This window comes from Streptomyces sp. NPDC111507, from assembly GCF_055638955.1.
On the sequence record NZ_JBVKBU010000014.1, the window covers coordinates 167410 to 225080 of the forward strand.

Below are 57671 nucleotides of genomic sequence, written 5' to 3' on the forward strand. Positions count from 1 at the left end.
CGAGACCGACCACGGTCACGGAGTTGCCGCTGACGTTCACCGGGAGGTGCACCGGGAGCTGCAGGCCGTTGCCCGAGAGCACGCCCGGAGAATCCTTTCCGCTCCCGACCGCATCGGCACCGCCGCGCGTGACGGCACCGCCACGGGCCACACCACCAGCGCCTTCGCCGCTCCTGCCGTGGCTCCGCCCGCCGACGCCGGGGCCCCCGCCCTCGCTCACGTTCGCGCAGCCGTTGCCCGCGGCGGGGTTCAGGAGCCCGGCCACGTTCACGGTGTTCCCGCACACGTTCACGGGGACGTGCACCGGGAGCTGGAGGGTGTTGCCGGAGATCAACCCGGGCGAAGCCGCCGTGCCGCCGTCCGCCGAGGCGTCTGCGTGCGCCGGCATCGTCACGGCCATCGCCGCGCCCGAGGCGGCGGCCGCGGCGATCAAACCATTTCGGGTAACCCGTTTCATAGGTTCCCTGCCTTCCAGACATGGACGCGGGCACTCGCCCGCACCGCGTAAAACGCGGGAGAACCATCCGACGTTATGGCTGATCGTGTTTTCACCCCATCGAGGGTCACGCTTATCGAACGCCCGCCCAGAGGCGCGCCCCCGGCCACCCGCATATCGTGAGCGAGGAGCTATCCCCTGGCGCCCGGTACGACGCCGGGCGTCCCTGGAGGCATCCATGCTGTCCGCGCACCAACGCTGGGCGTACGCCGGAGCCGGCGTCGTGGCACTGGCCCTGCTGGCGGCGGGGCTGCCCTCGGGGGTGGCGACGGCCGCCCAGGGCCCCGACCTGTCCCGCTTCTACCACCAGCAGATCAAGTGGGGCACCTGCAAGGGCGACGGCATGCCCGCGGATCTGCAGTGCGGGCAGGTGACCGTCCCGCTGGACTACGCGCACCCGGGGGCCGGGACGCTCGACCTCGCGCTGGCCCGCTACCGCGCCACCGGCGCGTCGAGGGGATCCGTACTGCTGAACTTCGGCGGCCCCGGCGTCCCGGGAGTCCCGCAACTCGCCGTGAGCGGCAAGGACTACATGCCGCTCACCAACGGCTACGACGTGGTGACCTTCGACCCGCGCGGTGTCGGCCGGTCCTCTCCCGTCAGCTGCGGCGGCGACATGGGCCAGGCCTCCGATGCGGCGGGCCCCGCCACCCACGACAGCAGCCCCGAGGCACTCCTCAAGCAGGTGCGGAAGGACGCCGACGCGTGTGCCAGGCACTCCAGCCCGGTACTGGCCCACATCGGCACGGTCAACGCCTCCCGGGACCTGGACGTGATGCGCCAGGCTCTCGGCGACAAGAAGCTCAACTACCTGGGATTCTCGTACGGAACACGCCTGGGCGCGGTGTACGCGAGCCAGTTCCCCGACAAGACGGGCCGCATGGTGCTGGACGGCGTGGACACGCTCACCGAGCCGCTGTCCGAGTCGGGCCTGGTGAGCGCCGAGGGACAGCAGACCGCCCTGGAGGACTTCCTCACCTGGTGCGCCCAGGACACCTCGTGCCCGTTCGGGCAGGATCCGCGCGATGCCCGTCAGCGGGTCGCCCGGCTCGTCGACTCGCTGGACAAGGACCCGGTGCCGACGACCTTCGGGCAGCAGTTCTCCGGCCAGGACCTGGCGGCGACCATGGGGCTCGAACTCTTCAACCGCAAGGAGTGGCCGAAGCTCGAGCGGTCCCTCGCCTCACTCGTCCAGGACGGTGACCCGAGCCCACTGTTGCAGGCGGCCGGGGGCATCGCCCTGCCTCACGCCACGTACCGCGGGCTGGTCGACCCCGCGAACGTGCCCCCGGACAACCTCGAGACCGCACTCCTGGCGATCAACTGCGCCGACGATCCCGATCGGCCCAGCGCCGCGCAGCTCACCAAGGAGATGGACGAGCTGAAGGCCGCCTACCAGGAGGCGTCGCCGATCTTCGGCCCGCTCCGCCTCAACGAGCTGCTGATGTGCTACGGCCGCCCCAAGGGCAGCGACTACATCCGCGAGAAGGTACGCGATGTCCACACGCCGAAGATGCTCCTCGTCGGCACCCGCGGGGACCCCGCGACCCCGTACCGCTGGGCCGAGGAGACCGCCGAGCGGCTCGGCTCCGCGGCCGTCGTGCTCGACAACAAGGGCGAGGGCCACACCGGGTACGCGTCGTCCAGGTGCGTGCGCCAGAAGGTCACCGACTTCCTGCTGTACGGCTCACTGCCGGACAACGGCAGCTCCTGCGGTCCGGAGGACGCGACGCCGCCCTGAGTGGTCGGACACAACCCGAAGGACACCTGGGCCGTCACACTGAGCAGGTGTCGCTCACCGATCGTGACACCACGCATGACACCGCTCGTGACATCGCTCGTCACACCGCTCGTGACCGAAACAGGGGGAACCCACCGATGCGCATCCGACCCGTTCTCGCCCTCCCGGCCGTCGCCGTGACGCTGCTGCTCACCGTGCCGCAGAGCGGCTCGGCCGCCGCGCGGCCCGCCCAGTGCGCGGAGAAGGCCGTCGCCGTCCATGCCCACCGCTCCGCCGACCCCACCCTGCTGCACCTCGGCGTCACCAACCGCTCCACCCGGGCGTGCACCGTCGATCGCATCCCGACCGTTGTCTTCGGGGACCTCGACGGCGCCGCCCTGCCGGTGCCCGCGGGGCGCAGCGGGCCGTACCTGCTCGAGGCGGGACGGACGGCTTACGCCGCCCTGCGGACCATCGCCGATCCGGCGGACCCGCAGGCCCGCCGGGTGGAGGGGATCAGTGTCTCGGCGGACCCCGTGCGCTTCGGACGTGCGTTCACCGCGCGTGAGCTGGGCGTCGGTCGCGTCGTCCTGGTGTGGGAGCCGGTGACCTCGTGGTGGAAGCCCTCGCAGGCGGCCGCCGACCGGGCGCTCAGGTAAGGAGCACGTCCGGGGCGTACAGGTCCAGCCACAGCGCCAGGTCCAGGGTGCGCTCCAGGCCCCGCCGCGACGCCTGCGTGACCTGCGGGCTGTCGCGGTGGGCGGCCCGGTGGACCCGCTCCCGGTCGACGAGGTCGAAGACCGGGTGCGCGGGCCGGGCCAGGAGGTCCTTGGCATGTTCCTGGAGGGCGATCGCGTACTTGGGATCCTGCGTCGACGGATAGGGGCTCTTGACCCTGTCGTACACGGACTTGGGGATCAGGTCGGCGGTCGCCTCCCGCAGCAGGCTCTTCTCCCGTCCGTCGAAGGACTTCAGGGACCAGGGCGCGTTGTAGACGTACTCGACGAGCCGGTGGTCGCAGAACGGCACCCGCACCTCCAGGCCGACGGCCATGCTCGCGCGGTCCTTGCGGTCGAGCAGGACGCGGACGAAGCGGGTCAGGTGGAGGTGGCAGATCCGCCGCATCCGGTACTCGAAGTCGCTCTCGCCGTCGAGCCGCCGGATGCCCGCGACGGCCGTGCGGTATCCGTCGGCGACGTACGACTCCAGGTCCAGCGCCTTGGTGAGGTCCGGGCGCAGTACGTCGGCGTCGTCGCCGAAGTCCCGGCTGAACCGGACGAGCCAGGGGAAGGTCTCGGCGCTGCGGGCCTCCTCGTCGAAGAACTGCAGGTAGCCGCCGAAGACCTCGTCCGCCGACTCCCCGGAGAGCGCGACCGTGGAGTGCTCTCGGATGGCCTGGAAGAGCAGGTACAGGGAGGCGTCCATGTCGCCGAAGCCCATGGGGAGGTCGCGGGCCCTGATCACCTTCGCGCGGACGTCGAGGTCGGCCAGGGCGTGCGCGTCGAGGACGATGTCCTGGTGGTCGGTGGCCGAGGCGCGGGCCACGTCGTGCACGAAGGGGGTGTCGGGCGTGCCCCGCAGCTCGTCGGCGACGAAGTGGTCGGTCTGGCCGACGAAGTCGACGGCGAAGCTGCGGACCTTCTCGCCGTGCTCGCCGAGCTGCCGGGCGGCCAGCGCGGTCATGGCGGAGGAGTCGAGGCCGCCGGAGAGCAGGGTGCAGCGCGGCACGTCGGCGACGAGCTGGCGGCGCACGATGTCCTCGAGGAGCGAGCGGACGGTGGCGATGGTGGCGTCGCGGTCGTCGGTGTGCGGCCGGGTCTCCAGCTGCCAGTAGACGCGGCGGCGCAGACCGGAGCGGTCGACGGTGACGACGGTGCCGGGCTCCACCTCGCGCATGCCGTCCCAGATCGCGTGTCCGGGCGTCTTGACGAAGGTGAACAGCTCGCGCAGTCCGTCCAGGCGGACCCGGGCCGGGGCCAGTGGATTGGCGAGGATCGCCTTGGGTTCGGAGCCGAAGAGGACGCCGTCGGGGGTCGGGTAGTAGTAGAAGGGCTTGATGCCCATGCGGTCGCGGATCATCACGAGCTTGTCGTGCCGGCCGTCCCAGACCGCGAAGGCGTACATCCCGTTGAGCCGCTCGGGGAGCGCCTCGCCCCATTCGAGGTAGCCGCGCAGCACCACCTCGGTGTCGGAGTCGGTCGAGAAACGGTGCCCGCGATCGGTCAGCTCGCGGCGCAGCTCGGTGAAGTTGTAGGCCTCCCCCGAATAGACGAGCGCGACCGTGCCGTCCGGGGTCTCGGCGGTCATGGGCTGGCGTCCGCCGGGCAGGTCGATGATCGCGAGCCGGCGGTGCCCTAGGGCCGCGGGCCCCTCGGTCCAGGTGCCACGGTCGTCGGGGCCCCGGCAGGACATCGTCTCCGTCATTGCATCCAATGTCTCCGCCTCGGCGTGCAGGTCGCGGTCGAAGGAGACCCAGCCGGTGATGCCGCACATGTGTTACCTCCCGCGTCCGGTTCTGCCGGGAACACCGCGCCTGCCTGCGGTTTCATAGGCGGGCCGACGCCTCCGCAAAACCAGTTGTATTGAGCAGCTATATGACGAGGTTGTGTCATGTGCGCAAGTGACGTCAACACGTGCGTAACCTGACCGGACCAGTCACCCCGACGGTTTCGGCCGCGCTTTGCATCCCGCGGACGGGCGGATCGGCCCACTGCCGGGCGTCTGCGAACGGGAATCGGCCACAGGCAAAGTCTTCCTCAACATCCGCCGGGGCGCCCGTGGGGGGATCCTCGGAGACCCGAGCGACATGCCCGCTTTCGCCCCTTTGCGCCCCATGGGTTTGACTCATGGTGTGCGCCGGATGCTCTTGCCGCTGTTCGTCGCCCTGGGTACGGCCGGGGCGCTGGTCCTGGCATGGGCCGTCTCGCCCTGGTGGTGGTGGGCGGCCGCCGTACTGTTCGCCCTGACCGCGCTCGCCGTCCGGGACCTGGCCCAGCGCCGCCACGCGGTCCTGCGCAACCGTCCCCTGCTCGGCCACCTCCGCTTCCTCCTGCGGCCCGGCGACCGTGATGTGCGCGCCATCGTGGACGAGCGCGCCGGGGGCGTCGAGGCCGAGGAGCCCTTCGGCACCGGGCTGGACCTGTACGGGGACGGGTACGAGTACCTGGAACCGTCGATGTGTCCGGTCGAGATGCCGGACGAGCCGCCCGTGGTGCGTGTCGGCGGCCCGGACTGCACCCAGCCGTACGACATGGCCCTGCTGAACGTCTCCGCGATGAGTTTCGGGGCGCTGTCCTCGCACGCGATCCTGGCGCTCAGCAGGGGCGCGGCACTCGGCGGTTTCGCGCACGACACCGGCGAGGGCGGCCTTTCGGACCACCATCTGCGGGGCGGCGGCGACCTGATCTGGGAGATCGGCACCGGGTACTTCGGCTGCCGCACCCCTGACGGGGGCTTCGAGGCACGGGAGTTCGCGGACAAGGCCGCGCTGCCGGAGGTCAAGTGCGTGTCGCTGAAGCTCTCCCAGGGGGCGCAGCCGGGCATCGGCGGGGTGCTGCCCGGCGCCAAGGTGAGCGCCGAGATCGCCCGGTCCCGCGGCGTCCCGGAGGGCGAGGCGGTGGTGTCACCGCCGTACCACCGGGTCTTCTCGACCCCGCGCGAGCTGGTGTGCTTCCTCGCCCGGATGCGGGAGCTGGCGGGCGGCAAACCGACCGGATTCAAGCTCTGCGTCGGCTCGCGCCGCCAGTTCCTCGCCGTCTGCAAGGCGATGCTCGCCGAGGGGGTCTCGCCCGACTTCATCGTGGTCGACGGCGCCGAGGGCGGTACGGGGGCCGCGCCGCCGGAGTTCGCCGCCTCCCTCGGTACGCCCCTGACCGAAGGGCTGATCACGGTGCACAACGCGCTGGTCGGCAGCGGGCTGCGCGGCCGTGTGCGGATCGGCGCGAGCGGCCGGGTCGCCACCGGCTCGGACATCGTCAAACGGCTGGCACAGGGCGCCGATTACACGAACGCGGCCCGCGCGATGATGTTGGCGCTCGGCTGCCTCCAGGCCCGGCGCTGCCACACCAACACCTGCCCGGTCGGGGTCGCGACCCAGGACCCGCGCCGGGTGCGCGCGCTGGACGTGGCCGACAAGTCGGTGCGGGTGCACCGCTACCAGCGGGCCACGGTCCGCAGCGCGAGCCGGATCATGGCCGCCATGGGGGTACGCGATCCGGCCGAGCTCGGACCGCATCAGCTGCTGCGGCGTACGGACCCGGCGACCGTACGGTCGTACGCGCAGCTCTATGAGTGGCTGGAGCCCGGGGTACTGCTCGCGGAGCCGCCCGCGTCCTGGGAGGCGGACTGGAAGGCGGCGGATCCGGACGCGTTCTGAGCGTTCAGAACTCCACCGGGTCCCTGATGAGGGGGCAGGTCATGCAGTGGCCGCCGCCCCGGCCACGTCCCAGCTCGGCGCCGACGATGGTGATGACCTCGATCCCGGCCTTGCGCAGCAGGGTGTTGGTCTGGGTGTTGCGGTCGTAGGTGACCACCACGCCCGGCTCCAGCGCGACCGCGTTGTTGCCGCTGTCCCACTGCTGCCGCTCGGAGGCGTACACGTCCCCGCCCGTCTCCACGATCCGCAGTTCGGACAGCCCGAGGGCCTTGGCGACGACCTCGGTGAAGGGGCGTGCGCCCTCGTCGGTGATGTCGATGCCGGGGGCCTTGTCGCTCGGGCGCAGGGAGAAGGTGCGGACGGCGTCCATGATGGTCGGATAGAGGGTCACCAGGTCACGGTCGGCGAAGGTGAAGACCGTGTCGAGGTGCATCGCGGAGCGCAGCTTCGGCAGGCCCGCGACGATCACGTGCTCGGCGGCGCGGTTCTCGAACAGGGCCGCCGCGACCTGGGTGATGGCCTGGCGTGAGGTGCGCTCGCTCATGCCCATGAGCACGACGCCGTTGCCGACCGGCATGATGTCCCCGCCCTCGAACGTGGCCTCCCGCCAGTCCCGTTCGGGATCGCCCCACCACACGGTCGAGCCCGCGAAGTCGGGGTGGAAGGTGTAGATCGCCTTCATCAGGAGCGTCTCGTCGTGCCGGGCCGGCCAGTACAGCGGGTTGAGCGTGAGGCCCTCGTACAGCCAGCAGGTCGTGTCGCGGGTGTAGAGGGTGTTGGGCAGCGGTGGCATCAGATACTCGCGTACGCCCGTGGACTCGCGGGCCAGTGCGAGGTAGGCGGAGCGGTGGTCCTCGGGCAGGTCGGCGGTGGCGAGACCGCCGATCAGGAACGTGGCGAGCCGGGCCGGTTCCAGTGTCTCCAGGAAGGCGCGGGTGCCGTCGACGAGTCCGACACCGACCTCGTTCGGGGTGATCTTCCGGTCCAGGAGCCAGTCCCTGGCGACCGGGAGCGCCATGGTCCCGGCGAGCAGATCGTGCAGTTCGACGACCTCGACGCCCCGTTCGCGCATCTTGTTGACGAAGTCGGCGTGATCGCGCTGGGCGTTCTCGACCCACATGACGTCGTCGAAGAGCAGGTCGTCGGAGTTGGTGGGAGTGAGCCGGCGGTGCGCGAGACCGGGCGCGCAGACGAGTACCTTGCGCAGTCTGCCGACCTCGGAGTGGACGCCGTACGCCGGGCGGCCGGTGGTGTCTTGACTGGTCACGGTGTGCCTTTCTCCGGGGCGGGTACGGGCGGGTCAGAGGCTGATCCAGCCCAGCGCCAGGGCGGCGATCCCCAGGACCGCGCCGGCGATCGAGACGAGAAGGATGACGAGCTCCCGGGGTGAGAACAGCCGTCTGCCCTGCTCGCGCCGGGCCATCACGAACAGCACCGTGGCGGGCGCGTAGACGATGAAGGAGACGAGAAGGTACTTCGGTCCGGCCGCGTAGAGCAGGAACGCGGTGTAGAGGGTGGCGAGCGCGGCGACGGCCAGGTCACCGCCGGGACTCCCCCGTGCGGTCTTCAGGGCGAAGGCCGCCGCCAGCAGGAACGGGATCAGGGTGAGCGCGCTGGTCAGGTCGAGCGCGAAGCTGAACGCGTCGTCCGAGAACAGCGTGACGACCAGCACGACCTGGGTGAGCAGCGTCGTCATCAGCAGCGCGGGCACCGGCACGTCGGCGGCGGTGGAGCGGCCGAGGAAGCGGGGCATGTCCTCGTCCTCGGCCGCGACGAAGAGCACCTCGGCCGCCATCAACGTCCAGGCGAGATAGGCGCCGAGCACCGAGACGATCAGGCCGACACTCACGAAGACCTTGCCCCAGGTGCCGACCGCGCTCTCCAGGACCCCGGCCATGGAGGGCTGCCGCAGCTCGGCGATCTCGCTCATCGGCAGCAGTCCGTACGACACGATGGTGACGGAGGCGAAGATGGCGAAGACGCTCAGGAAGCCGAGGACGGTCGCCCGGCCGACGTCCTCGCGGCGCCGGGCGTGCCGCGAGTAGACACTCGCGCCCTCCACACCGAGGAACACGAAGACGGTGGCCAGCATGGTGCCCTTGACCTGGTTGAACAGCGAACCGGCATAGTCGGCGCCGGCGAAGTTCTCGGCGAAGACATGGGGCTTGAGGGAGAAGAGCGCCAGGACGACGAAGACGAGGATCGGCACGACCTTGGCGACGGTGACGATCCGGTTGATGGCCGCGGCCTCCTTCACGCCTCTGCGGATGAGGAAGAAGAAGCACCACAGGCCCACCGAGGACAGGGCGACGGCGAGCAGGGTGTCACCGTCGCCGAGTGCGGGGGCGACGGCCCCGATCGTCGACATGATGAGCACCCAGTACGTCACGTTGCCGACGCAGGCGCTGGCCCAGTAGCCGAACGCCGAGAAGAAGCCCAGGTACTCGCCGAAACCGGCCTTGGCGTACGCGTACACGCCCGCGTCGAGGTCGGGTCTGCGGACCGCGAGCCGCTGGAAGACGAAGGCGAGCATCAGCATTCCGGTGCCCGCGACGGCCCAGGCGATCAGGGCGCCCGCCACGCCCGTCTCCTGGGCGAAGAGGCGCGGCAGGGAGAAGACCCCGGCCCCGACCATGGAGCCGACGACCATCGTGGTGAGGGTCGGCAGCGTCAGTTTGGCGGCCGGGGGCGCATGGGTTTCGGTGTCGGCCTGCGTCATGGGCGTCCTGCGGAGGCGGGCGTCGTCGTGCGACGACGACGCGGGGAACGTCATCTGGCGACCCGAGCGACACTAACAATCAATTGCCCCAAATGCCCGATAACCGAATCGGCTCTATCGTGCTGTTATGGAGCACGCACTCAGCCCAGGGACCCTCACCATGCTGCGCAGGCCGCGGCCTTATCCCGCGGTGTCGGTGCTGACGCCCACGCACCGCCGCGAACCCGACAACGCCCAGGATCCGGTCCGGCTGCGCAATGTCGTGGCCGAGGCCAAGAAACAGATCGAGTCCGATCCGGCGGTCACCCGCGAACGGCGCACCGACCTCGTCCAGCAGCTCGACCAGGCCCTCGCCGAGGTCGACCTGGCGCACGCGGAGGAGGGCCTCGCGATCTTCGCGGCACCCGGCGAGCACCAGGTGTGGTCGCTGGCCCGCACGGTGCCCGAACGCGTGGTGCTCTCGGACACCTTCCTGACCCGCAACCTCGTCGCCGCGCAGGTCTCGGAGCGGCCGTTCTGGGTGCTCGCGGTGTCGGCGGACCGGGTGACGCTGTGGAACGGCGGCGCCGACCGGGTCACCGAGGAGCGCATCGGCGGTTTCCCGCGGACCCGCAGCCTCGAGGACCCGAACGCCGAGCGCAAGGAGCGCATCGGAGACCTGCCGAGCACCTTCCGCGACGAACGGACCAAGCACTTCGTGCGGGACGCCGACACCGCGATGAGCGCCGTCCTGCGCGAGGATCCGCGTCCGCTGTACGTCACCGGCGAGACCGCCGCGCTCTCCCTCCTCGACGAGGTCGGCACGGTCACCAAGGACGCCACGCACATCCCGCACGGCGGACTCGCGCACGGCACCTCCGACGCCGTGTGGCAGGCGGTCCGTCCGTTGATCAGCGCCGAGGAGCGCAGGGACACCGACGCGGTGGCCCGCGAACTCGAGTCGGCCCGTGGCCGCAAGGAGTTCGCGGCCGGGGTCGACGAGGTGTGGCAGAACGCCTCCCAGGGCCGGGTCCGGCTGCTGGCCGTCGAGGAGAACTACCGCGTGACGGTACGCGACGACGGCGGCGACCATCTGATCCCGGCCGAGAGCGGTGATCTGGACGCCCGCGAGGACATCGTCGACGAGATCGTCGAACAGTGTCTGGAGACCGGAGCGGAGGTCCGCTTCGTCCCCGACGGCAGTCTCGGTGACGCGAAAGGCATCGCCGGGGTGCTGCGCTACTGATCATTCCGGCAGACAATCGCCTCCAGAGCTGTCTGCCGGAGAGGTGAGCGCGTGAGTGAGCTGTTGGGTGTCGCGGTCCTGGGTGCGGGTCATATGGGAGCCGACCATGTACGGCGGATCGATCGGGTGGTGAACGGCGCCCGGGTCGCGGCGGTGGCCGATCCCGACACCAGGCGCGCCAAGGACGCCGTCGCCGGCATCGACGGTGTCTCGGTGCACACCGAGGTGGCGGCGGCCCTCGACGCGCCCGGTGTACAGGCGGTGTTGATCGCCTCCCCCGGGCCCGCGCACGAGGAGGCGCTGCTCGCGGCCTTCGAGCGTGGCCTGCCGGTGCTGTGCGAGAAGCCGATGGTGCCGGAGTCGGCCGGGGCACTGCGGGTGGTGGAGGCGGAGGCGCGGCTCGGCCGGAGGCTGGTGCAGGTCGGGTTCATGCGCCGGTACGACGCCGAGTACCAGCGCCTGAAGTCCCTGCTGGACAGTCGGCGGCTGGGGCGTCCGCTGATGCTGCACTGCACGCACCGCAATGTGTCCTCCCCGCCCGGTTTCACCTCGGCGATGCTGGTCAACAGCTCCGTCTCGCACGAGATCGACGTGGCACGCTGGCTGCTCGGCCAGGAGCTCACCGCCGTGACCGTGCTGCGCCCGCGGCCGTCCGCGGGTGCCCCCGAGGGTCTTCTCGACCCGCAGTTCGTGGTGTTCGAGACGGCCGAAGGCGCTCTCGTCGACGTCGAGGTCTTCGTCAACTCCGGCTTCGGCTACCAGGTGCGCTGCGAGGCGGTCTGCGAGTCCGGGAGCGCGCGGATCGGGGACGAGCACACCATGGTGGTGACGACGGCGGGCGGTGCCCGCGAGGAGGTGGCACAGGACTACCTCGTACGGTTCGCCGACGCCTACGACCGCGAGGTGCAGGCCTGGGTGGACGCCACCCGGCAGGGGAAGGTGACCGGGCCCGGCGCGTGGGACGGGTACGCGGCTTCGGCCGTCGCCGAGGCCGGGGTCCGGGCGCTGGAAAGCGGCGCCCGGGTGACCGTCGAACTCGCCCCGCGCCCGGACCTCTACGCGTGATCAGCCGCTGACGCTCGCCGTGCCCGTCTCGATGTGCCCGGTGAACCGGCGCGACCAGCTCGCGTCGGAGTCGACGGTGATCGTGAAGTCGTACCAGCCGTTCTGGTACGCGACGGCGTTGAAGAAGTCCTCGGTCGAACCGCCCGCGGCGACGGTGTACGTCCACGGCCCGTCGCCGCGGTACTGGGTCGAGGTGATCGTGAACTTCACCGGGGCGGCCGAGGAGTTGGTCATCTTGAAGTAGAGGGCGGTCTTGCCGGTGCCGGGTTCGGTGGCGTAACGGGTGCTGACCTCGGCCGACTTGCCCGCCTGAGTCGCGTCGCCCTTGAAGCGTCGCAGGAAGCGGTTGGGGCCGGCCATGGCGAAGTCGTACTTGCCGTTGCCGAACCCCGAGCCGATGTTGAAGGAATCGGAGGCGGTGGCGCCGGCGTCGACGGTGTACTGCCAGGGCGTGGTGTCGCGGTAGGCGTTCGGGTGGATCGACAGGTGCGCGGCCCGGCCGGCCGGGGTGCCCTGGTTGGCCATCGTGAACCAGGCGAGGATCTTGCCGCTCGTCCCGAACTCCAGGTGGTCCAGGTAACCGTTCGGCTGGTAGGGCAAGGCGCGGGCGGGCCGGGTGCCGGGCTCCTGGGCGGGCAGGGCGTTGGTGGTCGGCACCGGGTTGGGCAGGGGGCCGCAGGTAGCGATCCCGAGCACGCTCGTGGCGGGCAGCGGGACCGTCCCGTAGGACGGGTTGCCGAAGTCGAAGACTCCGGTGAGGTCGCCGGTGACCTTGCGACGCCAGGCGCTGATGTTGGGGCAGGCGGCGGGCTTGCCGAGCGCCGTCGTCCACGTCTCCAGGAATCGCAGGACCGAGGTGTGGTCGAAGACCTCCGAGGAGACCCAGCCACCGCGCGTCCAGGGCGAGATGACGAGCATCGGGACACGGAAGCCGAGACCGTACGGGACGCCGTTGAGGAACTCCCCCGCCGTGTTCGCGGGCGGGGCCGGGGGCGGCACGTGGTCGAAGAAGCCGTCGTTCTCGTCGTAGTTGAGGAACAGGACGGTGGAGTCGAAGACGTCCGGGTCGGCCGCGAGGGCCTTGTACACCAGGTCGACGAAGTGGGCGCCGTCCCCGGGCGGGGCGTAGGGGTGCTCGGAGAAGGCCTGGTTGGCGACCACCCAGGAGACCTGGGGCAGGGTGCCCGCGAGGACGTCGGCCTTGATGGCGGCGGCTATGTCGTCGGGAGTGGAGCCGGAGACCTTCGGCACGGAGGCCATGCCGCGGTCGTACAGCGGGTCGCCCGCCTTGGCGGAGGCGAACTTCTTGAAATAGGCGCAGCCGTTGTCGCCGTAGTTGTCCTGCGCGTTCTGGTAGACCTTCCAGGTCACTCCGGCCGCCTGGAGCGCCTCGGCGTAGTTCTGCCAGGTCAGGCCGGACTCGTCGCCGCCGTCGTAGCTGGAGCCGTCGACCTTGCCGCTCCACAGATAGGTGCGGTTGGGGCCGGTCGCGCTGAGTGCGGAGCAGAAGTAGGCGTCGCAGATCGTGTAGTTGTCGGCGAGCGCGTAGTGGAAGGGAATGTCGGAGCGGTCGAGGTAGCCGAGCGAGCGGACGTTGCCGACGCCGGAGACCCAGTTGTCGAGGCGTCCCTTGTTCCAGGCGGAGTGCTGCGAGGACCAGGAGTGCGGGAGGTCGCCGTTGCACTGTGCGAGGGTCTCGCCGTCCTTGCCGCCCGCGGCGGGCGTGGAGCTGAGCTTCCACGGGTACTGCCGTCCCACGCCGTTCGGCTGGTTGAAGACGGAGTACCCGCCGGACAGGGTGATGCCACTGCGGTCGTCGAAGCCACGGACGCCCTTGAGGCGGCCGAAGTAGTGGTCGAAGCTGCGGTTCTCCTGCATGAGGACGACGACGTGCCGTACGTCCGAGATGGTGCCGGTCGTCGCGCCGGCGGCCGCCGCCGGGCGCGAGCCGACGCCCAGCGCGGCGCCCGCCGCCACGGATGCGCCGAGTCCCACGAAGCCTCTTCGGCTGATCGGTGTCATTCGCCCGCCCCCTCGTCACCGGAGTGCCCCTGCGGCACACCGCGCGCCAGCGTGCACGCGGCAATCGCCAAGGGTCATACCGATGCGGTGAGGGACGAATGAACAGCGGCCGAACGCCGCCGCCTTTCGTCCGTTCACTGTGGACGCGGGCCCCTCGTTCCCCGGCATGGACACGCGGCGTACATATGACCGTCGAACAAAGAAATGAAGGCGGGTCCCGGCCACCCCTGGAACCCCTCAAGTCACGTACGCTTTCTACGACTTGGGCGCGCGATCCGTGTACCGAATCCAGGCCGGTCGACCCGTCCGTCTGGACTGCGGCATATGCCAGAAGCACCACCGGATCGTGTGTTGCCAAATCCCTTACAGGGCGTCGCGGGCTGTGCAACAGTCGTAACGGTCCTTCCCCCCAACCTTGGTCGTACCGTCCCCCATCGGAGTGCGTCATGCCGTCCCATCTCTCTGCGGACCGCCCAGCCGCCCAGCCGCCCCCGCGCGGCTCGGTCGACGCGCTCATTTCGCAGACGCGACGGCTGCGCGGCGAGATGGACGCCGTACGGCGGGACGCTCCCTTCGACGGCACGGACCCCCAAGGACGCTGGCAGCGGGCGCTTTGCGATCTGGCGGTGCACCAACTCGACGACCTCGACGAGCACTTGGCGCAGTTGCGGGACGGACCCCCGCCGGTGCCCGCGGAGCCGGCCGGCGCACCGGCCGTGTCGGCCGCGCCCCGGCGCGGCTCGCTGCTCAGCCGGGTGGGCAGTGCCGAGTGGAACCTGCTCACGGACGAGGCCAGTTGGTCCGGAGAGCTCTACGACATCCTGGGCCGCGACCCCGCCGCTCCCCCGCTCACCCTCGACGAACTGCCGTCGCTGATGCTCGACGAGGACCGGCCGATGCTGACCGCGATGGTCACCGACTGCCTCATCGACGCGAAACCCATCGACGGCGAGTTCCGCATCGTGCGCCCCGACGGCGGGGTACGGACCGTGCACATGATGGGCGAGCCCGTGCTCGACACCGACGGCAGCACCGCCGCGATGTGGGCCGTGCTGCGCGACGTCAGCGAACTGCGCCGCAGCCAGCGGACGGTGAGCGAAAGCCGTGAGTCGCTTCAGCTGCACCGGCACCACGCGCAGAGCGAGCGCCGGCTCGCGGTCCAGCTGCAGGAGGCCGTGCTGCCGCCCTGGCGCGGCTCCCTGCGGTTCCCGCAGCGGGGCCCCGAGGCCCTGGACCTCGCCGCCCGCCATCTGCCCTCCTCGAACAGCGCGCTGATCGGCGGCGACTGGTACGACGCGATGGAACTGCCCGACGGAGCGACGCTGTTGAGTGTCGGTGACCTCACCGGGCAGGGAGTCACCGTCGCCTCGGGCATGGCGATGCTGCTCGGCGCCCTGCGCGGCATGGCCGTCGCGGGCACCCAGCCCGGGCAGCTCATGTCCTGGCTCAACCAGTTGCTCGACGCCTCGGTGCAGCCCTCGCTCGGCAGCGCCGTCTGCTGCCGCTACCGGCCCGAGACCCGCACCCTCACCTGGGCACAGGCAGGACACCCCGCCCCGCTGCTGTTCCGCAACGGGACGGGGCGCATGCTGGCAGCGCCGGACGGCGTGCTGCTCGGGGCGACCTCGGGGGCCGTCTACGGGCAGGCCGAAGAGACCCTCGAAGACGGCGACCTGCTGCTCCTGCACACCGATGGACTGGTCCCCGGGCACTATGGAGCGCAAGCCGTCCAGAGGCTGCTCGACCTGGCCCCGCGCTTCCGCGGAGCCCGCACGGCCCAGGACTGCGTACGGACGGTTGTCGAGGAATTCGGCGAGAGTGAGCGCGAGGACGACGCCTGCGTGCTCATCGCCAGGATCGGCTCATAAACCTCGCCTGGACCGGCTCACAGACCGACCTGGAAACGACCCCTGCCTGGAACCCTTTCTGTGCACACGGGCAAGGAGTACTCATGCCTGTGTGGTGGTGCCCCCGCGCTTCGGCCTGAGCGAGCCCTTGGGGAGGGCGAGTTGGATCTCCTCACGCAGTTCGTGGATCTTCGGGTAGCCGGAGTACTCGGCGGTGAGCCGGTACATCTCGCGCAGTCGGTCCCAGGTGCGGTGGGAGGAGTTCGCCCCCATCGACACCAGGGCCAGCCGGGCATAGCGGTCCGCCTGCTCGGGGTCGTCCGCGATGAAGCACGCCGAGGCCAGCGACAGCCAGTCGAAGATCTGTGACCGCTGCCGCCCGTTCTCCCGCAGATGCAACGCTTCCTTCGCGTGGCGCTGCGCCGTGGTCGCCGCGGCCGGGTCGTGCTCCGCGAGCGTCCGGTAGGCCAGCGCCTGCATGCCGTGCATGTCCGCCTCGTCGAACATCTGCATCCAGCTCGGCGGTGGCACATCACCCTTGTCGGAGACGAAGAGGTCCTCCGCCTCCCCCAGGGTGCGCCGCATGGCCTGGCCCTTGCCCATCGACGCCTGAGCCCAGGCCTCGATCGTGTAGAGCATGGCGCGGGTGCGCGGCAACATCTCGGAACCCGAGCCCGACTTGGCGAGCTTCATCAGGTCCAGGGCGTCGTCGGGCCGACCCAGGTGCACCATCTGACGGGCGGCACGGGAGAGCGCCTCCCCGGCGCGCGGCCGGTCGCCGCCTTCTCGGGCCGCGTGCGCGGCGATGACGAAATACTTCTGGGCCGTGGGCTCCAGGCCGACGTCGTGCGACATCCAGCCCGCGAGGACGGCGAGATTGGCGGCGACGCCCCACAGGCGGCGCTGCAGATGGTCAGGGTGTCGGTAGGAGAGCATGCCTCCCACTTCGTTGAGCTGGCCCACCACGGCCTTGCGTTGCAACCCGCCGCCGCGGGCCGCGTCCCAGGCCCGGAACACCTCGACCGAGCGCTCCAGTTCCTCGATCTCCTGCGACCCGATGGGGGCGGCCTCGTAACGGTCGAACCCAGCGGGGTCGGCGTGCAGGGGATTGTCGACTACAGGGGCGTCGGCCATGAGGGCCGGATCGGTGTGGAGCCAGTCGTGCATGGCACTGCTGAGTGCGGATCCCGCGGCGAGCGCGGCACCCGCGCCCACCAAGCCGCGTCGGTTGAGCATGAGGTCCATTCCCGTGAATTCGGTGAGGACCGCAGCGGTTCGCTCGGGCGCCCACGGCACACCGTCGGGATGTTCCACATTCCCGCCGCCCGGCCGTTTCCCCACACGCCCGTGCCGCACCAGACCGAGGTCCTCGATGGTCACGACACGGCCGAGACGCTCGGTGAAAAGAGCCGCCAGCACTCGCGGAACCGGATCGCGCGGGATCTCTCCCATGTCGATCCAACGCCGCACCCGTGAGGTGTCGGTCGCCAGCTGAGGGTGGCCCATGGCCGCCGCCTGCTTGTTGACCAGCCTCGCGAGTTCGCCCTTGGACCAGCCGGCCAGGCCGAACAGATCCGACAGACGAGTGTTGGGTTGTCCGTTCACGTCAAGCCCCCAGGTTCTCGGCTGAGTTGACAGTAACCCTCTGTCAGTTGCTGAGCGACTATTCGCCAGGGTTCGCCAGGGTGCGCCAGATGGTCTGCCACTGGGCATCCGGTGTCAGGTAGGAAAGCGCCACCCCGACCCGGTTGCCGAGGGACATTCCCCCAGGGTGTACCAGGGCGGCCGGGGCGGGTAGCGCAGCAACTTGCAGGCACACGAAGGGATCTGTTTCGCCCATGTACACAGCATCGTCCTCCGTGTCCGCTCCGCCCCGGTCGCTTCACCCCCGCCCGGCGGCGGGCAGCGGCCCCTACCTCGACCCCGCTCGACCGGCGGCCCCCGTGCTCGGCGCCGGCAGGACGCGGCGCGTTCCGGGGCTCGGCACCCAACCGCTCAGCGGGAGAATCGACTTGTCCGGCCCCCAGGGCGCGCAGCTGCGCACGGCGATCGCGTCGGTGCACCGGATCTGTCCGGAGTTCGCTCCGGTCCAGGTACTGCGCCGCAGCGGGCGCTCCGTGCTCCTCGTCGGCACGACGGGGCGCAGCACGGCGGTCGCCAAGTGCTTACTGGACCACTCCTCGATCTGGACGGAGCGGATCAGGCACGAAATAGCGGCATACCGATCGTTCGTGCGGCATCGGCCGCCGGTCCGGGTGCCCCGGCTGATCGCGGCGGACCCGGACAACTGCACCCTCGTGATCGAGCGGATGCCGGGGCGGGTGGCCGCGCTGCAGCGGCACCCGGCGGAGGCGCCGCCCCGCGCGGACATCCGGGCGGCACTGGGTGCGATCTGCCGCCTGAACGCATGGCGGCCGCCGGCGGGGACTTTCGACGCCCCGCTGGACTACGCGGAGCGGATCTCCCGTTTCCATGAGCTGGGTCTGCTCACGGACCGAGACATGGGCGACCTGCAGAAGCTGGTGCACGGCATCGCGCACTCGGCGGGCCGTCAGGGCATGGGCCAGTTCTGTCACGGGGACGCGTTGCTGTCGAACATCCTGCTCTCACCGGCCGGTCCAGTGCTGGTGGACTGGGAGCACGCGGGCTGGTACCTGCCGGGCTACGACCTGGCGACGCTGTGGGCCGTCCTCGGTGACGCTCCCGTGGCGCGCCGCCAGATCAGCCAGCTCGCGCAGTCCGCCGGTCCCGCTGCGCGCGACGCCTTCCTGGTGAACCTGATGCTCGTACTGACCCGGGAGATCCGTACGTACGAGACGGCCGTGCAGCGTTCGATGCACGACGCGACCCCGGCGGCACCGGGACCGGCCCATCCGGGTGCTGCGCCGTCCGGCGAGGAACAGCGGCTGCTGCTGCGGCGGCTGCACGACGACTGCCAGATGGCCCGTCGGGCCGTTCGAGCGGCGGTCGGCACTCGTTGACGGGGACGAAGGCCCGCGGTGCGCCTGAACGGCGGCGCACCGCGGGCCTTCGCCATGCGGGGGCACTGCCGGGGCGCCGATGTACGGCGAGCGGCGCTTCCCCGCCGGTATCCCTTCCGGGGCGTGTTCACCCGTTCGCGCCACCGGTCCACTCCACTGACGCCTTGCAGGCCGTCCCGCTGCCGCCACGAAAACCCGTTCGTCCCTCGCTGGCATGGGAAACCGCCTGTTCCTGGGCATGATTGACGGATCGTCGGAGAGCCGATACCACTGACCCACGTTCGGCCCGCACGCCCCACCGCGCTCGACCGTCCCAGGAGGCTGCATTGCGAGGATCCTTCATCGACCCCGAGGCCACCGCCAGGCACAGACGCGCGCGCCGTACCGCGGGCGCCGTCGCCTCGGCGGCGATGTTGCTGCCGCTGCTCGGCGCGGCACCGTCGAACAGCACCGCGCAGGCGTCCTCCGCCGGACTCCAGCGGGCCTTCGCCGGCGCCGCCGCCGAGTACCACGTGCCGCTGAGCGTCCTGCTCGGCGTCTCCTACCTCCAGTCCCGCTGGGACACGCACGCAGGCGCGCCGAGCGTCAGCGGCGGCTACGGCCCCATGCACCTCACCGACGCGCGGACGGCGATCGCGGAGGCACCGCACCACAGTGAGGGCACGGAGGACGCCCGCGGCGACGGCTCGCGCGCGACCCTGCTGCCCACCACCAAGGTGCCGCAGAACTCTCAACTCCCGCCTCGGCTCAAGACGTTGACGAAGGCTGCCCGGCTCACCGGCCTGCCCGAGGAGCGGTTGCGCACGGACGCAGCCGCGAACGTTGCGGGCGGGGCCGCGCTCCTGGCCGCCGCGCAGAAGGACTTCGGCGAGCCGCTGAGCGACGACGCGGCCGACTGGTACGGCGCGGTGGCGCGCTTCTCCGGCGCGGACGACACCGCGACCGCGGCGACGTACGCCAATGACGTCTACGGAGTGATCCGCGCGGGCGAGGAGCGCACCACGGACGCCGGTCAGCAGGTCGCGCTCGCCGCCCGGCCCGGACTGCGCCCCGACACCGCGCAGCTGCGGCGGGTCGGGCTGCGTACCGTCTCCGCCAAGGACACTCAGTGCCCCACGACCGTGTCCTGCGAGTGGATTCCGGCCCCGTACGCGCAGTTCGGCGACGGTGACTACGGCAACCACGACCTCGGTGACCGGCCCACGTCGCAGAGCATCAAGTACATCGTCATCCATGACACGGAGGGCAGCTGGGACGGCGTTCTGAAGCTGGTCCAGGACCCGACCTATGTGTCGTGGAACTACACCCTGCGCTCGACCGACGGTCATATCGCCCAGCATGTGAAGGCGAAGGACGTGGCCTGGCACGCGGGCAACTGGTACATCAACGCCAAGTCGATCGGCCTGGAGCACGAGGGATTCCTCGCCTCGCCGGACGCCTGGTACACGGAGGAGATGTACCGGGCCTCGGCGCGGCTGGTGACCTACCTCGCCGAGAAGTACCGCGTGCCGCTGGACCGGCAGCACATCCTGGGCCACGACAATGTGCCGGGCCCGACGACGTCGACCATCCCCGGCATGCACACGGACCCGGGCCCCTACTGGGACTGGCAGCACTACTTCACGCTGCTCGGCCACCCCTTCCAGGGTGCGACGAAGGCGAAGACGAGGACAAGTGGCGGTCTGGTCACCGTCCTGCCGGACTTCGCGGAGAACCAGCCCCCATACACGGGCTGTGTCACCAGCGGCGAGCCCTGCGCGGCGCACGGTTCCAGCGAGGTGCGGCTCTACTCCCGGCCGGACGAGACCTCGCCCCTGATCAAGGACATCGGGCTGCGTCCCAAGGGCGACGACTCGACGATCGACGTGAACGACGTGGGTTCACGGGTCTCCACCGGACAGCGGTACGCGGTCGCGGACCGTGACGGCGACTGGACGGCGATCTGGTACCTGGGCCAGAAGGCCTGGTTCAAGAACCCTCAGAGCCGGCCGACGGCGGTGAACGCCTCGGGTCAGGTCGTGACCCCCAAGGCCGGCGTCACGGACATCCCCGTGTACGGGCGTGCCTACCCGGAAGCGGCTGCGTACCCCGCGGGCGTGCCCGTCCAGGCCGTCTCAGCGCTGCCGTACAAGATCCTGGCAGGCCAGAAGTACGCGGTCGGTGACAAGGTGCCGGGCGAGTACTTCTACGCGCCGACGTTCGACACGGCCCCGCACAGGGTCGTGATCGGCAAGGACATGTACTACGAGATCCAGTTCGGCCACCGGGTGGCGTTCGTGCGGGCGGCGGACGTGAACCTGACGCGCTCGCGCGCATAGGTGCCGAGGGGCGGGGGCCGGGCCGCGGACAGCGCCCCCGGCCCCCGCCCCCGGTGTCGGTGGCGGGCGTGCTGCCCGGAGACGGGCGCCGGGCCCGTCTCCGCTACACCCAGTCCCGGCGAGCGGCCTGCCAGGCCAGTTGCATACGGGTGGCTGCCCCGGCGAACGTCATCAGTTGCTGGATATGACGTTGGACCGTACGCCTGCTCAGGCCCAGTTGCGAAGCGATCGCCTTGTCCGTGACGCCTGCGACGAGCAGGGAGAGCAGCCGTCGGTCCGTGGTGGAGAGGGAGTCGGCGCCGGATGTCCCGTCGGTGCCGCTGACCGTTCCGGTGTCGTCGACGTGCAGGGGTACGGCGTCGTCCCAGTAGCGTTCGAAGAGTGCGATGAGCGCGGCGAGGAGGCTGCTGTCGCGCACCAGGGCCGTGGTGGGTTCCTCGGGGCTGCCGTGCGGACCACCGGGTACGAGGGGGCAGATGGCGATGGCACGGTCGGACACGGCGAGCCGCAGGGGCAGATGGGGTACCGCGCGGGCGACCTCACCCGCCCGTACGCCCTCGATAACGTTGTCCACGGCTCCCTCGTCGTCGAAGAACGCCTTCTCGTAGAGGACCCGATAGCGCACCCCGCGGGCCAGGGCGTCGAACTCCGCCTCGTTGCTGCCCGACGGCATGGCGACGTACTGGGCCTTGCAGAACCACAGCATCTCGTCCTGGGTGTCCGCCTGGATGCGGCGGAGGTGCTGGCGCAGCGCGTCCGCCCCGGTGATCACCTCGATGAGCTCGCCTGCGTCGCGCCGGCGCATGGTGTCCCGGTAGGTCGCCAGCAGGGCGGTGGCCGTGGCGCGGGCCTGGTCGAGGGCGTCGGCGTTGCGTCTGAGCCGGGGCATGAGGGCCACATCGGGTGGCGTGGCCCGGTAGAGCCGTGGTGATCCGTCGGTGTGACTGGCCAGTCCCCTGGCCGTGAGCGCCTCGAGGGTCTGTGCGGCGTCCGCGATGGTGGCACCCGAGCGCATCGCGAATTCGCGCGCCGAGGCGTTGCTCATCGTCACCAGGATCCGGTAGGCGGACTCCTCGGCATCGGTGACCCCGGCGGCTTCCAGCGTCACGGCGCTCTCCTTGGTCCCACCCCGTCCAACCGTTGAACACCGTACTGCATCCGTGTGGACGGGCGGCGGGTGCACGGCAGCGTCACTCCGCCGTGCACCCGCCGTGCGCGCTGGGCGCAGCCGTGTCTACCCCCGTTGCAGGTAGGCGCGTTGCACCGTCTGTCGGACAGTGTCGCCGAGCCGGTCCCTCGCCGTGACCCGCAAGGTCACATACGCGTCGCCATGGCCGGAGGGCCTGGTGATGGTGGCCCGGAAGGCGTTGTGCCCGCGGTTCTGGACCGCCGCACCGCCCCAGTGCCTGCCGTCGTCGTAGGACACCTCCACGCGCAGGGACACTCCACGCGGGGCGGGCTGCCCGTCCTGGGCGCGCACGGCCAGGCCGATGGTGTGCGTCCGCCCGGCTCCCACCGCGTTGTGCGCATCGACCGGTACGTCGTAGTCGAGTTGCAGCAGGGACAGCGGTGTCGCCATGGCCGTGGTCGCGGAGCGGAAGGACCAGGAGGTGTCCGTACGGGCGGCGAACGCCCACTCGTCGTCCACGCGCGAGGTCGTCAGGTCCAGCCGGTAGTCGGCCGCGCCCGGGGAGACCTCGACATCGGTCCAGGCGCTGCCGGCGTCGGCGACCTTCACCCCGTCGCGGTAGAGTGCCGCGGCTGCCGTGTCACCGCCCGGCGCGTCGGCCGCCGTGGCCAGTCCGCCCACCCCGCCGCCGCCACCGGCGAGCAGCCGTGACCAGTGACCCGCCGTGGAGTCGGTGAACTCCGGGATGCGCAGGGCCAGTACGTCTCCGGTCCGTACCGAGGGCGTCGTGGTGCCCCGGGGGATCGAGGGGCGCACCACTGCCCCCTGCCAGCGCTCTGCCGGCCGTTGGCCCGCCCGGTAGGTGCGGGGCTCGTCCTTCATGCCCACGGCCAGCGGCATGTCGACGTCGAACGTGGTGGTGTGATGCACCAGGTGCTGCCAGGTCGTGTCGTTCGCGCTGACGTACTCGGTGCGGACGAAGCCCGTCGGCACGTAGCGGGTGTACTGCAGCCAGGCGGTGTCCTGGTACGGGCGCCAGGCGAACCGCTGCTCACTGGCCCAGGGTGCTCCTCCGTTGTCGGCGTAGGTGGTCCGCAGCACCGCGCTGTTGCGCTCGGAGACCGTGTACACCACCTGCCGGGGTATCTGTTGGGACGACGTCTGCATGACGTCGTAGAGGTACGGGCTCTTCGCCGTTCCGGTGAATCTGATGGTGGTGCCCGGGTGCTTCTTCAGCCGGTCGAGCAGGGCGGCGCCCGCCGCCTTGCCGATGCGGACGGTCGGCACGGCGTTGCGTTCGCCGTCCGGGCTCCAGCGCGTCCAGCCGATGTCGCTGAAGTGGGTCATCAGCAGTCCGCGTACACCCGCGGCGGCCGCCTGCCGGGCCAACTCTCTTTCGTTCGTGCCCTCTTCGTTGCGGACGATCGCGAGTTTGCCGCGGGCCCGGCTGAACTCGGGATTGTCGAACGTGCCCGCGTCCACGGCGGTCAAGGTGGCGCCGCCGGCGTCGAACAGCGGTGAACTCGGCATGTAGTACGGGTTCAGGGCGAGGTCACTGCCTGAGACTTTCGCCTCGATCAGCGGGGCGACCAGCTGCCAGCGCGAGGCGAACTCGAAGGTGCCGTCGGTGACGGCCGTGGTGGGGCTGACGTAGAGCCGCTTGGCGAGGTCGAAGTACATCGTGCCCTGGAGGAGGCTGTGTCCGTCGATCTTCCGGTACGTCTGGTAGTTGAGGATGCCGCGCTGTTCGGCGGGCCGGGGCGTGCGGATGTCGACCTGGGTGGTATTGCGCGCGTCCAGGGTGACCGCCATGTCCTTGGTGACCTTCACCTCCGGCAGGACGACCTGGCGCAGTTCCTGTCCGTCGTCGGCCGTGTCCAGGCTGGAGTAGTCGAGTTGGTAGGTGCCTTCCTCGACTTCGGCGACGGCCGGCTCGGTGCTGACGTAGCCGACGAATCCGTCCGGGCCCCAGATGGTGGGCAGTGCCTGGACGCGCTTGCCCTCGTGGTCATAGGTGGTGACGGTGAGCTTGTGGACGGGCCCGTGCACCACGATGCTGACCGTGGTGTGGACCTTGACCGCGCCGTCGGTCGTGGCGGCGGTGACATAACCGTAGTAGTCGCCCCGGCCGGCCAGGGAGGGGTCCACCGTCAGCGGCACGTCCACCGTGGCGCCGGCGGCGATCCGCACCGTGTCGGAGCCGAGTCGCAGCGCACCGGTCGTGAGGTCCCGGCCGCCGCTGGTCGCCAGGTGGGCGGCGAGGGCCAGGGTGACTTCCTTGTCCGAGGTGTTGGTGTAGCGGACGGCGGCCGTGCGCGGGGCGCCGTTGTCGTCGCCACCGGTCCCGTAGGGCCCCAGGGCCACACTCCCGGTGGCGGTGACCGGTCCGAGAGCCGCCGCGGCCACGTCGACGCGGCCGCCGCCCTCCTCGGTCACCTGCTGTCCCTCGACGGTGTGCGCCGTGCTGATGAGCGCGTCCTTGAGCTGCTGTCCGCTCCAGGTCGGATGCGCCTGGGCGAGCAGCGCGGCGGCGCCCGTGACATGCGGAGTGGCCATCGACGTACCGGATGCCGCCACGTAGTACTGGTCCACCGGGTCACCCATGGTGGTGCCCGCCGCGCGTGCCGCCACGATGCCCACGCCCGGCGCGGTGATGTCGGGCTTGACCACGCGGTCGCCGTGGCGCGGACCGCGGCTGGAGAACGGGGCGAGTGAGTCGTCCCGGTCCACCGCGCCCACGGTCAGTGCGCTGTCCGCGGCGCCGGGTGAGCCGACGGTTTCCTGGCCCTGCTCTCCGCTGTTGCCGGCCGCCACCACGAACAGGGCGCCGCTGGAGCTGCTGAGTTCGTCGACGGCGAGGCTCATCGGGTCGGTGCCGTCGCTCACCTCGTCCGAGCCCAGGCTCATGTTGACGACCTTGGCGCCCTCGGCGGCGGCCCACTCCATGCCGTCGATGACCTGCGACTCGGTTCCGGAGCCGTCGTCCCCCAGGACCTTGCCGATCAGCAGGTCGGCGCCCGGGGCCACCCCCTTGCGGAGGCCGCCGGACGCCGCGCCGGTGCCGCCGACCGTGGAGGCGACGTGGGTGCCGTGGCCGAAGGCGTCACCGGTGCCGGAGCTGCCGGAGAAGTCCTTCGCCTCGCTGATGCGTCCGGCCAGGTCCGGGTGGGTCTGGTCGACACCGGTGTCGAGGACCGCCACCTTGACGGACCTGCCGTCGTACCCGGCCTTCCAGACCGCCGGGGCGTTGATCTGCGCGGTGCTGCGGTCGAGGGCGGCGTCCACCCGGCCGTCCAGCCAGATCCTGGGCGTGGCGGCCACGCCCGCGGCGCTCACCCTGTTCGGGGCGGGGGCGAGTTGTTTCCAGAACCGGTCCAGGTCGCCGTCGGGGATCCGAACCGCCTGCGCGTCGATGCTGTCCAGCGTGCGGGCGGGCGCGTCGCCCTCGGTCAGCGTGGTGAGCCTGCGCACCGCGGAGGCCGGGACACCGTCCGGCCTGCCGATGATCAGGGGGAGCGTGTCGGTGTGCGCCGCGTCGTACTTCTGTTTGATGAGTGCGCTGACGTTGAACAGCTGCCGGTCCAGGCGCCCGGCGGAGACCAGGTCCTGGGCGTCGGAGGGCAGCACCGTCAGGTCGCCGTCCTGTTCGACGGTACGGAACAGAATGCCGCGCCTGCCGCTGCCGGGCTCGACGGCGGCGATCCGCTTGCCGTCACCGTCCGTCGTGACGGTCACACGGTCGCCGGTGATCAGCCGCACGGTGGCGCTTCCGCCGGGCGAGCCTCCCACCGAGGCAGCCGTGGCTGCCGTTGGTGTCGTGGTCGTCGTGGTCGTCCCGGCCGTACTGGACACACCAGCCGCGCCGGCCGCCGATGGCATGCCGCCGGCGGTCAGCGCCAGGCCGGCCGATATCACCGCCGCGAGGCGGATGCGTCTCATCTGATCAGCACCCTTCCGTGCACGGTTGTGCGCGTGCGGAGATCTTCATTCGGGTGCTGCACAGAATCCGCTGCCGCCGGACGCGATGTCACCGTTTCCCGGTGGCGCGGATGGGACATGTCGCAACCGCGCCACCCGGCGGACTCCTCGGACGTCGGGGCGGAAGCGCGGCAACCGCCTGCCACCCCGGGCATAGCCGCCGCGGCGCTGACGTTCGACTGTTCAACAGAGATCATCTGTTCAACAGAGATCGTCGCGAACGTTGGAGGAGCCCCGTGCCACTGCCCTCACGCCCCTTGCGGAAGCTGGGCTTCTTGACCATCGGGCTGTTCGACGAGGCCGACCCGCGGCGTGGTCACGAGTCGACGCTGGAAATCATCGAACTCGGTGAGCGGCTCGGATTCGACAGCGCGTGGCTGCGACACCGTCATCTCCAGTACGGGATCTCCTCCCCCGTGGCCGTGCTGGCGGCGGCCTCGCAGCGCACCAGCCGGATCGAGCTGGGGACGGCGGTCATCCCGGTGGGATGGGAGAACCCGCTGCGGCTGGCCGAGGACCTCGCCACGGTCGACATCCTGTCCGGGGGCCGCCTCAACCCGGGCGTCAGCGTCGGCCCGCCGATGCACTACGACCAGGTCAAGCAGGCCCTCTACCCCGACACCGGCGACATCGAGGACTTCAGCTACGCCCGCGTGGAACGACTGCTGGACTTCGTGCGCGGCACATCGGCGACCGACTTCAGTGGCGTCGAAGGCTTCGAGGTGTTCTCCGACCGCGTCCAGCCGCACGCCGCGGGACTGGGCCGGCGCATGTGGTACGGGGGCGGCAGCCTGCGCTCCGCGCAGTGGGCGGGCGAGCACGGGATGAATCTGCTGACCAGCAGTGTCGTCAAGGCAGAGGGGTCCGAGGACTTCGCCGAGATCCAGCGGTCGCACATCCGGACGTTCCGCGCCCACCACCCCGAGGGCGACCGTGCCCGGGTCTCCCAGGGCCTTGTCGTCATCCCCACCGACAGCGCCTCACCCGAGCAGCGCGAGAAGTACGAGGAGTACGCCCTGAAACGCACTCCTCGCACCGCGGCCCCGCAGGGCCCGGCCCGGATGATGTTCGCGCCCGATCTCGTCGGCACCTCCGAGGAGATCGCCGAACGGCTGTACGCCCACGCCGCGTTCCGGGAGGTCGACGAGGTCGCGTTCGCGCTGCCGTTCACCTTCGGGCACGAGGACTACGTGCAGATCCTCACCGACATCGCCACCCGGCTCGGTCCGGCACTCGGGTGGCAGCCGGCCGCCTGAACGCGGCGCCGGGGCCTCAGCCCTGCTGGAAAAGCTCCGGGGGCAGCGGCTTGAGCAGGGCGTACAGGTCGTCGGTGATGGGACGGTCCCAGGCGGCGATGGTCACCAGGACGTTGTCGCTGCGGTCGAACTGCACGCAGGAGATGCGGGTCTCGGAGAGCTTGAGACGGCGCACGATGAGGAGGCCGTCACCCTGCATCACCGGGATGTCCTCGGTCCCGGTGACGGTGACCTCCTCGTCGTTCTCCAGCGCGAGCAGCAGCTGGGCCACCTCGAAGGGGATCTCGTCCTCGGCGACCTCGCGGGCCGGGGAGCCCTCGGGCAGATTGCCGATGATCATCGCGGGGCCACGGCCGCCGAACAGGTCGTAGCGCAGGAAGACACCCTGGCAGCTGCCGTCGGGGGCGGGCAGCAGACCGGCACCGAGATTGCCCGGCCAGTCACCCGGATCCATGGCCAGAACGTCGAATTCGGGCCCGGCGGGCGTGGCGCTGCGGCGGCGGAGGAAGGACATGCCGCAATGGTACGTGCCCGGGCGCGAACCGGGCCTCGGGGGCGTCCCCCGCGCGTGGCCGCCGGACCCGGCTGTGCGTGGCCGCCGGACCCCGCTGTGCACGGTTGCCGAACCCGGCTGCGCACGGTTGCCGAACCCGGTTGTGGAGGATGGCCGGACCCGGTTGTGGACGGTGACCGGACCGGTCGCCGGTGGCGGCCAGACCGGTTGTGGAGGGTGGCCAGACCGGTCGCCGATGGCGGCCAGACCGGTTGTGGAGGGCGGCCAGACCGGTTGCCGATGGCGGCCGGACCGGTTGTGGAGGGTGGGCGGGGCCGTCGCGCATGGCTACCGGACCGTTTGCTGGCCCAGCGCCGCCGCCAGTCCCGTACGGTCCGTGCCCACCTTCCGGTAGACCGCCGAGAGCAGGCGGACGACGGCCGGCTCCTCGGTCCCCAGCTCCTCGGCGACCTCGGTCGTGGTGCGGCCCCGGGCGGTGAGCGCGGCGGCCGCGCGTTCACGGGCGGTGAGGGTGTCCGTCTCGGTGCTGTGCAGGCGGCGCGGGCGCAGTCCGGCGGCGGCCAGTTCGACACGGGCCTCGTCGCCGAGGCCGTCGGCGCCGCACTGCATGGCCGCGTCCAGTCCCCGGTACAGGTGTTCGGCGGCTTCCTTGGGAGCGCCCGAGCGGCGCAGTTCGGTGCCCAGGGCGACCAGCGCACAGGCCAGTTCGTAGGCGGCCGGGGAGCGCTCCAGATGGCTGACGGACTCTTCGAGGAGCTTGACGCGGGTCGAGCCGGAGGAGACGTCGGCGGCGGCCCGCAGCGCCTGTCCGACGGCCGAGGGGGCGCCGAACTGGCGGGCGCGGTGCACCGCTTCGAGTGCCGTGGCGACGGCGCGTTCCGGCGCGTCGTGCCGTTCGGCGCGGGCGAGGTGGAGCTGCCAGGGGCACCAGGAGGGGTTGCGCATGCCGCGCGGATCCAGGCGGCGTCCGGCCGCTTCGAGCTCGGCGGCGGCTTCCTTGGTGAGGCCGCGGGCGAGCAGCAGTTCGCCGTGCACGGTCTGGACGTCGGGGAAGGTGACGGCGGCCGGGAAGGGCGCGCCGAACGCGTGGTCCTCGCCGATCTGGGCGGCCTCGGTGACGCGACCGCGGGCGAGCAGGATCTCGATGATGACGCCGACGGCGTACCAGTGGACGGGGGTTCCGGCGCCGACGCGTTCGGCGAGCCTGAGGCCGGCGCGTGCGAAGTCCTCGGCCTCGGCGAGCCGGCCGCGGCGGTAGCGGACGTATCCGAGGAGGGTGTAGCCGAAGGAGAGGTGGGCGCCGTGCCAGCCCTGGGACTCGAAGTCGGCGATCCCGGCGGCGAACAGTTCCTCGGTGCGGCCCGGGCGGTCGGCGTACATGAAGGTGAGGGCGACCAGGACGGGTACCTCGAAGCCGCGGTCGGCCTCGGCCCAGCGGATCCCTCCGGCGAGGGCGCGTTCGGCGTGGTGGAGCGCGACGTGGGCGGGCTCGCCGCGCAGGGTGGCGTCCCAGGCGCGCAGGCCGATGACATAGCGCTCGGTGAGGTCGCGGCCGGTGAGCCGGTCGGCGAGGCGGGCCAGGCGGCGGGAGCGGGCCGGGGAGTCGGGTTCGTCGGCGCGGAAGGCGTCCCACATGAACTGTTCGGACTGCATGCGCAGCCGCACCCGGGCGTCGCCGGTCACGCGGATCTCACGGGCCAGCGTCTCGGAGGCCTCGGCGAGCCGGTCGCTGTGGGCGAGGACCTGGGACAGCCGGTAGACGATGTTGTGGCGCAGCTCCGGGTCGGTGATGGGTTCTTCCAGGGCGGCCCGGAGGTGGTTGACGGTGGTCGCCGGTTCGGTGAGCAGGGAGGCGCAGCCCAGTTCGTGGAGGACCGCGGCCCGTTCCTTGAGGGGCGGCGGTTCACGCAGGGCGCGGGCGAGGTAGCGGCGGGCGGTGTCGGGGGCTCCGGCGCGCTGGGTCTCGCGGGCGGCGGCGCGCAGCTGCTGGACGACCCAGTTGTCGCCCTCGGGGTGGGTCTCCATGAGGTGGCGGGCCGCGGCGGAGGGACCGAGCCCTTCGTTGATGACGCACCAGGCGGCTTGGCCGTGCAGGGCCACGCGGACGGCGCCGGGGATGGCGCGGTAGACGGCGGTGGCGATGAGGGGGTGGACGAACTCCAGGGTGTCGGCGCCGGCGAGGATACGGGCGCCGCGCAGGGCGTCCGCGGCGTCGGCGGCCTCCTCGGTGCCGAGGCCGGCCACGGCGGCTGCCAGGGTCGGCGGGATCTCGGTGCCGAGGACGGCGCAGGCCCAGGCGAAGCGCACGGTGGAGGCGCCGAGGCGTTCGAGGCGGGCGATCAGGCCGCTGCCCTTGACGGCGGCGGCGAGGTCGCGCAGCAGGTGCGCCCCCTCCTCGGTCGGGACCAGCCCGCGGTCGCGGACCTTCGCGGTCAGCTCCACCGCCTCGAAGGGGTTGCCCGCGGTGACCGCCCAGCACTCACGGCAGAACACGTCGTCGGCCTGGGTGCCGAGGTCCTCGCGGACGAGTCCGGCGACGGCGGCGGCGCTGAGCGGTTCGAGGTCGAGGGGGCGCTGGCCCGCGCGTCCGGGAAGGCCCCTGAACGCCTCGGCGTGGTCGGGGAGTTCGTCGGGCCGGTAGGCGACGGCGAGCAGCAGCGGGAGTTCCTCGACGCGCGGCGCGAAGGCGGCGAGCCAGCTCAGTGACTCGGGGTCGGCCCAGTGCGCGTCGTCGAGGACGAGCACCATCGGGGCGCGCTGCACCGCGAGGTGGGTAAGTACCCAGTCGAGGCCGTCGCGCAGACCCTGCTGGTCGGGCGGGGCTCCCTCGGACGGGGCACACAGGCCGAGCGCGGGGCCGACGATCGCGTACCAACTCCCCAGCTGAGTGCGGAGTTCCGCCTCCGCGAGCCCGGCGAGCTGCGGTTGCAGGAGCTGGCGGGCGACGTGGAAGGCGACGCCCTGTTCCTGGTCGCCGCCGCGCGCGGACAGGACGGTGCAGCCCTGGGCCGCGGCGCGCCGCCGTACCTCGGCGAGGAGCGTGGTCTTGCCGATTCCGGCACGTCCGGCGAAGGCGAGGAGCGCGCCGCGGGGCCGCTCGGATGCTTCGGTTCCGTCCTCGCGCAGACCGGTCAGCTCGTTCAACGCCTCGTCGGCCGCGGCGAGTTCACCCTCCCGTTCAAAGAGAGTCCTTCTGCTGCGTGCAGCGCGCTGTCCCATGATCCACCCCCTGGCCACGGTGGTGCGGTCCACGCGGGGAGCGGATGCGTACCGTGACCTCCAGGGACCTCAGAGTACGCTCGTAGCGCCTCGTGGGGAGCCCTTTGCGCCGCTACCGGTGCGGGCTTCGGCCGACCGACCGGATTCTTCGGTCAATCCCCTACGGCCTGCGGGGATTTCCTGTGCCGTTCGTGATGGCGGGCGACACGTGCACGGTTCCCGCACGAGGGTTTGCACCACTCCTGTCGCGGGTGTTCCTTGATGAAGTAGCGCACGCAGCGCGGCGCGTGGCAGGCGTGCAGCCGCGACCGGTCCGGGCTCGCGAGGAAGGCGAGGGCGGCGCGGGCGAGCAGTGCCGGGAGGGGTGCGGTGCCGCCCACGGCTTGCCGGCGTACGACGGGTTCGGCGCCGTCGTCCCAGATGAGGACGGGGACGGTCGGCGCGAGGGCGGCGGCTGCGTTCAAGCGCAGCACGGCCTGCGGTACGGGCAGCAGCCGGGCGGCGTCGGCCGGGCTGGGGTCGCCGGGGCGCACGGCGCGGGCGAACAGGGCGCGGACCGCGGCGCGCAGGTCGCGTACGGCGGCGAGCGCGGTGGCGTCGGCGAGGAAGGCGTCGGCTCCGGGCAGCAGGTCGGCGTGCCCGCGCACCCAGGTGGTGAGTCCACCGGGTTCCGTCAGGTCGTCGGCCACTCCGCCCTGTCCGTCGTACCGGATGGTGAGGGCGAGGTCCAGGGCGAGCCGGGTGTCCGCGTCGATCGAGTCCGCCATGACGCTAATGATAGGTACCCATGCACCCATTAGCCGTTCGAGGCCGCCGTGTCATTCAGCCGGTCGGGGCCGCCACGCCGTTCGGTCGCTCGGGGCCGCCGTGCCGTTCACGGATCGCCCGCCCCCTCAGGAGGAAGCCTCGTCCTGGGACCGGACCCCGGCTCGGGCACCGGCCCCTGGACGGGACCCACGTCGCGTATCGCCTCCTCGTACGGGGCGTCGGCTCGTCGTCTCGACGTCAGAACGGGTCAGGTCGGCTCAGGTCAGGTCGAACTCTCCCTCGCGGGCGCCCGACACGAACGCGCCCCACTCGGCCGGTGTGAAGATCAAGGAAGGGCTCGCGGGGCGGCCACTGTTGCGCATCGCGATGAAACCCTCGACAAAAGCGATCTGGACGTCTCCCCGCCCTTGGCTGCTGGACTGCCATTCGGCGTTGCTGAGGTCCAGCTCAGGCTTGTCCCACCCCGCCAGCGGGTGCTGCTCGATGGTGCTCTCGGCCACGTCCGTGCTCCTCCCGGTTCGTCGTCCGCCGCCAGCCTAGCGATCGGTTCCGGCGGCGGACAGGCCACGTGAGGGGGACGCTTTCAGGAGGTGGGTGGCTCGGCCCCGACCAGCCACATCGAGAAGAACTGGGATCCCCCTCCATAGGCGTGTCCCAGCACCCTGCGAGCCCCTTCCACCTGGTGTTCTCCCGCCTGACCGCGCACCTGAAGTGCCGCTTCGGCGAAGCGGATCATGCCGGAAGCGCCGATCGGATTGGTGGAGAGGACGCCGCCCGACATGTTGACGGGCAGGTCCCCGTCAAGCTCCGTCACACCGGATTCGGTGAGCTTCCAGCCCTCGCCCTCCTCGGCGAAACCGAGGTTCTCCAGCCACATGGGCTCGTACCAGGAGAAGGGCACGTACATCTCCACGGCGTCGATGTCACGGCGCGGGTCCGCGATGCCCGCCTGCCGGTACACATCGGCCGCGCAGTCCTTGCCCGCCTGCGGCGACACACAGTCCTTGCCCGCGAACAGGGTCGGCTCGCTGCGCATCGCGCCGCCGTGCAGCCAGGCGGGCGGCCTCGACGAGCGGGCCGCCCCCGCCCGGTCGGTGAGGATCATCGCGCAGGCGCCGTCCGAGGACGGGCAGGTCTCCGAGTAGCGGATCGGGTCCCACAGCATGGGCGAGGCCTGCACCTTCTCCAGCGTGATGTCGTGCTCGTGGAGATGGGCGTACGGGTTCTTCAGCGCGTTGCGCCGGTCCTTGTACGCGACCAGCGAGCCGACGGTGTCGGGCGCGCCGGTGCGCCGCATGTACGCCCGTACGTGCGGTGCGAAGAAGCCGCCCGCCCCGGCCAGCAGCGGCTGCTGGAAGGGGATCGGCAGGGACAGGCCCCACATGGCGTTCGACTCGGACTGCTTCTCGTAGGCCAGGGTCAGGACGGTGCCGTGGACGCGGCCCGCGATCAGGTTCGTGGCGACCAGGGCCGTGGAGCCGCCGACGGAACCCGCCGTGTGCACCCGCAGCATCGGCTTGCCGACCGCGCCGAGCGCGTCGGCGAGGTACAGCTCGGGCATCATGACGCCCTCGAAGAAGTCGGGCGCCTTGCCGATGACCACGGCGTCGATGTCGGCCCACGTCAACTCGGCGTCGGCGAGCGCCCGCCCGGCGGCCTCACGGACGAGTCCGGCGAGGGACACGTCCCGTCGGGCCGCCACGTGCTTGGTCTGGCCGATGCCTACGACGGCCACGGGCTCCTTGCTCATCGCGGATCCCCTTCGAGTACGGCGACCAGGTTCTGTTGGAGGCAGGGCCCGGAGGTGGCGTGGGCGAGCGCCCGGTCGGACTCGCCCCGGTGGACACGGGCGGCGGCCTCACCGATACGGATGAGCCCGGCGGCCATGATCGGGTTGGCGGCGAGGGCGCCGCCCGACGGGTTGACGCGCACCTCCTCGCCGAGCCGCAGCGCCTTGCGCAGGACCACCTCCTGGGAGGTGAACGGTGCGTGCAACTCGGCGGTGTCGACGGGCCGTTCGAAGGCTCCGGCCCGCTCGGCGGCGAGGCGGGTCGACGGCGAGTCCGTCAGGTCGCGCACGCCGAGGCCGTGCGCCTCGATGCGGTGGTCGATGCCCCGGATCCAGGCGGGCCGCTCGCACAGCTCGCGGGCCCGCTCCCCCGCCGCGAGGATCACGGCGGCGGCACCGTCGCCGACGGGCGGACAGTCGCCGACGCGCAGGGGCCGTACGAGGTACTCGCCCTGGGCCACCGAACCCCGCAGCTGCGCATGGGAGTTGGTGGCGGCGAAAGCGCGGCTGCGGGACGCCACCCCCGCCAGCGCCGGCTCGTCGGTCTCGCCCGCGTCGATGAGCGCCTGCGCCTGGAGGGCCGCGAGGGCGACGGAGTCGGGCCACAGGGGCGCGACGTAGTACGGGTCGAGCTGCCGGGTCAGAACATCCCGTACGGATCCGGGTGACGACTTCCCGTACCCGTACACGAGCGCGGTGTCGGCGTCCCCGGTGAGCAGTTTCGTCCACGCCTCGTACAGCGCCCAGGCACCGTCCATCTCCACGTGCGACTCGGAGATCGGCGGCCAGGCGCCCACCCCGTCGAGGGCCATGGTGAAGGAGAAGGCGCGGCCCGCCAGGTAGTCGCTCGAACCGGAGCAGGTGAAACCGATGTCGCTGGTCTTCAGCCCGGTCTGGTCGAGGACGGCGTGCAGGACCGGGATGAGCATCTCCACCTCGGAGAGCTCGTCGGTGGTGCGCAGATGGTCGCTCTGCGCGAAGGCGACGACGGCGATGTCCCTGATGGGCGGCATCTACAACAGCTCCTTGTACGTGTCGTAGTCGGCGTCCGGTTCGCCGGTGGGCCGGTAGTGGTCGGGATAGCGGCCGCCCTCCGTCCACACCGGCTCCACCCGCAGCCCCATGCGCACCTGGTCGTAGGGGATGCCGCCGATCCGGCCGTGCAACGCGAGGTCGGCGCCGTCGAGGGCGATGTGCGCGTAGACGTACGGCACTTCGATGTCAAGGTTCCTGGCCTTGATGTTGACGATGCAGTACGTGGTCACGGTGCCGCGCGGGCCCACCTCCACCTGCTCCGACGTGACGACACCGCAGGTGGGGCACGCGCCCCTCGGCGGGACGTACACCTTGCGGCAGGACGGGCAGCGCTCACCCACGGTGCGGCGCGAGGAGAGGCTGTTGATGTAGGCGGACTGGGCGCGGCCGGGCGAGTAGACGTAGTCGAGGCGCGCGGGAGCGACGATGCCGGTGACCATGTCCTCGAACCGCCCGTCGTGGCCCGCGATCCGCGGGCGGTCTCCGTCGTACGGCTCGAAGCAGGCGATGTCGGTGATGGCGCCGGTGCGCTGCGCCGCCCAGCGGACCCGCACGCGCATACCGGCGCGTACGGCCTCGGGGCCGGGCGCGTCCAGGGCGTGCAGGAGGGCGGTGTCCGCGCCGTCGAGCCGGACCAGGACCCAGGCGAAGGGGGTGTCGAGGGGTTGGCCCCGACGGGGTTCGTGGTTCCAGGCCCAGGTGGTGACGGTGCCGGTGGGGGCGACCTCGACGAGTTCGCCCAGGTCCTCCGCGGTGACGGGGTCGTACTCGACGGGCGGGACGAGCGTCCGGCCGTCGGCGGTCTTCACACCCAGGACGACACGCTCACGCAGCCCGGTGAGAAACGCGCTCTGGACGGGGCCGAGCGACCGGGTGAAGGGGAACTCGACGACGAGGGGGGCTTTGAGGACTTCGGGCATCCCGGTTGTCTCCTTAGGGGAGGGGGATCGTGCGCGTCACGACTCCGTCGGGGGGAGGGCGAGGATCACGCCCGCCACGGCCCCGCGCACCGTCACGACCCCGGACGTCACGCGCGCCGATAGACGGGTGGGCGTTTCTCGGTGAAGGCTCGGGAGCCTTCCTTCGCGTCGGCGGTGTCGAAGATCGGCCAGCCGCGGGTCAGCTCGGCCGCGAGGCCCTCCGTCTCCGTCATCTCGGCCGTCTCGTACACGGACGCCTTCACCGCCTCGACGGCCAGCGGACCGCAGGCGTTGATCAGTTCGGCGATCTCGAGGGCCTTCTGCCGCGCTGTCCCGTCGGGCACGACGTGTCCGACCAGGCCGATCCCGGCGGCCTCGCGGGCCGAGTACGGACGCCCCGTGAGGAGCATCTCGAGGGCGTGCGTGCGTGGGATCTGGCGTTGCAGGCGGACCGTGGAGCCGCCGATGGGGAACAGCCCGCGCTTGACCTCGAAGAGCCCGAAGGTCGCCGACTCCCCCGCGACCCGGATGTCGGTGCCCTGGAGGATCTCGGTACCGCCCGCGACACAGTGACCCTCGACGGCGGCGATCACCGGTTTGCGGGGGCGGTGGTGGCGCAGCATCGCCTTCCAGTGCAGATCGGGGTCGGCCTTCAGCCGGTCCCGGTACTGCTGGCCCTCCATGCCCCGCCCCGCCAGCGCCTTGAGGTCCATGCCGGCGCAGAAGGCGTCCCCCGCACCGGTGAGCACGATCGAGCGGATCGCGTCGTCCTCGTCGGCCTCGATCCAGCCGTCGTACAGACCGACGAGCATCGGCAGCGAGAGCGCGTTCTTGGCCTCGGGCCTGTTGAGCGTGAGTACCAGTGTGGCGCCTTCGCGCTGCACGGTGAGGTGTTCCGTACCACCCATTGCCGTCCTCCCGTCAGACAGGCTCTCTGGAACGAGAACAGGTTGCAGTAGGCGCGGGACCAGTACAAGAGTTTTCTGACAGACAGTCAGATTTCTTCTGCGCGGGCCCTTCCCAGTTGTGGCGGGCTTTGCTCTGATGGCCGTCGAGCCGAGGGGCGGGACCGGACGCACGACGTCAGGAGGAGCGGTGGAGTACAACCTTGCCGACCTGTTCGAGTCGGTCGTCGACGTGGTTCCGGGCCGCGAGGCCCTCGTCTACATCGACCATCCGGGCACGGGCGCGGAGCGCCGTCTGACGTACGCGCAACTCGACGCGGCGGCGAACCGCGTCGCCCATCACCTGATCGACAGCGGCATCCGCCCCGGCGAGCACCTCGGACTGCACCTCTACAACGGCGTCGAGTACGTGCAGACCGTGCTGGGCTGCCTGAAGGCACGGATCGTGCCGGTCAACGTCAACTACCGTTACGTGGAAGAGGAGTTGGTCTACCTCTACCGGGACGCGGATCTGGTGGCGCTGGTCTTCGACGCGGAGTTCACCGACCGGGTGGCGGCGGCACTGCCGCGGGCCTCGGCGCTGCGGCATCTCCTGCGGGTGGGGAGCGCGGAGACCGACGGGGCCTCCCTGCCCGCCCTGGACTTCGCCGAGGCCGAGGCCGGCGGATCCCCCGAGCGGGGTTTCCCGCCGCGCTCGGCGGACGACCAGTTCATCATCTACACCGGAGGCACCACCGGCATGCCCAAGGGTGTGATGTGGCGCCAGGAGGACCTTTTCTTCTCCGGGCTGGGCGGCGGAGCCCCGACGGGCGAGCCGGTCAGCAAGCCGGAGGAGCTCGCCGAGCGGGTCGCGGCCGGCGGCGAGGGCATCACCTTCTTCCCCACTCCCCCGCTGATGCACGGCACCTCGACACTGACGGCGTTCATCGGGTTCAACTTCGGACAACGGGTCGTCATCCACCGCAAGTTCGTGCCCGAAGAGGTCCTGCGGACGGTGGCGAAGGAGAAGGTCACCAGCATGTCGCTGGTCGGCGACGCGATGCTGCGCCCGCTGATCGACGCACTGCGGGGGCCGATGAAGGGCACGGACTGCTCCTCGATGTTCAGCGTGTCCTCGTCCGGCGCGATCATGTCGGAGACGGTGCGTGAGCAGTTCCAGTCACTGGTCCCGAACGTGATGCTGCTCAACAACTACGGCTCCTCGGAGTCCGGCTTCAACGGCACCGCGACCGCGGACTCGGGAGCCGGACAGGGTTTCCGGCTGCGGGTCAACTCCCGTACACAGGTGGTGGATCCGGCCACGTACAAGCCGGTCGCCGTCGGTGAGCCCGGCCGGGTCGCACAGCGCGGCCATGTGCCCCTCGGCTACTACAACGACCCGAAGAAGACCGCCGAGACCTTCTTCCAGAAGGACGGCGAGCGGTGGGTGCTGCTCGGCGACATGGCGACGGTCGACGAGGAGGGCATCGTCACCGTCCTCGGCCGCGGCTCCCAGTGCATCAACACCGGTGGCGAGAAGGTCTATCCGGAGGAGGTCGAGCAGGCCCTGAAGTCCCATCCGGACGTGTACGACGCGCTGGTCGCCGGGGTGCCGGACGAGAAGTGGGGCAACCATGTGGCGGCGGTCGTCCAGCTCCGCGAGGGCGCGGGCAGGCCCTCGCTGGAGGACATCCAGACCCACTGCCGGGGTCACCTGGCCGGCTACAAGATCCCCCGCCAGCTCGTCATCACCGACACCATCCAGCGCTCGCCCAGCGGCAAGGCGGACTACCGGTGGGCGCGCTCGGTGGCGACGGAGGCGACCCGCTGACGCATGCGGCGCTACCCGCGGCGGCCAGCGCGACCGACAGCCGCGGCCCCGGCACCAGGTGGCCCGCGATCGACGTGCGGACGCACTCGAAGCAGAGTGGGGCGAGAAACAGCCCTCCGTGGAGGCCCAGGTCAGGGAGAGCGCCCACGCCGGGCCCGTCCCGGGACGAGCGGAGACGGTCGGACACGACGGTCGTCGGCCGTCTCCGCCAGGGCGCCCTACCCCTGGGCGGTTTCGGCCCGTGCGTCCGCGAAGCGGTCCCTCAGCTCGCGTTTGAGGATCTTCCCGCTGGCGTTGCGTGGCAGTGCGTCCACGAAGATGACCTGCTTGGGCGCCTTGAAGGCGGCGAGCTTCTCGCGTGCGTGGCCGAGGAGTTCGGCCTCGGAGACCTCGATACGGGCGACCACGACGGCCGTGACCGCCTCGATCCACCGCTCGTCCGGGAGCCCGACCACGGCCACCTCGGCGACGGCGTCGTGTGTGTAGAGCGCGTCCTCCACCTGGCGCGAGGCGACCAGCACGCCACCGGAGTTGATGACGTCCTTCACCCGGTCGACGACGGTGAAGTAGCCCTCCTCGTCGCGCACGGCGAGGTCCCCGGAGCGGAACCAGCCGTCACGGAAGGCCTCCGCGGTCTCCTCCGGCTTCTCCCAGTAGCCCTCGCACAACTGCGGTGAGCGGTAGACGACTTCGCCCCGCTCCCCGTCGGGCACGTCCGTGCCCGACTCGTCGACGACCCGCGCCTCGACGAACAGCACCGGCCGCCCGCACGAGTCCATCCGCCCCTTGTGCTCGTGGGGTCCGAGGACCATGGCCAGCGGTCCGATCTCGCTCTGGCCGAAGCAGTTGTAGAACGCCAGCTTCGGCAGCCGCTCCCGCAGCCGTTCAAGGACCGGCACCGGCATGATCGACGCCCCGTAGTACGCCTTGCGCAGTCCGCTCAGGTCACGGGTGGCGAAGTCGGGCCGGTTGGACAGCCCGATCCATACGGTGGGCGGCGCGAACAGGCTGTCCGCGTGACCGGCCTCGACCAGGTCGAGGATCTGCCCGGCGTCGGGCGCGTCGAGGATGACGTTCACGGCGCCGACCGCGAGATAGGGCAGCAGGAACACATGCATCTGCGCCGAGTGGTAGAGCGGCAGCGAGTGCACGGGCAGATCGCCGGCCTGCAGATCGAGGGCGGTGATCGCGCTGAGGTACTCGTGCACCAGCGCACGGTGCGTCAGCATGGCGCCCTTGGGCAGCGCGGTGGTGCCCGAGGTGTAGAGGAGTTGCGTCAGATCCTCGCCGCGGGGCTCCGGTCCGTCGTACGGCGTGGTCGTGTCGAGTCGCGCGAGCAGCGAGTCGTCGCTGTCGCGCAGGGCGAGAACGCGGGTTCCCTCGGGGAGGTTCCCGGCCAGGTCCGGGTCGGCCAGGACCAGTCCGCAGCCGGCCTGTCCGACGATGTACGCGAGGTCGTCACCGGTCAGGTTCTGGTTGACCGGCACGTGCACCAGCCCGCCGCGCGCGCACGCGAGGAAGCCGATCAGGTACGCGTCCGAGTTGTGGCCGTAGGCGCCGACACGGTCGCCCGGTGCCAGTCCCGAGGAGCGCAGCACCTGGGCCGCGCGGGAGACGGCCTCGTCGAGTTCGGCGTAGGTCCAGGACCGGTCGCGGTAGTGGATCGCGACGCGTTCGGGGGTCCGCCGGGCGCTGCGCCGCAGCACCCCGTCGACCGTGACGCTCCGTCCCGCCGCCACCGTGGGGTTGTGACCCGCCGTCATGACCTGCTCCTTCGTCCGACTGCTGTGCCGTGATCCTCGTTCCGGCCCGCGAACGGGGTCAAGCGTCCCGCGCCCTTGGCGCGAAGAGGATCAACCCCGCCGTGAACCGTACGGACACCAGGTCACACGTCTGTGGCTGTTGTTACGCTCAACCGCCCCTTCCCTCAATGATGTCGGGAGGCACGATGCGCATCCGCCCCAGACGGTTCGCCGTCCTGGCCGTAGCCCTTCTCACCGCCTCGGCCGCGCTGCCCGCTACCGCCGCGAACGGCCAGGAGCGTCAGCACTCTCCGTCCCACCCGTCCGCCGGCGGTCTGTCCGCCGTGATCCGCTACACCGAGTACGGCATTCCGCACATCCTCGCGAAGAACTACGCGGACCTCGGCTTCGGCACCGGCTGGGCGCAGGCCGCCGACCAGGTGTGCACCCTCGCCGACGGGTTCGTGACCGTACGCGGCGAACGCTCCCGCTTCTTCGGTCCCGACGCGGAGCCGGACGGTTCGCTGTCCTCGGCGGCCGGGAACCTCTCCAGCGACCTCTACTTCCGCGGCGTGCGTGCGACGGGCACCGTCGAGAAGCTGCTCGCGGTGCCCGCGCCACGGGGTCCGAGCCGCGATTCCAAGGATCTGATGCGGGGCTGGGCAGCCGGCTACAACGCCTGGCTCGCCCAGAACCGGATCACCGATCCGTCCTGCCGGGGCGCCTCCTGGGTCCGGCCCGTGACCGCGGTGGACGTGGCCGCGCGTACCTTCGCGCTGGCGGTGCTCGGCGGTCAGGGCCGCGCGGTCGACGGCATCACGGCCGCGCAGCCGCCCGTGACGGCCGCCGCGCGTACGGCCGTCGGCATACCCGACGCGCGCAGTGCCGCGCGCGCCGCCCACACACTCTTCGACACCGCCGACATGGGGTCCAACGCGGTCGCCTTCAGCGGTGCCACCACGGCGAACGGCCGCGGGCTGCTGCTCGGCAACCCGCACTACCCGTGGCAGGGCGGCCGTCGTTTCTGGCAGTCGCAGCAGACGATCCCCGGCGAACTGAACGTGGCGGGCGGCGCGCTGCTCGGCTCCACCACGGTCTCCATCGGGCACAACGCACGGCTCGCCTGGAGCCATACCGTCGCCACCGGCGTCACGCTCAACCTCCATCAGCTGACGCTGGATCCGGCCGACCCGACGACGTACCTGGTGGACGGGCGGCCGCAGCGGATGACGAGGCGGACCGTCACCGTCGAGGCGCGGGGCGGTCCGCCCGTCACCCGCACCCAGTGGTGGACCCGCTACGGCCCGGTCGTCACCTCGCTCGGCGCGGGACTCCCGCTGCCCTGGACGTCCACGACGGCGTACGCCCTCAACGACCCCAACGCCGAGAACCTGCGCGCCCCCGACACCGCCCTCGGCTTCGGCCGGGCGCGCGGCACGGCCGACGTCCTCACGACGCTGAGGCGCACACAGGGGCTGCCCTGGATCAACACGGTCGCCGCCGACTCGGGCGGGCACTCGCTGTTCACGCAGTCGCAGGTGCTTCCGCGGATCACCGACGAGTTGGCGCAGCGCTGCTCGACGGCGCTGGGCAAGGCCCTCTATCCGTCGTCCGGTATCGCGGTCCTCGACGGCTCCCGCGGCGACTGCGCGCTGGGCGGCGACCCCGACGCCGTACAGCCCGGCGTCTTCGGGCCCGCGAGCATGCCGGTCCTCAAGGACGCGCCGTACGCGGAGAACTCCAACGACAGCGCCTGGCTGGCCAATACGGACCGGCCGCTCACCGGGTACGAACGGGTCTTCGGGCCGATCGGCTCGCAGCTGTCGACCCGTGCGCGCGGCGCGAAGGCGGACGTGTCCGCGATGGCCGCGAAGGGGGAGCTGACCGTACGGGACCTGCAGGCGCAGCAGTTCGCGAACCGGGCGACCTCGGGTGACCTCATCGCCGAGGACACGGCCCGTGCCTGTGCCGCGCTGCCCGGTGGGACGGCGACGGGCAGTGACGGCAAGGACGTCGACGTGAGCGAGGCGTGCGGTGTGCTGAAGACGTGGGACCGCTCCATGAAGACCGGCAGCCGGGGCGCACTGCTCTTCGACCGGTTCTGGCGGCGGCTGACCGCCGTGACCGTGCCCGCGCAGCTCTGGAAGGTCCCGTTCTCGGCGGCGGACCCCGTGCGCACGCCGAACACGCTCAACACGCAAGCGCCCGGCGTGGCCACGGCCCTCGCCGACGCGGTGAGCGAGCTGCGGGCGGCGGGCATCGCGCTGGACGCGACGCTCGGCGCGCACCAGGTCGTCGTCCGGGGCGGTCAGCGCATCCCCGTGCCGGGCGGCACGGAGTCGCTCGGTGTGTGGAACAAGGTCGAGCCGGTGTGGGACGCGGCGGCCGGCGGCTACACCGAGGTCACCACGGGGTCCTCGTACATCCAGGCCGTCGGCTGGGACGGCGGCCGCTGCCCGGTCGCCCGTACGCTGCTGACCTACTCCCAGTCGTCGAACCCGGACTCGTCGCACTTCAGCGACCAGACGCGGCTGTTCTCCGAGGGGAAGTGGGTCACCTCCCGGTTCTGCGAGAAGGACATCCTGTCCTCGCCCGGGCTGCGGGTGATCCGCGTGGGCGAGCACCGCTGACGGCAGCGGGGTGGTCCCTGCCCGTGCGGGCGGGGACCACCCCGGTCACAGCCCCTCCGCTGTCACACCGCTCGCGTACGGCCCTCCCAGTAGGGATCCCGCAGGCGCCGCTTGTACAGCTTCCCGTTCGGGTCGCGCGGCATCGACTCGATGAAGTCGACGCTCTTGGGGCGCTTGTACCCGGCGAGCAGGCGCTCGCAGTGGCCGAGGATGTCGGCGGCGAGGTCCGGGCCGGGCTCGTGGCCAGGGGCGGGCTCCACGACGGCCTTGACCTCCTCGCCCCAGTCGTCGTGCGGGATGCCGAAGGCGGCCGCGTCGGCGACGGCGGGGTGGGAGAGCAGCGCGGCCTCGATCTCGGCCGGGTAGATGTTGACCCCGCCCGAGATGATCATGTCGATCTTGCGGTCACGGAGGAAGAGATAGCCGTCCTCGTCGAGACAGCCCAGGTCACCGACGGTGAAGAAGTCGCCGATGCGGTTCTTCTTCGTCTTGCTCTCGTCCTTGTGGTACGAGAATCCGCCGGTGCTCATCTTCATGTAGACGGTGCCGAGTTCACCGGGCGGCAGCCGGTTGCCGTCGTCGTCGAAGACGGCGAGTTCGCTGATGGGCCAGGCCTTGCCGACCGTGCCGGGCTTCTTCAGCCAGTCCTCGGTGGTCGCGAAGGCGCCACCGCCCTCACTGGCCGCGTAGTACTCCTCGACGCTGTGGCCCCACCACTCGATCATGGCCCGTTTCACATGGTCGGGGCACGGGGCGGCGCCGTGGATGGCGTGCCGCATCGAGGAGACGTCGTAGCGCGCCTTCACCTCGTCGGGGAGTGCCAGCAGCCGGTGGAACTGGGTCGGGACCATGTGGGTGTGGGTGCAGGCGTGGGCGTCGATGGCGCGGAGCATCTCCTCGGGCGTCCACTTGTCCATCAGCACCAGACGGTGACCGATGTGCAGGGAGGCGCCCGCGAACTGGAGTACCGCGGTGTGGTAGAGCGGCGAGCAGACCAGGTGCACGTTGTCGTCGTACGGCCTGATGCCGAAGATGCCGAGGAAGCCGCCGAGGTAGGACTCCTCGGGGAGCTTGCCGGGCAGCGGGCGCCGGATGCCGCGGGGGCGGCCCGTGGTGCCCGAGGTGTAGTTCATGACCCAGCCGAGGGTGCGGTCGGCGGGCGCCGAGTCGGGCTGTGCGTCGAGGAGTTCGGCGTACGGCCGGAAGCCCGCCACCGTGCCCACCGCGTACCGCTGCGCGGCGGGAAGCTTCGCCTCGTCGGCGGCGTGGCGGGCGGCGTCGGCGAACCGTTCGTGGGCGATCAGCACCTTGGCGCCCGAGTCGGAGACGATCCAGGCGATCTCGGGGCCGACGAGGTGGTGGTTGACCGGCACCAGGTAGAGGCCCGCCTGGGAGGCGGCGAGGTAGGCGACGAAGAACTCGACGCCGTTGGGCAGGACGACCGCGAAGGCGTCGCCGCGTTCGAGTCCCGCGGCGCGCAGACCGTGGACGAGTCGATTGGCCGCGGCGTGCAGCCGGCCCGCGGTCCACTCGTCCCCGTCCGGGGTGATGAGGACCGTCCTTCCGGGGTCGGCGGTGGCCTGGGCCCAGAAGCCGTTGGGTGAGGTGCTCATGACTGTTCTCCCCTTCCCGCGATCCGGTTGACGCGCTCGACGGCCCGCTCGAAGCCGCTCGTCAGGTCGTCGAAGACGGCTTGGACACTGCGCTCGCTGTTCATCCGGCCGACGATCTGCCCGACCGGCGTCCCGAGCAGCGGTTCCACCTCGTACTTCTGGATCCGGGAGACCGCCTCGGCCACCAGCAGCCCCTGGAGCGGCATGGGGAGCGTGCCGGGGCCGTTCGGGTCGTCCCAGGCGTCGGTCCACTCGGTGCGCAACTGGCGCGCGGGCTTGCCGGTCAGCGCGCGCGAGCGGACGGTGTCTCCGGACCCGGCGGCGAGCAGCTTGCGGGTCACGGCGGGCGCGTGCATGTCCGCTTCCGTGACGGTCAGCCACAGGGAGCCGAGCCACACCCCCTGGGCGCCGAGGCTGAGTGCGGCGGCCACCTGCTGTCCGCTGCCGATGCCGCCCGCCGCCAGTACGGGCAGCGGGTCGACGGCGTCGACGACTTCGGGGGTGAGCACCATCGAGGCGATCTCGCCGGTGTGGCCGCCCGCCTCGTAGCCCTGCGCCACGACGACGTCGATGCCCGCCTCGGCGTGTTTGCGCGCGTGCCGGGCGCTGCCCGCGAGGGCCGCGACGAGCACCCCGCGCTCGTGGGCGCGTTCGACGACGTCGGCGGGTGGTGAGCCCAGCGCGTTGGCGAGCAGTTTGATCGGATAGTCGAAGGCGACGTCGAGCTGGGTGCGGGCGACCTGTTCCATCCAGCCGGTGATGCGCCAGCCGGACGCCTCACCCTCGGCGAGTTCGGGCACGCCGTACTTGGCGAGGGTGTCCTTGACGTACTGCCGGTGCCCCTCCGGGATCATCGCCTCGACGTCGGCCTCCGTCACCCCCTCGACCTTCTTGGCGGGCATGACGACGTCCAGGCCGTACGGTTTGCCGTCGACGTTCGCCTCGATCCAGTCGAGGTCGCGTTTGAGGTCCTCGGGTGCGGTGTAGCGGACCGCGCCGAGCACACCGAATCCGCCCGCGCGACTGATGGCCGCGGCGACGGCGGGAAACGGCGTGAAGCCGAAAATGGCGTGCTCGACTCCCAGTTTCTTGCTCAGCTCCGTCTGCATGGCCGCAGAATGCCGCAGTCCTCCGGACGAGGGAAGGCCTATTCTGATGCTCCGTCAGATTTCTGGCCGGTCCCTCGACGAAGTTCCAGCACTCGCCGCGCCGGCGGCACACGACCGACCGGCGGAGCTAGTCGTTCGCGCCCTCCAGTACGGCCATGGCCGCGTTGTGCCCGGGCACCCCGCTCACGCCCCCGCCGCGCACCGCGCCCGCCCCGCACAGCAGGACGTTCGCGTGCCGGGTCTCGACGCCCCAGCGACCCGTCCCCTCCTGGACGTACGGGAAGGCGAGGTCACGGTGGAAGATGTTGCCGCCGGGCAGCCGCAGGTCGCGCTCCAGGTCGAGCGGGGTCTTCGCCTCGATGCAGGGGCGGCCGTCCGCGTCGGTGGCCAGGCAGTCGGCGAGGGGTTCGGCAAGGTGCGCCTCCAGCTGCGCCAGCGTCGACTTCAGCAGCTCCGCCCGTACGGCGTCGTTGTCCCGCTCGAACAGCCGGGCGGGTGTGTGGAGGCCGAAGAGAGTGAGGGTCTGATAGCCCTGCTCGACCAGGTCCTGGCCGAGGATGCTCGGGTCGGTGAGGGAGTGGCAGTAGATCTCGGAGGGCGGCGCGGTGGGCAGTTCGCCGGACGCGGCCTGCGCGTGGGCGGTCGCCAACTGCTCGTAACCCTCGGCGATGTGGAAGGTGCCGGAGAACGCCTCGCGCGCGTCGACCGAGGTGTCGCGCAGCCTCGGCAGCCGCTTGAGCAGCATGTTGACCTTCAGCTGGGCGCCCTCGGCGGGGGTGGGCGGTTCGTCTCCGGTGAGGTGTGCGAGTTCCTGCGGCGAGGCGTTCACGAGGACGTGCCGGGCCGCGGCGACGCCCTCGCCGTCCGCGGTGCGGTAGGTGACCTCGGCGGCCCGTCCGTCGGTCTGGATGCGCACCGCCTCGTGGCCGGTGGCGATCACCGCGCCCGCGGCGCGCGCCGCCGCGGCGATCGCGTCGGTGAGGGCGCCCATGCCGCCGACCGGTACGTCCCAGGCGCCGGTGCCGCCGCCGATCACGTGGTAGAGGAAGCAGCGGTTCTGGCGCAGGGACGGGTCGTGGGCGTCCGCGAACGTCCCGATGAGCGCGTCGGTGAGGACGACACCGCGTACGAGGTCGTCGGCGAAGTTCTCCTCCACCGCTACGCCGACCGGCTCCTCGAAGAGGACCCGCCAGGCCTCCTCGTCGTCGATGCGGGCGCGGAGTTCCTCGCGGGTGGGGAGCGGTTCGGTGAGTGTCGGGAAGACCCGCTGGGCGACCTGGCCGGTCATGCCGTAGAAGCGCTGCCACGCCTCGTACTCGCGGTCCGAGCCGGTCAGCCGCGCGAAGGCCTCGCGGGTGCGACGCTCGCCACCGCCGACGAGCAGGCCGGTGGGCCGTCCGCCGCGTTCGACGGGCGTGTACGACGACACCGTGCGGCCACGCACGCGGAAGTCGAGGCTCAGATCCCGCACGATCTTCCGGGGCAGCAGACTGACCAGGTAGGAGTAGCGCGACAGCCGGGCGTCGACTCCGGCGAACGGCCGGGTGGACACGGCGGCGCCGCCGGTGCTCCCCAGGCGCTCGAGCACCAGCACGGACCGGCCGGCCCGGGCCAGGTAGGCGGCGGCGACGAGTCCGTTGTGGCCCCCGCCGACGATCACGACGTCGTATCCCTCGTGTGCAGGCATGGTTCTTCGTAGCACGCGATGATCTAGAACGGCCAGAGGTACGCGGCACCCGGCGGGCGTCCGGACGGGGCACGAGCACGGGCACCCGCCCCGGCGTGGCCTTCGGCGCTGTCGGCCACGACACCGCCGTATGGCCGGTGCCGCCCCTCGGACAGGGCGAGCACATCACCCGCACGCGGAGCCCCTCAGCCTCCCCGTGCCGCCCGCTGCTGGCGCAACGCGGCCACTCTGCGGTACAGCTCCACCGCCTCCTGGCCCCGACCCAGTTGCTCCAGGCAGTGTGCCTCGTCGTTGCGGCTGGCCAGGGCGTCGGGGTGGTCGGCGCCGAGGACGCGTTCGCGGGCGGTGGCGACGCCCCGGTACTCGGTGAGGGCGTCGGACCAGCGGCCCAGCCAGCCGAGGCCGACCGCGACCTCGCGGCGGCTGACGAGGGTGTCCGGGTGGTCGGGGCCGAGCACGCGCTCGCGGATGGCCCACACGTCACGGGACTCGGCGAGCGCCTCCTCCCAGCGCCCCATCCGGCCCAGGTTGACGCCGAGGCCGTGCCGGGCTCGGAGTGTCTCGGGGTGGGCGGGGCCGTGCACCCGGGTGCGGTCGTCGATCAGGTCCCGGTACAGCTCCAGGGCCTGCGCGCTGCGGCCGAGCCGGCCGAGGCTGATGCCGACCTCGTAGCGGGCGGAGAGGGTGTCCGGGTGGTCGGGGCCGAGGGCCTGGGTCCGCGCCTCGGCGACTTCCCGGTAGGTCTGCAACGCCTCCGGCCAGTGGCCCAACTGACCGAGTGCGTACGCGACTTCGTACCGTGTCACGAGCGTGTCGGGGTGGTTCGCACCGAGCACCCGGGTCCGCGCGGCGGCGACCTCGCTCGCCATCCGGTACGAGTCCTCCAGGCGGCCCAGCCTGCTCAGGTTGAAGGCCAGGTTGTGGCGGCAGCGCAGGGTGTCGGGATGGTCCGGGCCCATGGCGCGCTCCCGGACGGCGAGCACCGCGGTGTACGCCTGGTGCGCCTCGAAGTGACGGCCCAACTGGCCCAGTACGTACGCCATTTCCTGACGCGCGGCCAGGGTGTCGGGATGGTCGGGGCCGAGCGCCCGCTCCCTGCCCCGGGCGACCCGCGCGTACTCGCGCAGCGCTTCGGCGGCGCGTCCGGTGCGGCTGAGGGTGAAGCCGACCTCGTAGCGGCTGGCGAGGGTGTCGGGGTGGTCGGGGCCGAGGACGTGCTCGCGTTCGGCGGCGACCGCGCGGTGCACCTCGCCCGCCTCGGTCCATCGGCCGAGCCTCCCGAGGCTCAGTCCGGCGTTGTGCCGGCCCGTCAGGGTGGTGAGCAACTCCGGTGAGGGGGTCGGGCGTTCGACGTGCTCCGGCAGCTCCGGTGCGGACGTGCTCGGGCGCGCCGTCCATTCGCCGGTCAGGCCCGCCGCCGCGTCCGGCGGGGCGCCGCCCAGTCCGGCTCCGGTCGCCTTGTGACCGGTGGTCATGCCCCGGGTCCAGGAGGGCAGCCGGGGTTCACGCGAGGAAGTGGGTGCGGGAGCCCTCGTCGACGGCTCCAACATGCGCCGCTCGCCGGCGGGACGGCCGACCGCGGGGGACACGACCGTCGGGACGTACACCGGAGTCGTACGCCCCGTGCCGATCCGCCGGCCGAGCTCGCGCGCGTCCTGCGGGCGGCTCTCCGGCTCTTTGGCCAGCAGATCCAGGATGATCCGCTCGAAGTACTCGGGGAGCTCGGCGCGGTGGTGGCGCGGCGGTTCGGGAGGCGTGTCACGGTGGCCGACGAGGATCGCCCACGCGTCGTCCAGGTCGAACGGCGGTGCCCCGGTGGCGATTTCGTAGAGCACACATCCGAAGGAGTACAGATCACTGCGCTGGTCGACCTGGGCACCGCTGATCTGCTCCGGCGACATGTAGTGCGGGGTGCCCATGGCGATGCCGGTGCCGGTCAGCCGGGCCGTGAAGCCGATGTCGTGGCCGAGGCGCGCGATGCCGAAGTCGCAGATCTTCACCGTGCCGTCGGCCAGCCGCATGATGTTGGCGGGCTTCAGATCGCGGTGCACGATGCCCTGTTGGTGGGTGTAGGCGAGGGCCCCGGACACCTGGTCGGCGATGTCGACGACATCGGCGACGGGGAGCGGATGCTGCTTGTTGTCCTCCAGGAGCTGGCTGAGGTTGCGGCCCTCCAGCAGCTCCATGACCAGGTACAGCACGCCCTCCGACTCACCGAAGTCGTGCACCACGGTCACCCCGCGGTGCTGCAGCGCGGCGGCCACCCGGGCCTCGCGCCGGAATCTCTCCCGCAGCACACCGGTGAACGACTGATCGTGGTGCGGGCCGAGCGGTTTGAGGCACTTCACGGCCACCTGCCGCCCCAGCGACTCGTCGCGGGCGCGCCACACCTCACCCATACCTCCCCGCCCGATCAGATCGAGCAGTCGGTACCGGCTCTGGATCAGCCTGGTCTCCGCCATCTCGTGCGATCGCCCCCGTCGCTGCTCGCCGCGCCCTCCCCTGGCCCGTCCAGTATGGCGAGTTATCTGCCGACTTTGTACGGTGCCGGTCGGGAGCCGGGGCCGAGCCGCGCCATGGCCCGCAGAATGTGTTTGGGCGGGAGTTGCCAGCGAAGACGTGCGGGAACGCAGCGCAGCGCGGTGCCCGTGACACGCAGGCGCCGGGTCACCGTCGAGGGGGCCGGTGCGGGTCGGCCGTACAGCTCGTGGGCGTACGGCGGCAGGGCGGCGTACGCCAGTTGCGCCACGCGCCGCCACAGCAGGGCGCGCGCCGGGACGAGCAGCGGGTGGGTCGGCGGGCGCGACAGGAAGTCGTCCACGTCCCGTGCCTCGGGCCCGGCGGCGAGCTCCGGCAGCACTTTCTCGAAGTAGGCGGCCAGCTCCGCCCGATTCGCCGGTACGTCGGCGGGGTCGAGGCCGACCAGGCGTGCGCTGACCCGGTGTTCGTCGATGTACCGGTCGGCGTGCGCGTCCGTCATCGGGAACCCCGAGCAGCGCAGGACGTGCAGATAGGAGTCGATCTCGGCGCAGTGCACCCACAGCAGCAGCTCCGGCTCGTCGATCCGGTACCGCTCCCCCGTGTCCGGGTCGGTGGCCCTGAGCAGGGTGTGGATCTTCCGGACCCGGGCACCGGCCTTCTCGGCGGCCTCGGTGGTGCCGTACGTCGCCGTGCCGACGAAGTTCGCGGTGCGCATCAGCCGGCCCCAGGCGTCGCGCCGGAAGTCGGAGTTCTGCAGGACGCCCCGGACCGCGCGGGGGTGCAGGGCCTGGAGGTAGAGCGCGCGGATCCCGGCGACCCACATCATGGGATCACCGTGCATCTGCCAGGTCACCGAGGAGGGTCCGAACAGTCCCTGGTCACCCGTGCGAAGCGCGTCCACCCTGTCAGTGTGACTCCTGGAGCCGCGGGAAACCATGCCGCATTCCGACCGGAGCGGGCCGCCGCCCACCCGCCATGCTCCGGGGGCCAGGGACACCTGGTTGAAGTAGTTGCCCCTGTTGTCCGGCAGGAGGGGAACAGCGGGACCGAGCGCACCTCCGACGGCCAGCGGGATGGAAACTGGCCGACGAGTCGTCCCTCCACCGGGGTGGGACACTGCTGAACCGGGGCACAGTGCCGTCACCGCCGAAGTCCTCACCTCGCTGCCGCCGGGCGAAGCGGATCCCGTCCCTGCCCACTACGACGCTCACCTGCCCGTCAAGGTCGGGAATGCACCGCTCGGCCGGACTCGCGGGCTCACCGTCCTCGTCGGTGGTGACGCACCGATACGTGGGGAGCAGTTCGGCCACGGAGGGAAAAGTCTGCGCCACGACTCGCAGTCGCTCATTGAACTCGCCCCATGCGGGAGGCAGCAGACGGCCGGTCAGTACGCGGACCGCCTTCATCGGAGTGCCCGGTCGTCCACGGCGTGGCGTTTCGGGCGGACGTTGATCGGCCGTGCCGTCAGGAGCAGTACCGGCAGCTCGGCAGTCACGGTCCCGATGACCTCACAGCCCGCAACGAGCCACATCACACCAGGGACTTCGCGCCACTGACCGGCCTGCCGGCCCAAGGCAAGAGACGCATCCCCCAGCACGCCGACACGCGAACCATCAGGGACGCCATCCGCAAGCTCGACACCGTGCGCGCCGGCGAGACCATCGGCGACGTTCTGGACCTCATCGTCGTGATCGACGACTCCGTCCGGACCATGTACGGCATCGGCAAAATGCTCGCCGGCACCGACGAACCCGACCGCGCCCAACGGTCACCCGACCTCTTCCACGTCTGCTGCTCACGAACCCGACGCGGCCTGGCCGCAGCCTCGTCAACAACCTCCCGGACGGAGCCGAATCCACAGCTCGCGACTGGTTCGCTGCGGGCACGGCGCATCCATGAACCACCCCGGACGCCGTCCCTCGCAACCACCTGGCTACGATGCGACCTCAGCCGCCGCATGGTCGAAGCCCCGCTCGTGCGACGGTCCCAGGGTGCCCCTCCTTCCACTCGATTCGATCGGCAGGGATTCCCACCGACCGCGCGTAACGCCCCCACGAACACCCCTCTCAGGCCGCGTGTTCCTGCGGCTTCCACCCCTTCTCGGTCGTGACCAGCACCCGCTGCCCGGCGAGGCCGCGGTCGCCGACGATCTCGACGAGGGCGCGCGCGACGTTCGTGAACGGGAGGGTGGGCAGGCCGGGGACCTTGGCGACCCGATCGAGGCGCTTGACCGTGGCGGCGGGTGCGGCGGGGGCCTCCTTGAGGTTGACCGGGTGGACGATCGTCCAGTTCAGGCCGCTCACGGGCAGACTCTTCTCCGAGAGCTCCTTGTCCTTGAAGATCGCGGCGACGACCGTGCGGTAGACCAGCCGTGCGAGGAACGACGCCTTCGCCGCCGTGTCCCCGACCCCGAACGCGGAGACGAGCACGAACCTCTCGACACCGGCGTCCTGCGCCGCGGCGGTGACGACCGGCAGGGTGCGCTGCATCAGGTCGATGGGCTTCTTCGCACGCAGGGCGACCCCGACGGCCGAGATCACGGCGTCGCTGCCGGCGAATGCCTTCGCCATGGCGGCCCGGTCGTCGAGGGAACCCCGCACGACGGTCAGCCCCGACCGCGGCTGCATCGCGTCGGGGTTGCGGACGTAGGCCACGACCTCGTGCCCTCGGGACAGCCCCTCCTTCACCACGTGTGAGCCGATGTTGCCGGTGGCACCCAGTACGACGATCTTCATGATTCTTCTCCTCCTCCGGAGGACCTACCCGGCCCTTTTACTTCGAATTCGATGCATGAGCCTGCAACAGCCGGCCGAACAGCAGTTGAGCGACGAGGGCCAACCTCAGTCGCATCCAGCTCCGCGCCCTGATCCAGCCCGTCGAGCCCCGCGACAAGAGCCTGCGCATGGCCAATCGCTCCGACCTCGCTCAACCTTGGACAGACTTACGGCATAAGCATTCCGCCGTGCCCACCTTACGGCATAAGTCATCGACTTCGGATCGGAGCCCTTACGGCGCTGCGGATTCGGTTCCGAGGGGGCTGCGGCCATCCGGCCGGACAGACGGATACGTCGACCGACGGTCTGCCGGTGCGGCAACGGCCGCCGACCAGGAGCTCGCGGAGGCGGTCGAGCAGATCATCGGCCACGGCGAGCACCGGCAGGTCATCATCTACATGGTCCGGCCGGTCGCTTGAGCGAGGAAGGCGAGGGGGAGACATGGATGAGAGAGGGGCATGGACATAGTCGACAAACGCCGCAAACCGGGCATGACAGCTGTGCTGCGAGGCCTTCGGGCACCCGGCCTCGCCCCCTGGACGTACCTGTACGAGCCACCGGCGCCGCTTCGGCCGGGGACGCCACACACCGTGTTCCTCGGCGTGTCCACGATCCTGATCGGCGATGGTGACACCGCGATCCTCACCGACGGGTTCTTCAGCCGTCCTGGACTGCTGCGCGTGCGGTTCGGCCGGGTGCGACCGGACCGCGCTCGCATCACCGCGGCCCTGCGCCGGGCCGGTATCGATCACCTCGACGCCGTGTTCGTCGTCCACTCGCACTACGACCACGCCCTGGACGCCCCCGAGGTGGCCGCGGCCACCGGCGCTCGTCTCATCGGCTCCGCCTCGACCCGCAACATCGCCGCCGGGCACGGCTTCCCCGACGATCGTTTCCAACTGGCCGTCACCGGCGAGCCGTTCACGATCGGGCGCTTCACACTCACCGCCCTGCCCGCCCGGCACAGCCCGGGCGACCTGGCCCCCGGCCTGATCGACCGCCCCCTGAGCCCTCCGGTCCGCGCCACGGACTACCGGACCGGCGACTGCTACACCCTCCACGTCCGCCACGGCGAACGCGAACTCCTCGTCCACGCCAGCGCCCACAGCCTGCCCGGCGCTCTCGACGGCCACCGCGCCGACACCGTGTACCTGGGGATCGGCGCGCTCGGCAAGCAGGGCGAGGCATTCCGGGAGGAGTACTGGGACCGGCTGGTCACGCGTACGGGCGCCCGGCGCGTCGTGCCCGTTCACTGGGACGACTTCACCCGCCCCCTCGACCGGCCACTGCGGCCCTTCCCCGCCTTCTTCGACGATTTCACGGCCACCATGAGCTTCCTGACCCGCAAGGCCGAACACACGGGAGTCACCCTGGCCCTGCCCGTGGTGGGTCGACGGGCCGACCCCTGGCCGCCCTGACCCGCACGCTCCGGCGGCTCAACCCGCCGGGTCGACGCGGCGGCACACCCCGTCGACGAAGAGGTCCAGGCCGAACCCCATCTCGGCCTCGTGATCACAGAACGCCGGGTCGGTCGCCACGGCGGGCACGGCGGGCAACCCGCTCTTGACGAGGCCCCGCTCCCGACCGGCGACGGCACCCGGGATGGCGCCGCCGCAGGTCGGCGCCGAGCCGACGTAACGGGCGAGGGTCCCGATCAGGAAGGCGATGAAGGCCCGCAAGGCGTGCACGGCGGCGGCCCCCTCCAGGCCGGCCCGGGTCAGCACGCGCAGCGCGGCCTCGAGGGACCGGCATGGCGGCGGGGGCATTCACACGCCGGGGCAGAACCAGGGTCGCGGACTTGTCCGCGCCTTCCGCGTCGCCGCCCTGAAGTGTCCGCACTCCGTCCCGCCAGGACATGGCGTCCATGTCGGGATCTCGATGCCCTGCCGAATCGCGTCCGCCATGGCGTCCAGCACATCGGTCCTGTCGTCGACGTGGCCGTACGGTTGGCGCATTGACAGAACTTATGTCGTAAGTCTATTTTGAGGGAAGATGAACATACGCCGTAAGTGTCGGTCGGCGTCCACGCACGACCGCGGCTGGGCCGTTCAGCAGGCCCCCGCCCTCACACCTCCAAGGACACCCGCCATGAAAGTCCGCCACCTCAACTGCGGCACCATGCAGCCGCCCGGCGCCCGCCTCGTCTGCCATGTCCTGCTGATCGAGACGGCGAACGGCCTGGTCCTCGTCGACTCCGGCTACGGCCTCGACGACATCGCCGACCCCAAGCGGCGCGTGGGACCGGCACGCCACTTCGTCCGCCCGGTGTTCGACCCCGCCGAGACCGCCGCCCAGCAGGTCGAGAAGCTCGGATTCCGGCGGAACGACGTCCGCCACATCGTGCTCACCCACTTCGACGCCGACCACATCGGCGGCCTCTCCGACTTCCCTCACGCCCAGGTCCACCTCACCGCGGACGAAGCGCGCGGAGCCGTCCACTCCCCCTCCTGGCGGGAGCGGATCCGCTACAGCTCAGCGCAGTGGGCACACGGCCCGAAGCTCGTCGAGCACCGTCCCGACGGCGAGAAGTGGCGCGGGTTCGCGGCGGCCAAGGAACTCGACACGATCGCTCCCGGCATCGTCCTGATCGCTCTCCCCGGCCACACGCGCGGCCACGCCGCCGTGGCGGTCGACGCCGGTACGCGCTGGGTGCTGCACGCCGGTGACGCCTTCTACCACCACGGCACCCTCGACGGCCGCTCCCCCGTCCCCGTCTCCCTGCGCGGCATGGAGACCGTCGTCGGCTTCGACGTGAAAAGGGTCCGCGACAACCACGCCCGCCTCGCCGAGCTGTACCGGCGCGCCGATCCCGAACTCACGATCATCAGCGCCCACGACCCGATCCTGTACGAGAAGGCGCGCACGAGCGCGTAGCGAGGCGAAGCCTGCGTGATGAGCGCGCCCCCCGCTTCCACCAGCACCCACACTTCGTCGGCCTCGGCGGCGATCCGGCGCTGCACGAAACGCACGCCGTCCACCGGCGCCTCGTTGAAGACGGACCGCATGGACACCACTCCCGACTCGGCGAGCCCAAGGCGGCCGGCGATCGCCATGCATGGCGACCGCACCCCGGTGATCATGTTCGACGCGGGTACAGGGCTCGCTCCGTTCCGCGGACCCGACCGCACCGCGGGGAAGGACGCCGAGCGGAGTGCGGTGCCTGTGGGGTGATGCTCATGCCGCCGGCGCGGGAAGAAGCCGCCGGCTCGTTCAACCAGCCGCCCGTACACCGTCGGGAGCCGAAGCCGTACGGCGCGGCTCCCGGCGGGCCGGGCGATGGGCCAGGCACGTCGGGGCAGTCCGTGCCGCGGGTGAGGACGGCTCGGACCCACCAGGGTTACGAAACTGCTGCGGCGCGGCGGCGGACCGCGTCGAGGAGAAGCTCCAGGCCGAACTCCATCTCCGCTTCGTGGTCGATCACGGCCAGTTCGGCTGCCGCGGCGGCCACGGCGGACAGCCCGCTGTCGACGAGTTGCTGCTCGCGCATGGCGATCACACCCGGGATGGCGCCTGCGTACGTCGGCGCGAACCCCACCTCTCGCGAGAGCGTCCCGATCAGGAAGGCGATGAAGGCCCGCAGGACATGCACGGCGTCGGCACCTTCCAGGCCGGCGCGGTTCAGGAAACGCAGCGCGGACTCCACCACCGGCATGGCTGCGGGCGCGTTCAGGCGCCGGGTCAGCACCAGGGACGCGGAACGGGGATACTCCAGGGCGGCGGCACGGAAAGAGTGAGCGAGCGCTCGCAGCCCGTCCTCCCACGGTGTCTCGTCGGCCTCGGGGATCCGGATCCCTCTCAGGATCACGTCCGCCATGGCGTCCAGCACGTCGGCCTTGTCGTCGACATGGTTGTACAGCGACATGGTCCGCACCCCCACCGCCGCCGCGACCTTGTGGAGCGACAGCTTCTCCATGCCCTCCGTCTCGGCCACCACCAAGGCCTGACGCACAATCTCCTCCCTGGTCAGCGGCCCACGGCGGGTCATCCTCTGTGCCATCGCCCATCCCTTCGATCAGCGGTGCATACTCGCGCCACGTATCAACTTATCTCATAAGTTTCAAGCGCTACGAGGAGTACACGACACGCCAAGACCTGGAAAGCAACCAGAACCGCCGCCCGCGTCCGCGCGAGAACGGCGGATCACGGATCTCATCGCGCCATCGCAGGGTCTGCAACAGCAGCAGACCGCGGTACGGCCGGACTGATGGGGCTCGTCGAAAATCCCGCCCCGCGCTGAGGGACTCGCCAAACCTGCTCAGTTGATCTCCCACTTGGCGATCTGAGGTGGCCACCTTGGCCGCGCCGGTCGTGGATGCCAGACTGCGGCGGTGAACATTCGGGGGGATGGGCGGGTTGGTCCGCAACCGTTCGCGTTACGGCCGGTCGCGTTGGTGGCGGCTGTTCTCGCCACAGTGTTGATCGCGCTGTCTGGGCGGTACGGCTTTCATCGCGACGAGCTCTACTTCCTGCTCGCCGGCCGACATCCGGCCTGGGGCTACGTCGATCAGCCGCCGCTGACCCCGTTGCTCGCTCGGGCCGGTGCCGCCGTGTTCGGCGCGAGCCCGACCGGTCTGCGGGTCATACCCGCGCTGCTCTCCGCATGCTCCGTGGTGCTGACCGCCCTGATAGCCCGGGAGCTGGGAGCCGGCCGTGGCGGGCAGATTTTCGCGGCTGGGTGCTGTGCCTGCTCTGGATACGTCCTGGCCGTTGGCCACTTGCTCTCCACCAGTACCTTCGATCTGACCGCCGAGCTGGGCGTCCTGCTCCTGACACTCCGGCTGCTGCGGACCGGAGACGGGCGCTGGTGGCCGGCCCTGGGCGCGATGATCGGGGTGACGCTGCTGAACAAGCAGCTCGTCCTGTCGCTGCTCCTCGCACTGCTCCTCGCACTGCCGCTGAGTCTGCTGGTGGCCCGCCCCTGGCGCGAGCTCGCGCGGCGCCCCCGGCCCGGCAGCGCACGGCTGCTGCTCGGACCGCTGCTCGCGCTGTTCCTCGCGCTCCTCATCTGCGCACCTACGCTCTGGTGGCAGGCCACGCACGGCTGGCCCGAGCTGAAGGTGGCCCGGGTTCTCAGCCACATCCAAGGCGTGTCGGGACGGCTGCTGTTCCTGCCCCTCCAGTTGCTCCAGTTCTCCCCGATCCTCGTCCCAGTCGCGGTAGTGGGCCTGCGCCGGCTGCTCCGCGACGACGAGCTGCGCTGGGCCCGGCCGCTGGCACTCGCCTACCCGGTGCTCTGCGTCCTGGTGCTCGTCGGCGGCGGCAAGCCGTACTACCCGCTCCCGCTGCTGCTCGCCGTGACGGCGGCCGGCTGCGAACCCGTCGTCCGCCGTGCCCGCCGGTCCTGGCGAACCCTCACACCCCTCCTTCTCCTGGCGGCGGCCACCAGTGCCCTGGCCGCCCTGCCAGTGCTGCCGGTCTCGGCGGTCGCCGTGACCAACGCCGTCGACGTCGACCAGGGCGAGCAGGTCGGCTGGCCCCAGTTCGCCCGTGCCACCGCGGCCGCCTGGACCGCGATCCCCGCAGCACAGCGCGCCCACGCTGTCC

Annotated in this window: 40 protein-coding genes (2 of these 40 only partly in view); 14 read left to right on the top strand and 26 right to left on the bottom strand. The window is 71.1% G+C overall.

All coding sequences use genetic code 11. The annotated features are described in order from the left end of the window. Nucleotides 1-457 carry the 5' portion of a chaplin gene (locus tag ACZ7M2_RS39205; RefSeq protein ID WP_471599337.1) on the bottom strand. 245 nt of this gene lie to the left of the window's left edge, so 457 of the gene's 702 nt are visible here — the first part of the coding sequence; the start codon lies at nt 455-457; its stop codon lies off the left edge, out of view. 217 nt (nt 458-674) lie between these two features. On the opposite strand from ACZ7M2_RS39205, the gene ACZ7M2_RS39210 reads away from it, so the two are divergent. Together ACZ7M2_RS39210 and ACZ7M2_RS39215 are read left to right on the top strand one after the other, a co-directional pair. Beyond that, nucleotides 675-2237 (top strand): alpha/beta hydrolase, encoded by a 1563-nt coding sequence (locus tag ACZ7M2_RS39210; RefSeq protein ID WP_471599338.1) that lies wholly within the window; start codon nt 675-677, stop codon nt 2235-2237. A 137-nt stretch (nt 2238-2374) separates the two neighbouring features. Next, the gene (locus ACZ7M2_RS39215) at nt 2375-2875 is read left to right on the top strand and encodes a DUF4232 domain-containing protein (RefSeq protein ID WP_471599339.1); all 501 of its coding nucleotides are present in this window, start codon (nt 2375-2377) and stop codon (nt 2873-2875) included. Here the strand turns inward: ACZ7M2_RS39215 and asnB are convergent. Next, on the bottom strand, nt 2868-4709 hold the full coding sequence (gene asnB, locus ACZ7M2_RS39220; RefSeq protein WP_471599340.1) for an asparagine synthase (glutamine-hydrolyzing): 1842 nt from the start codon (nt 4707-4709) through the stop codon (nt 2868-2870). The two genes, ACZ7M2_RS39215 and asnB, sit on opposite strands and share 8 nt — an antisense overlap. A gap of 367 nt (nt 4710-5076) precedes the next feature. Between asnB and ACZ7M2_RS39225 the strand changes: the two genes are divergently transcribed. Further along, nucleotides 5077-6591, top strand: coding sequence for an FMN-binding glutamate synthase family protein (locus ACZ7M2_RS39225; RefSeq protein ID WP_471599341.1), 1515 nt, complete (start codon nt 5077-5079; stop codon nt 6589-6591). Between the two features lie 4 nt (nt 6592-6595). On the opposite strand, the gene ACZ7M2_RS39230 is transcribed toward ACZ7M2_RS39225, so the two are convergent. Beyond that, entirely contained in the window at nt 6596-7858 is a 1263-nt protein-coding gene (locus ACZ7M2_RS39230) for an arginine deiminase (RefSeq protein ID WP_471599342.1), read from the bottom strand. A 33-nt stretch (nt 7859-7891) separates the two neighbouring features. Continuing rightward, nucleotides 7892-9310: a basic amino acid/polyamine antiporter gene (locus tag ACZ7M2_RS39235; protein ID WP_471599408.1), complete on the bottom strand. Its 1419-nt coding sequence runs from the start codon at nt 9308-9310 to the stop codon at nt 7892-7894. Nucleotides 9311-9437: 127 nt separating this feature from the next. Here ACZ7M2_RS39235 and ACZ7M2_RS39240 point away from each other — a divergent pair, with 127 nt between their 5' ends. Together ACZ7M2_RS39240 and ACZ7M2_RS39245 are read left to right on the top strand one after the other, a co-directional pair. Continuing rightward, nucleotides 9438-10535: a baeRF3 domain-containing protein gene (locus tag ACZ7M2_RS39240; protein ID WP_471599343.1), complete on the top strand. Its 1098-nt coding sequence runs from the start codon at nt 9438-9440 to the stop codon at nt 10533-10535. A gap of 51 nt (nt 10536-10586) precedes the next feature. Beyond that, complete coding sequence (locus ACZ7M2_RS39245; protein WP_471599344.1) at nt 10587-11600, top strand: Gfo/Idh/MocA family protein; 1014 nt, start codon at nt 10587-10589, stop codon at nt 11598-11600. Here the strand turns inward: ACZ7M2_RS39245 and ACZ7M2_RS39250 are convergent, their stop codons facing one another. Next, entirely contained in the window at nt 11601-13622 is a 2022-nt protein-coding gene (locus ACZ7M2_RS39250) for a phosphocholine-specific phospholipase C (protein ID WP_471599345.1), read from the bottom strand. A gap of 446 nt (nt 13623-14068) precedes the next feature. On the opposite strand from ACZ7M2_RS39250, the gene ACZ7M2_RS39255 reads away from it, so the two are divergent. Then, nucleotides 14069-15490: a PP2C family protein-serine/threonine phosphatase gene (locus ACZ7M2_RS39255; RefSeq protein WP_471599346.1), complete on the top strand. Its 1422-nt coding sequence runs from the start codon at nt 14069-14071 to the stop codon at nt 15488-15490. Between the two features lie 81 nt (nt 15491-15571). Here the strand turns inward: ACZ7M2_RS39255 and ACZ7M2_RS39260 are convergent, their stop codons facing one another. Beyond that, nucleotides 15572-17074, bottom strand: coding sequence for a DNA-binding protein NsdB (locus tag ACZ7M2_RS39260; protein WP_471599347.1), 1503 nt, complete (start codon nt 17072-17074; stop codon nt 15572-15574). A gap of 233 nt (nt 17075-17307) precedes the next feature. Between ACZ7M2_RS39260 and ACZ7M2_RS39265 the strand changes: the two genes are divergently transcribed. Together ACZ7M2_RS39265 and ACZ7M2_RS39270 are read left to right on the top strand one after the other, a co-directional pair. Continuing rightward, nucleotides 17308-18450, top strand: a complete 1143-nt coding sequence (locus ACZ7M2_RS39265) for an aminoglycoside phosphotransferase family protein (protein WP_471599348.1) — start codon at nt 17308-17310, stop codon at nt 18448-18450. Nucleotides 18451-18776: 326 nt separating this feature from the next. After that, nucleotides 18777-20768: an N-acetylmuramoyl-L-alanine amidase gene (locus tag ACZ7M2_RS39270; RefSeq protein WP_471599349.1), complete on the top strand. Its 1992-nt coding sequence runs from the start codon at nt 18777-18779 to the stop codon at nt 20766-20768. Between the two features lie 103 nt (nt 20769-20871). On the opposite strand, the gene ACZ7M2_RS39275 is transcribed toward ACZ7M2_RS39270, so the two are convergent. Both ACZ7M2_RS39275 and ACZ7M2_RS39280 read right to left on the bottom strand, forming a co-directional pair. Beyond that, nucleotides 20872-21876 carry a helix-turn-helix domain-containing protein gene (locus ACZ7M2_RS39275; RefSeq protein WP_471599350.1) on the bottom strand — a complete coding sequence of 335 codons (1005 nt, stop codon included), beginning with the start codon at nt 21874-21876 and terminating at the stop codon, nt 20872-20874. Nucleotides 21877-22002: 126 nt separating this feature from the next. After that, nucleotides 22003-25836 carry a S8 family peptidase gene (locus tag ACZ7M2_RS39280; protein ID WP_471599351.1) on the bottom strand — a complete coding sequence of 1278 codons (3834 nt, stop codon included), beginning with the start codon at nt 25834-25836 and terminating at the stop codon, nt 22003-22005. Between the two features lie 275 nt (nt 25837-26111). Here ACZ7M2_RS39280 and ACZ7M2_RS39285 point away from each other — a divergent pair, with 275 nt between their 5' ends. Beyond that, nucleotides 26112-27131 carry an LLM class flavin-dependent oxidoreductase gene (locus ACZ7M2_RS39285; RefSeq protein WP_471599352.1) on the top strand — a complete coding sequence of 340 codons (1020 nt, stop codon included), beginning with the start codon at nt 26112-26114 and terminating at the stop codon, nt 27129-27131. Nucleotides 27132-27147: 16 nt separating this feature from the next. Here ACZ7M2_RS39285 and ACZ7M2_RS39290 read toward each other — a convergent pair whose 3' ends face one another. The 8 genes from ACZ7M2_RS39290 to ACZ7M2_RS39325 all read right to left on the bottom strand — a co-directional run bounded on the left by ACZ7M2_RS39290 (nt 27148) and on the right by ACZ7M2_RS39325 (nt 36284). After that, the gene (locus ACZ7M2_RS39290; RefSeq protein ID WP_352051924.1) at nt 27148-27645 is read right to left on the bottom strand and encodes a hypothetical protein; all 498 of its coding nucleotides are present in this window, start codon (nt 27643-27645) and stop codon (nt 27148-27150) included. Between the two features lie 327 nt (nt 27646-27972). After that, entirely contained in the window at nt 27973-30864 is a 2892-nt protein-coding gene (locus tag ACZ7M2_RS39295; protein ID WP_471599353.1) for an ATP-binding protein, read from the bottom strand. Between the two features lie 152 nt (nt 30865-31016). Next, nucleotides 31017-31631 carry a CGNR zinc finger domain-containing protein gene (locus ACZ7M2_RS39300; protein WP_471599354.1) on the bottom strand — a complete coding sequence of 205 codons (615 nt, stop codon included), beginning with the start codon at nt 31629-31631 and terminating at the stop codon, nt 31017-31019. Between the two features lie 258 nt (nt 31632-31889). After that, the gene (locus ACZ7M2_RS39305; RefSeq protein WP_075025824.1) at nt 31890-32132 is read right to left on the bottom strand and encodes a DUF397 domain-containing protein; all 243 of its coding nucleotides are present in this window, start codon (nt 32130-32132) and stop codon (nt 31890-31892) included. A gap of 83 nt (nt 32133-32215) precedes the next feature. Further along, nucleotides 32216-33382: a thiolase domain-containing protein gene (locus ACZ7M2_RS39310; protein WP_471599355.1), complete on the bottom strand. Its 1167-nt coding sequence runs from the start codon at nt 33380-33382 to the stop codon at nt 32216-32218. Further along, nucleotides 33379-34434 (bottom strand): thiolase domain-containing protein, encoded by a 1056-nt coding sequence (locus tag ACZ7M2_RS39315; protein ID WP_471599356.1) that lies wholly within the window; start codon nt 34432-34434, stop codon nt 33379-33381. The genes ACZ7M2_RS39310 and ACZ7M2_RS39315 overlap by 4 nt, the downstream gene beginning before the upstream one ends. Next, entirely contained in the window at nt 34435-35376 is a 942-nt protein-coding gene (locus tag ACZ7M2_RS39320; RefSeq protein ID WP_471599357.1) for a Zn-ribbon domain-containing OB-fold protein, read from the bottom strand. It abuts the gene before it with no gap. 107 nt (nt 35377-35483) lie between these two features. Beyond that, complete coding sequence (locus tag ACZ7M2_RS39325; RefSeq protein WP_054232934.1) at nt 35484-36284, bottom strand: crotonase/enoyl-CoA hydratase family protein; 801 nt, start codon at nt 36282-36284, stop codon at nt 35484-35486. A 187-nt stretch (nt 36285-36471) separates the two neighbouring features. Here ACZ7M2_RS39325 and ACZ7M2_RS39330 point away from each other — a divergent pair, with 187 nt between their 5' ends. Next, nucleotides 36472-38091 (top strand): acyl-CoA synthetase, encoded by a 1620-nt coding sequence (locus ACZ7M2_RS39330; protein ID WP_471599358.1) that lies wholly within the window; start codon nt 36472-36474, stop codon nt 38089-38091. 218 nt (nt 38092-38309) lie between these two features. Here ACZ7M2_RS39330 and ACZ7M2_RS39335 read toward each other — a convergent pair whose 3' ends face one another. Further along, nucleotides 38310-39854, bottom strand: coding sequence for an acyl-CoA synthetase (locus ACZ7M2_RS39335; RefSeq protein WP_471599359.1), 1545 nt, complete (start codon nt 39852-39854; stop codon nt 38310-38312). 185 nt (nt 39855-40039) lie between these two features. On the opposite strand from ACZ7M2_RS39335, the gene ACZ7M2_RS39340 reads away from it, so the two are divergent. Further along, a complete protein-coding gene (locus ACZ7M2_RS39340; RefSeq protein ID WP_471599360.1) occupies nt 40040-42463 on the top strand; it encodes a penicillin acylase family protein in 2424 nt (807 codons plus the stop codon). A gap of 62 nt (nt 42464-42525) precedes the next feature. On the opposite strand, the gene ACZ7M2_RS39345 is transcribed toward ACZ7M2_RS39340, so the two are convergent. The 7 genes from ACZ7M2_RS39345 to ACZ7M2_RS39375 form a co-directional block, all read right to left on the bottom strand. Then, nucleotides 42526-44076: an acyl-CoA synthetase gene (locus tag ACZ7M2_RS39345; protein ID WP_471599361.1), complete on the bottom strand. Its 1551-nt coding sequence runs from the start codon at nt 44074-44076 to the stop codon at nt 42526-42528. After that, nucleotides 44073-45185: an NAD(P)H-dependent flavin oxidoreductase gene (locus ACZ7M2_RS39350; protein ID WP_471599362.1), complete on the bottom strand. Its 1113-nt coding sequence runs from the start codon at nt 45183-45185 to the stop codon at nt 44073-44075. Before ACZ7M2_RS39350 ends, ACZ7M2_RS39345 begins: the two co-directional genes overlap by 4 nt. Nucleotides 45186-45312: 127 nt before the next feature. After that, entirely contained in the window at nt 45313-46872 is a 1560-nt protein-coding gene (locus ACZ7M2_RS39355) for a phytoene desaturase family protein (protein WP_471599363.1), read from the bottom strand. Nucleotides 46873-47057: 185 nt separating this feature from the next. After that, the gene (locus tag ACZ7M2_RS39360; protein ID WP_471599364.1) at nt 47058-49334 is read right to left on the bottom strand and encodes a serine/threonine-protein kinase; all 2277 of its coding nucleotides are present in this window, start codon (nt 49332-49334) and stop codon (nt 47058-47060) included. Between the two features lie 62 nt (nt 49335-49396). Then, the gene (locus tag ACZ7M2_RS39365; protein WP_471599365.1) at nt 49397-50290 is read right to left on the bottom strand and encodes an oxygenase MpaB family protein; all 894 of its coding nucleotides are present in this window, start codon (nt 50288-50290) and stop codon (nt 49397-49399) included. Nucleotides 50291-50755: 465 nt separating this feature from the next. Further along, nucleotides 50756-51118, bottom strand: coding sequence for a hypothetical protein (locus tag ACZ7M2_RS39370; RefSeq protein WP_471599366.1), 363 nt, complete (start codon nt 51116-51118; stop codon nt 50756-50758). 301 nt (nt 51119-51419) lie between these two features. Further along, nucleotides 51420-52088 carry an NAD(P)-dependent oxidoreductase gene (locus ACZ7M2_RS39375; protein WP_471599367.1) on the bottom strand — a complete coding sequence of 223 codons (669 nt, stop codon included), beginning with the start codon at nt 52086-52088 and terminating at the stop codon, nt 51420-51422. Nucleotides 52089-52585: 497 nt separating this feature from the next. Here ACZ7M2_RS39375 and ACZ7M2_RS39380 point away from each other — a divergent pair, with 497 nt between their 5' ends. After that, on the top strand, nt 52586-53545 hold the full coding sequence (locus ACZ7M2_RS39380; protein WP_471599368.1) for an MBL fold metallo-hydrolase: 960 nt from the start codon (nt 52586-52588) through the stop codon (nt 53543-53545). Nucleotides 53546-53563: 18 nt separating this feature from the next. Here the strand turns inward: ACZ7M2_RS39380 and ACZ7M2_RS39385 are convergent, their stop codons facing one another. After that, a complete protein-coding gene (locus ACZ7M2_RS39385; protein ID WP_471599369.1) occupies nt 53564-53893 on the bottom strand; it encodes a hypothetical protein in 330 nt (109 codons plus the stop codon). A 322-nt stretch (nt 53894-54215) separates the two neighbouring features. Between ACZ7M2_RS39385 and ACZ7M2_RS39390 the strand changes: the two genes are divergently transcribed. Next, entirely contained in the window at nt 54216-55001 is a 786-nt protein-coding gene (locus ACZ7M2_RS39390; RefSeq protein WP_471599370.1) for an MBL fold metallo-hydrolase, read from the top strand. A 463-nt stretch (nt 55002-55464) separates the two neighbouring features. Here ACZ7M2_RS39390 and ACZ7M2_RS39395 read toward each other — a convergent pair whose 3' ends face one another. Beyond that, nucleotides 55465-56124, bottom strand: a complete 660-nt coding sequence (locus tag ACZ7M2_RS39395; RefSeq protein ID WP_471599371.1) for a TetR/AcrR family transcriptional regulator C-terminal domain-containing protein — start codon at nt 56122-56124, stop codon at nt 55465-55467. A gap of 415 nt (nt 56125-56539) precedes the next feature. Between ACZ7M2_RS39395 and ACZ7M2_RS39400 the strand changes: the two genes are divergently transcribed. After that, a protein-coding gene (locus ACZ7M2_RS39400) for an ArnT family glycosyltransferase (protein ID WP_471599372.1) crosses the window boundary here: on the top strand, nt 56540-57671 show its 5' portion. The gene runs 317 nt beyond the window's last position; only the first 1132 of its 1449 coding nucleotides appear in the window; its start codon is at nt 56540-56542; its stop codon lies beyond the right edge, outside the window.

What these genes read in the sequence shown, in the direction of transcription:
- asnB (WP_471599340.1), bottom strand. Translation starts at nt 4,709, where the DNA reads ATGTGCGGCATCACCGGCTGGGTCTCCTTCGACCGCGACCTGCACGCC.
- ACZ7M2_RS39295 (WP_471599353.1), bottom strand. Translation starts at nt 30,864, where the DNA reads ATGGGACAGCGCGCTGCACGCAGCAGAAGGACTCTCTTTGAACGGGAG.
- ACZ7M2_RS39300 (WP_471599354.1), bottom strand. Translation starts at nt 31,631, where the DNA reads ATGGCGGACTCGATCGACGCGGACACCCGGCTCGCCCTGGACCTCGCC.
- ACZ7M2_RS39240 (WP_471599343.1), top strand. Translation starts at nt 9,438, where the DNA reads ATGGAGCACGCACTCAGCCCAGGGACCCTCACCATGCTGCGCAGGCCG.
- ACZ7M2_RS39350 (WP_471599362.1), bottom strand. Translation starts at nt 45,185, where the DNA reads ATGCAGACGGAGCTGAGCAAGAAACTGGGAGTCGAGCACGCCATTTTC.
- ACZ7M2_RS39265 (WP_471599348.1), top strand. Translation starts at nt 17,308, where the DNA reads ATGTACACAGCATCGTCCTCCGTGTCCGCTCCGCCCCGGTCGCTTCAC.
- ACZ7M2_RS39380 (WP_471599368.1), top strand. Translation starts at nt 52,586, where the DNA reads ATGGACATAGTCGACAAACGCCGCAAACCGGGCATGACAGCTGTGCTG.
- ACZ7M2_RS39375 (WP_471599367.1), bottom strand. Translation starts at nt 52,088, where the DNA reads ATGAAGATCGTCGTACTGGGTGCCACCGGCAACATCGGCTCACACGTG.
- ACZ7M2_RS39325 (WP_054232934.1), bottom strand. Translation starts at nt 36,284, where the DNA reads ATGGGTGGTACGGAACACCTCACCGTGCAGCGCGAAGGCGCCACACTG.
- ACZ7M2_RS39280 (WP_471599351.1), bottom strand. Translation starts at nt 25,836, where the DNA reads ATGAGACGCATCCGCCTCGCGGCGGTGATATCGGCCGGCCTGGCGCTG.
- ACZ7M2_RS39225 (WP_471599341.1), top strand. Translation starts at nt 5,077, where the DNA reads ATGCTCTTGCCGCTGTTCGTCGCCCTGGGTACGGCCGGGGCGCTGGTC.
- ACZ7M2_RS39290 (WP_352051924.1), bottom strand. Translation starts at nt 27,645, where the DNA reads ATGTCCTTCCTCCGCCGCCGCAGCGCCACGCCCGCCGGGCCCGAATTC.
- ACZ7M2_RS39340 (WP_471599360.1), top strand. Translation starts at nt 40,040, where the DNA reads ATGCGCATCCGCCCCAGACGGTTCGCCGTCCTGGCCGTAGCCCTTCTC.
- ACZ7M2_RS39320 (WP_471599357.1), bottom strand. Translation starts at nt 35,376, where the DNA reads ATGCCCGAAGTCCTCAAAGCCCCCCTCGTCGTCGAGTTCCCCTTCACC.
- ACZ7M2_RS39235 (WP_471599408.1), bottom strand. Translation starts at nt 9,310, where the DNA reads ATGACGCAGGCCGACACCGAAACCCATGCGCCCCCGGCCGCCAAACTG.
- ACZ7M2_RS39395 (WP_471599371.1), bottom strand. Translation starts at nt 56,124, where the DNA reads ATGGCACAGAGGATGACCCGCCGTGGGCCGCTGACCAGGGAGGAGATT.
- ACZ7M2_RS39215 (WP_471599339.1), top strand. Translation starts at nt 2,375, where the DNA reads ATGCGCATCCGACCCGTTCTCGCCCTCCCGGCCGTCGCCGTGACGCTG.
- ACZ7M2_RS39385 (WP_471599369.1), bottom strand. Translation starts at nt 53,893, where the DNA reads ATGCCCCCGCCGCCATGCCGGTCCCTCGAGGCCGCGCTGCGCGTGCTG.
- ACZ7M2_RS39210 (WP_471599338.1), top strand. Translation starts at nt 675, where the DNA reads ATGCTGTCCGCGCACCAACGCTGGGCGTACGCCGGAGCCGGCGTCGTG.
- ACZ7M2_RS39255 (WP_471599346.1), top strand. Translation starts at nt 14,069, where the DNA reads ATGCCGTCCCATCTCTCTGCGGACCGCCCAGCCGCCCAGCCGCCCCCG.
- ACZ7M2_RS39365 (WP_471599365.1), bottom strand. Translation starts at nt 50,290, where the DNA reads ATGGTTTCCCGCGGCTCCAGGAGTCACACTGACAGGGTGGACGCGCTT.
- ACZ7M2_RS39390 (WP_471599370.1), top strand. Translation starts at nt 54,216, where the DNA reads ATGAAAGTCCGCCACCTCAACTGCGGCACCATGCAGCCGCCCGGCGCC.
- ACZ7M2_RS39355 (WP_471599363.1), bottom strand. Translation starts at nt 46,872, where the DNA reads ATGCCTGCACACGAGGGATACGACGTCGTGATCGTCGGCGGGGGCCAC.
- ACZ7M2_RS39250 (WP_471599345.1), bottom strand. Translation starts at nt 13,622, where the DNA reads ATGACACCGATCAGCCGAAGAGGCTTCGTGGGACTCGGCGCATCCGTG.
- ACZ7M2_RS39345 (WP_471599361.1), bottom strand. Translation starts at nt 44,076, where the DNA reads ATGAGCACCTCACCCAACGGCTTCTGGGCCCAGGCCACCGCCGACCCC.
- ACZ7M2_RS39335 (WP_471599359.1), bottom strand. Translation starts at nt 39,854, where the DNA reads ATGACGGCGGGTCACAACCCCACGGTGGCGGCGGGACGGAGCGTCACG.
- ACZ7M2_RS39315 (WP_471599356.1), bottom strand. Translation starts at nt 34,434, where the DNA reads ATGCCGCCCATCAGGGACATCGCCGTCGTCGCCTTCGCGCAGAGCGAC.
- ACZ7M2_RS39360 (WP_471599364.1), bottom strand. Translation starts at nt 49,334, where the DNA reads ATGGCGGAGACCAGGCTGATCCAGAGCCGGTACCGACTGCTCGATCTG.
- ACZ7M2_RS39310 (WP_471599355.1), bottom strand. Translation starts at nt 33,382, where the DNA reads ATGAGCAAGGAGCCCGTGGCCGTCGTAGGCATCGGCCAGACCAAGCAC.